This is a genomic window from Pseudoalteromonas sp. JB197, assembly GCF_002332205.1.
Lineage (GTDB): Bacteria > Pseudomonadota > Gammaproteobacteria > Enterobacterales > Alteromonadaceae > Pseudoalteromonas > Pseudoalteromonas nigrifaciens.
Genome location: NZ_NRGZ01000001.1, coordinates 2249190 through 2306860, shown reverse-complemented (window position 1 = coordinate 2306860; position 57671 = coordinate 2249190). Strand labels below are relative to the sequence as shown.

Here is a 57671-nt window from a genome sequence, read left to right as displayed (position 1 = left end):
TAATGTCTACGGACCAAAGGGGGCTTCGGCTCTCGCCTTTAGATTGGCCCAAGTGGGATTAGCTAGTTGGTGAGGTAATGGCTCACCAAGGCGACGATCCCTAGCTGGTTTGAGAGGATGATCAGCCACACTGGGACTGAGACACGGCCCAGACTCCTACGGGAGGCAGCAGTGGGGAATATTGCACAATGGGCGCAAGCCTGATGCAGCCATGCCGCGTGTGTGAAGAAGGCCTTCGGGTTGTAAAGCACTTTCAGTCAGGAGGAAAGGTTAGTAGTTAATACCTGCTAGCTGTGACGTTACTGACAGAAGAAGCACCGGCTAACTCCGTGCCAGCAGCCGCGGTAATACGGAGGGTGCGAGCGTTAATCGGAATTACTGGGCGTAAAGCGTACGCAGGCGGTTTGTTAAGCGAGATGTGAAAGCCCCGGGCTCAACCTGGGAACTGCATTTCGAACTGGCAAACTAGAGTGTGATAGAGGGTGGTAGAATTTCAGGTGTAGCGGTGAAATGCGTAGAGATCTGAAGGAATACCGATGGCGAAGGCAGCCACCTGGGTCAACACTGACGCTCATGTACGAAAGCGTGGGGAGCAAACGGGATTAGATACCCCGGTAGTCCACGCCGTAAACGATGTCTACTAGAAGCTCGGAGCCTCGGTTCTGTTTTTCAAAGCTAACGCATTAAGTAGACCGCCTGGGGAGTACGGCCGCAAGGTTAAAACTCAAATGAATTGACGGGGGCCCGCACAAGCGGTGGAGCATGTGGTTTAATTCGATGCAACGCGAAGAACCTTACCTACACTTGACATACAGAGAACTTACCAGAGATGGTTTGGTGCCTTCGGGAACTCTGATACAGGTGCTGCATGGCTGTCGTCAGCTCGTGTTGTGAGATGTTGGGTTAAGTCCCGCAACGAGCGCAACCCCTATCCTTAGTTGCTAGCAGGTAATGCTGAGAACTCTAAGGAGACTGCCGGTGATAAACCGGAGGAAGGTGGGGACGACGTCAAGTCATCATGGCCCTTACGTGTAGGGCTACACACGTGCTACAATGGCGCATACAGAGTGCTGCGAACTCGCGAGAGTAAGCGAATCACTTAAAGTGCGTCGTAGTCCGGATTGGAGTCTGCAACTCGACTCCATGAAGTCGGAATCGCTAGTAATCGCGTATCAGAATGACGCGGTGAATACGTTCCCGGGCCTTGTACACACCGCCCGTCACACCATGGGAGTGGGTTGCTCCAGAAGTAGATAGTCTAACCCTCGGGAGGACGTTTACCACGGAGTGATTCATGACTGGGGTGAAGTCGTAACAAGGTAGCCCTAGGGGAACCTGGGGCTGGATCACCTCCTTATACGATTTAGAACTTATTTGTTCGTAGTGTCCACACAGATGATTGTTAATTAGTGCTTGTCCTTCGGGATAACTAATTAATATGCTCTTTAAAAATTTGGAAAAGCTGATAATAAAATTCTGATGAATAACATTGTTATTTATCAAGAGTTTTCAAAAGTAAAAAAAGAATGGTAGCAGTACCATTCAGTGCCATTTAATTAACTCTTTGAGTTGATTGATTGGTATCTACTTTAGTATTCAATATTGACTTCTGGCGAAGTTAAACTGTCACACAACAAAGACCCGTTTGGGTTGTATGGTTAAGTGACTAAGCGTACACGGTGGATGCCTTGGCAGTTGGAGGCGATGAAGGACGTATTAACTTGCGATAAGCCTAGTCAAGCTAGTAAAAAGCACTTGAGACTAGGATTTCCGAATGGGGAAACCCACCTGCTTGCAGGTATCGTTAACTGAATACATAGGTTAACGAGGCGAACGCGGAGAACTGAAACATCTAAGTACCCGTAGGAAAAGAAATCAACCGAGATTCCGAAAGTAGCGGCGAGCGAAATCGGAACAGCCCTTAAGCTTATTATGTGTTAATGGAAGGCTGCTGGAAAGCGCCACGATACAGGGTGATAGTCCCGTACATGAAAAGACATTTTAAGTGAAATCGAGTAGGTCGGAGCACGTGAAACTTTGACTGAATATAGGTGGACCATCATCTAAGGCTAAATACTCCCAACTGACCGATAGTGAACCAGTACCGTGAGGGAAAGGCGAAAAGAACCCCTGTGAGGGGAGTGAAATAGAACCTGAAACCGTGTACGTACAAGCAGTAGGAGCCCACTTGTTGGGTGACTGCGTACCTTTTGTATAATGGGTCAGCGACTTATATTTTGTAGCGAGGTTAACCGATTAGGGTAGCCGTAGGGAAACCGAGTCTTAACTGGGCGAATAGTTGCAAGGTATAGACCCGAAACCCGGTGATCTAGCCATGAGCAGGTTGAAGGTTGAGTAACATCAACTGGAGGACCGAACCCACTAACGTTGAAAAGTTAGGGGATGACTTGTGGTTAGGAGTGAAAGGCTAATCAAACCGGGAGATAGCTGGTTCTCCCCGAAATCTATTTAGGTAGAGCCTCGGACGAATACTTACGGGGGTAGAGCACTGTTAAGGCTAGGGGGTCATCCCGACTTACCAACCCTTTGCAAACTCCGAATACCGTAAAGTAATATCCGGGAGACACACGGCGGGTGCTAACGTCCGTCGTGAAGAGGGAAACAACCCAGACCGCCAGCTAAGGTCCCAAAGTCATAGTTAAGTGGGAAACGATGTGGAAAGGCCCAGACAGCCAGGAGGTTGGCTTAGAAGCAGCCATCCTTTAAAGAAAGCGTAATAGCTCACTGGTCGAGTCGGTCTGCGCGGAAGATGTAACGGGGCTAAACTATGCACCGAAGCTGCGGATTCATCTTAGGATGAGTGGTAGGGGAGCGTTCTGTAAGCCGTTGAAGGTGACCCGGGAGGGTTGCTGGAGGTATCAGAAGTGCGAATGCTGACATGAGTAACGATAATGGGAGTGAAAAACTCCCACGCCGGAAGACCAAGGGTTCCTATCCCATGTTAATCAGGGTAGGGTAAGTCGACCCCTAAGGCGAGGCCGAAAGGCGTAGTCGATGGGAAACAGATTAATATTTCTGTACTCGATATAATTGCGATGGGGGGACGGAGCAGGCTAAGCAAGCATGGCGTTGGTAGTCCATGTGAAAGTGAGTAGGGCGTTTGTTTAGGTAAATCCGGACGAACACTAAACCTGAGACACGAGACGAGTCACCACGGTGATGAAGTTGCTGATGCCATACTTCCAGGAAAAGCCTCTAAGCTTCAGATTATATGGAATCGTACCCCAAACCGACACAGGTGGTCAGGTAGAGAATACTAAGGCGCTTGAGAGAACTCGGGTGAAGGAACTAGGCAAAATCGTACCGTAACTTCGGGAGAAGGTACGCTCCTATCTGTGATGAGACTTGCTCTCTAAGCGGACGGGAGCCGCAGTGACCAGGTGGCTGGGACTGTTTATTAAAAACACAGCACTGTGCAAAATCGCAAGATGACGTATACGGTGTGACACCTGCCCGGTGCCGGAAGGTTAATTGATGGGGTTATCCTTAGGGAGAAGCTCTTGATCGAAGCCCCGGTAAACGGCGGCCGTAACTATAACGGTCCTAAGGTAGCGAAATTCCTTGTCGGGTAAGTTCCGACCTGCACGAATGGTGTAACCATGGCCACGCTGTCTCCACCCGAGACTCAGTGAAATTGAAATCGCAGTGAAGATGCTGTGTACCCGCGGCTAGACGGAAAGACCCCGTGAACCTTTACTACAGCTTGGCACTGAACATTGAACCTACATGTGTAGGATAGGTGGGAGACTTTGAAGATGAGACGCTAGTTTTGTTGGAGTCAACCTTGAAATACCACCCTTGTAGTTTTGATGTTCTAACGTTGGCCCCTGAATCGGGGTTACGGACAGTGCCTGGTGGGTAGTTTGACTGGGGCGGTCTCCTCCTAAAGAGTAACGGAGGAGCACGAAGGTTGGCTAAGTACGGTCGGACATCGTACGGTTAGTGTAATGGTAGAAGCCAGCTTAACTGCGAGACAGACACGTCGAGCAGGTACGAAAGTAGGTCATAGTGATCCGGTGGTTCTGAATGGAAGGGCCATCGCTCAACGGATAAAAGGTACTCCGGGGATAACAGGCTGATACCGCCCAAGAGTTCATATCGACGGCGGTGTTTGGCACCTCGATGTCGGCTCATCACATCCTGGGGCTGAAGTCGGTCCCAAGGGTATGGCTGTTCGCCATTTAAAGTGGTACGCGAGCTGGGTTTAGAACGTCGTGAGACAGTTCGGTCCCTATCTGCCGTGGGCGTTTGAGAATTGAGAGGGGTTGCTCCTAGTACGAGAGGACCGGAGTGAACGAACCGCTGGTGTTCGGGTTGTCATGCCAATGGCATTGCCCGGTAGCTACGTTCGGAACTGATAAGCGCTGAAAGCATCTAAGCGCGAAGCAGGCCTCGAGATGATTTCTCACTAGAGCTATAAGCTCTCTGAAGGGCCGTTGGAGACTACAACGTTGATAGGCAAGATGTGGAAGTGCTGTGAGGCATTAAGCTAACTTGTACTAATTACCCGTGAGGCTTAACCATACAACGCCAAACGCGTTTTATAATTTACGTCCATGTAAATTACTAAAGCCGCACTACGTGCGTTAAAATCTGTTCCAGACAGATTTTTATGTGACAGTTCAAGCAAGAAGTTAATATTGCTAAAGTAGATATTTACGCAAAGACTTAAAAAATATTATCAGATATTTTCCAAATTCAGTTAATTTGTAGTGATACGAATTAACGCCCTAATTTGCTTGGTAACCATAGCGTTTTGGACCCACCTGACCCCATGCCGAACTCAGTAGTGAAACGAAACAGCGCCGATGATAGTGTAGCATTTGCTATGTGAAAGTAGGACATTGCCAGGCTCCAAATTGTAGAAAGCCCGACTAGAAATAGTCGGGCTTTTTTACGTCTGCAGAAAATTGAAATGTGGGTGGCTGAACTTTGAACGCTGACGTTTTCAATATAAATGGTATCTATATTTTTTGCTTATTCTGATATAATAATGTTTGAATTTAGCGCAGATACGCCTGATTTTATATTCTAAAACACCCCTTTTGATTGTTCCCTACGGTGTAGTTATTTATTAATAATAGATCTAAATGTGTGTAAATAAGCAAAAAAGAGATATTTAAATTGAACGAAATGTACTTAAACTTATATAGCACGGTGTACCAATGAAACCACTCGATAGACGCTTTTCTGTAGCCCCAATGCTTGATTGGACTGATCGTCATTGTCGTACTTTTCATCGTAAAATGACTAAGCATACAGTGTTGTACACGGAAATGATCACCACGGGTGCTATTTTGTTTGGCCTAGGCGACTACCTACACTTTAATCAACACGAAGGGCCTGTTGCATTGCAGCTGGGTGGCTCTGATCCACAGGCTCTTGCACAATGTGCAAAGCTTGCGGGTGAGCGTGGTTATGACGAAATTAACTTAAACGTAGGTTGCCCGTCAGATCGCGTGCAGAATGGTCGTTTCGGTGCTTGTTTAATGGGTGAACCGCAATTGGTTGCTGACTGTGTGGCGGCAATGAAAGCAGAAGTAAATATACCTGTTACGGTTAAAACGCGCATTGGTATTGATGAGCAAGACTCGTATGAGTTTTTGTGTGCACTTATAGAAGCGTCGCATAATGTTGGTTGTGATGATTTTATTATTCATGCTCGTAAAGCTTGGTTAAAGGGGTTAAGCCCTAAAGAAAACCGAGAGGTACCGCCGCTTGATTATCCACGTGTTTATCAGTTGAAAAAAGATTATCCACAACTCGATTTAAGTCTTAATGGTGGTGTTAAAACAATTGAACAAAGTTTAGAGCATTTACAGCATATTGATGGTGTGATGATTGGTAGAGAAGCGTATAGCAACCCATTTATACTCAATGAAGTGGATGAAAAGATTTATGGTGATATCGCTAACACGCAATCTCGTCATGATGTCGTGCGCTCTATGTATAGTTATATTGAAGACGAAATGCGCTTAGGGGCTAACTTTTGGCATGTTGCTCGTCATATGCTGGGGATTTTTCAGGGGCAGCCTGGTGCCCGTGGATTTAGGCGTCATCTGTCTGAAAATGGCCATGGAAAACAAGCCGACTTATCGGTAATGGATAAAGCTTTGAGTTTTGTACCTGAATAATCAGCTAAGTGAATAATTTAATAAATGAATAAATACAGCCATCTTCGGATGGCTTTTTTGATCCTAAAAAATAGTCAAAAGTTTAGTTTATTGGCTAATTACACTTAATCATATTCAGTTAAAAGTAACTTTAATTTATAAATTATAAGTTTAAGCTTCTGAATTTAATGTGTTTTACTGTTTATATTATTACTTGGCATAACTCTTGGAATCTAATTTGTGTAATCACTTAAAAAGTTAACAGGAGAATCTCATGGGAATATTTAATCGCGTAACCGATATTGTTCAAGCAAATATAGTGTCGATATTAGACAAGGCAGAAGATCCAGAAAAATTACTTAATTTAATGCTCAGCGAGATGCAAGATGCACTTACTGAGTGTCGCATTACGACAGCGGCTTTGTTGTGCGAAGAAAAAACACTTAAACGTCAAATTGAAAATAAAAATAACAATTTAGTATATTGGCAGGATAAAGCTGAGCTAGCAATAGGGAGAGGTCGAGATGATTTAGCAAAATCAGCTTTGCTTGAAAAACAAACCATTAGTAACACAGTTGTAGCAAAGCAGCTGCAACTAGAAACGCTGCAGCAATCAATAACTAAAATGACAGCGGATTGTCAGCGTTTGCAACAAAGAATAGCCGAGGCTAAAGCCAAGCAAACACAGTTAGTACAGCGGCACAATATAGTGGCTGCAAGGGGGCAAATAAATAGCCAATTACAAAGTGAAAAAGTTGCACATGCACTCTCTCGATTTGAGAAAGTAGAGCAGCGCGTAGAAGGTATTGAAGCACAGGTAGAAGCGTACGAGCTTACTGATTCAGAAAATACTATAGCTGCACAAATAGACGCTTTGGTGAAAAACGAACAAGTAGATGCAGAATTAGCTCGCTTAAAAGCTGATTTAAAAACTAACTTAAAACAGAGTGCTTAAGGAGATAATTATGAATAGTTTTAACAGCAAACGTGGTTGGTACAAAGATCCACTTGATAAAAAAATATCTGGTGTGTGCAGTGGTTTAGCGCAGCGATTAGATTTACCTGTGTGGTCAACACGACTTGTCACTATTTTATTATTTTTGAGTTTTCCGTTTGCAATTGCACTAGGTTATTTTATTGCGCATTGCTGCCTAGAAGAAAAAGCAATTTAAGCTAATTTACATTTAGATTGAATTAAGGAGAGCTAAATGAAAGCGTTAGCCGTATGTATAATTGTTTATTTACTATTTTTTACTGATGTTGTCTCTGCGGTGCACTTTGATACTTGGCAATTACCGCTTTGGATTGCAGATACAAGTTGGACTGGGCTTGAGCTAATAGGAGTTTTAGCGGCTATTATTATTTTTGTAGCTGTTACAGTACTAATAACGATCGGATTAGTTGGCGCAGCAGCAGTTGCATTAGTCGGAACTGTATTGGCATTTTTATTTGGATCGCTGATGATTGCTTGGCCGTTACTATTTATTGCGGTACTTTGCTGGTTAGTAGCTGATAACAAAAAAGTAGCATCTTAACTCCAAATTAACTGACTATTGCAACTGAACTATGTTAAATTTGATACTTAGCATTATGTTTTAACAAGGATTAGAGTGGTGATTAAACAGTGTATTTCAATTGTTTTGGTGTCGGTTTTAAGTCTTTTTTCATCATCATCGATGGCACATTCAGGGCATGATCACGATGCGGATGTTGCTATTATTAAAGTTAGTAATGCACAAGTAAGGGAGTTTTTACCTGCCACAACTTCAAGTGTAGGTTATTTAAGTATTATAAATCATAGTGATACTGTGGCTACGTTGACTAAAGCAACTATTGATGGCTTAGGTCGCGTTGAAATTCATGAGCACTCGCACGTAGATGGCATGATGAAAATGCAAAAAGTTGAATCGTTAACAATTAACGCCCATCAACAAATCGATTTTAAGCCTGGTGGCTATCATTTAATGATTTTTGAACCACAAGAACCGTTAAAAGTAGGCCAACAACGCAAACTCACACTATATTTTAGTGATGGCAACCGTGTATTTACCAATGCTCAGGTGGTATCGCTTGCATCACAAGCAGAACAATCACAAGCATCAAAACAACATACTCATCATTAGGAGGATCAATGTCACAACATAAAGGGAAAATAGTTGCTGCATTAGCTATATTACTAATTATTTTTTACGCAATAGCTGTTTATTGGAGTACGGAGCCTGCTCGTTTTAATGTGGTAGAAAAAGCAAAGCAGCAAGCGCAGCAACGTAATGAGCAATTTGTTATTGGTTATACAACAACATCAACATTAATAACGGTAGCAAGTACGTTACTCGAAAAGCCAGGCGGTTATTTATCAAATGATGTTTTGCCGCCAAGTATAATAATGGACGATATGCCTGCGTGGGAATATGGCGCACTCGAAATGGTGCGTGATTTAGCCCTTTCTATGCGTAAAGATTTTAGCCGTTCGCAATCGCAATCAACTGAACACGAAGCTCTAAAAAAAGCACAGCCGCAGTTTAATATTAGCTCTGAAGCGTGGGCGTGGCCAAGCGCTGAAGGTGAGTACCAAAAAGGCATTGATTACTTATTGGTATATCGTACTCAAATAGCGAATGACCATGAGCGTGACAGTCAATTCTATGCTCGCGCCGATAACTTGCGCAGTTGGCTAAAAGAAGCTGAAAAGCGTTTAGGTAGTTTGAGTCAGCGTTTAAGCGCTAGTGTAGGCCAAGATAAAGTAAACACTGATTTAGCGGGTAATACATCAAATACACAAGCCACTTTTTCTCCATTACAACAGCAAGCAAAAACGCCATGGTTAGACATTGATGATGTATTTTATGAGTCGCGCGGTGCTACTTGGGCTTTATTGCATTTCTTACAAGCGGTAGAATATGACTTTGCCGATGTACTTGAGAAAAAGAATGCACGCGTAAGTGTGCAGCAAATTATACGAGAGCTTGAGGCAACTCAAGAAACAGTATGGAGCCCAATGATATTAAATGGGAATGGTTTTGGTTATGTAGCAAACCATTCACTGGTTATGGCAAATTATATATCTAGAGCCAATGCGGCTCTTATTGAACTTAGCGAATTATTGACACAAGGATAGAAAATGAAAAAGTATTGTTTAGCAGCAGCCCTTTCAATGGCATGTTTAGCGCCTGCAGCGCAAGCTGATACCTTATTAGGCTTGTATGTAGGTGTTGATGGCTGGAAAGCGGATAACGAAGGAAGCTTTTCTTATAAAGGAAATGCACCACAAGATTTTAATTTTGACGATGAAACCTTCGTAAGCTACTACGCTGCACTTGAGCATCCAGTGCCATTAGTACCTAATATTAAATTAAGATACACAGAGCTTGAGCTTACCGGCTCTACACGTCTGGATAAAACATTTTCTTTTAATGGTTCAGATTACGTTGTAGGTACTACGGTTAATTCAGTAAGTGACTTAACTCACATTGATTACACATTTTATTACGAAATTTTTGATAACGACTTAATCTCTATCGATTTGGGTGTTAACGCTAAGCAGTTTGATGGTGAGATTTTAGTTAAAGGTACTACGCAACAAGGTGGCGCTGATTATACTGAAACTGTTGAGTTTTCAGGCTTTGTACCATTGGTTTACGGCCGCGCTGAAGCAGGCTTACCTTTTACCGGTTTAAGCGTGTTTTTTGAGGGCAGCTTTGTAGCAATTGACGATAGCAAAGTTCAAGATTACCAAATGGGTATTGCATGGGAATTTATTGATAACCTAGCAATAGATGTTGCTGTTAAAGCAGGTTACCGCTCAATGACATTAGAGCTAGACGATGTTGATGATATTAACACTAATATTGATGCATCGGGTCCATTTGCGGGCATTCAAGTACACTTTTAATTACACTGCTAATTAATAGTATATAGCGTGGTTTTGCTACTTAGTAGTATGCCACGCTAGTTCAAATTCACTCTCAAGTGCACTATTAAGTAACTGCTTATACACTTTATTTACCGGGTAGTTAATGAGTTTAGATAGCTCATCACCTGTTTGCGTAAACTTATAATAACTCAATACTAAATCGCTATTTTTTGCTTTTAACGTTACTTTTTGTGATAAAAACGATAACGTAAGTTCTTGCCCAGTTTTTAGTACCGCAGACTCAATCTCTTTTCGATATAGTAAATTTAAATCCATTAAAGTTAATATATCAGGAAAGCTAATCCCTGTTTTTCCTAGATTTAAAGATACTTTATTGCCCTTACGTAACAAATCAAATAGTGATGGTTTTTTATAAAACCCCAGTAAAATAAAGTGGCTATCGTCTTTTTCATTATAACCAGAGAGGGATACACACTTTTGTAGAGAGTCAGCTTCGCGCTGGGTCATATGCTTAAGTGTTTGCAAACTTTTTATTGAGAAAGTCCCCGGGTTAAGCGTTTCACCGGTGAGTATTTTTGCCCAAAGTGACTGCATAGATTGATTTGAGGTATCACCACATAGTGCTACAAAGTGTTCTACCCAATCGGCATCGGGTTGTTTACTACTGGCTACGTCAGGACAAAAATCCATTGCCATAGCTAAAATTGTTTCTATATTTTGCTGTTGTTTAATGAGCAGTAAGTCTTGTCTTTTTTGTGCTCTAGCTAAAACGGTATTGTCGCTATTAATGCGATATAGCGGTTTAACCTTGCCTTGGGGGCCATAACTTTGCTCATTATTATGGGATGCCTCATTATTGCCTACTTTAATAATAGGATAACCCAGTAACGACTCTATGGTATTAGCGAGATTAACTCTTGCTTGTGCGGTTTTGACTGCCATGACTTTCCATTATTGTTTGTGCATCACTTAGCTGCGCTACTGTTTTTAAATTATTGAGCCCCAGTGATACTGCGTTACTTAAAATGTGCTCACTAAGCACAGCCACATACCCAGAAACTAAAGGTAGCGTGGCTTGCCCCGTAATTTGAAAAGTAACCGTGACCGTTTTTGCATTTTGCGTAAATATTACATTAGCGGCAATAATGTGTTCTTGAGCAAATAAAATATTCAACACCATTTTGTTTGCACTTAACGCTGTGGTGGTCATTTCACCTGCGCCCCATTTACTTTGCCATGATTGATGAGCACCAACCCCTGTGCTTGGCTCACCTAAGGAAAATTCTACAGAGGGATCCAGCTTCTTCCAAGGCGACCATTTATGCCACTGCGAAAAGTCAGTGATTAAGGGTTTTACTATGTGCGTATTGGCATTAATATTAATACTCTTTGTTACGTTATAGCTCTGGGGTAGTAATAGGCCAATAACGATAAAAAGTAAGAGTAAAACTAATAAAAGCTGCACTAACATTTTTAATATTTTAATAAAAAAACCTCAGATAAATTAGGTTACAAACTCATAACTTATTATTAATTTAGCATATTAACTCGGGTGTGCTTAACTTTCGAGGTTAATTTTATAGCAACTATTTTTTAATTGAGCTAGATATTTAGCCACAACCTATAAAAAGTAATAGTTAATTTAGGTGTATAAGTATTAAAAAATAACGAAACTTCACTTTAAAACCGCGCGGCACAGCAAAGTAGTGCTCTATCAAGGTAGGTTGGTATAGGGTATAATTTGCGCCTTTTGTTATTAAACGGTCAACTTTATGAGCACACTTAAAGCTAAGCGCGCCTTATTCTCATACCCAAAGTATTGGGCAGAGTGTTATGGCACAGCACCATTTTTACCTACTACACGCGAAGAAATGGATGCACTTGGCTGGGATAGCTGCGATATAATTATTATTAGTGGCGATGCTTATGTAGATCATCCTAGTTTTGGGATGGCAGTAATTGGCCGAGTACTTGAGGCGCAAGGTTTTAGAGTGGGTATTATTGCCCAGCCAGAATGGGACTCTAAAGAAGCGTTTATGGCGCTGGGTAAACCCAATTTATTTTTTGGTGTAACCGCTGGCAACATGGACTCGATGATTAACCGTTATACTGCTGAAAAACGCATGCGCCATGATGATGCCTACACGCCAGACAACATTGGTGGTAAACGCCCTGATCGTGCGGTAATCATTTACTCACAACGTTGCCGCGAAGCGTATAAAGATGTACCACTTATTTTAGGTGGTATTGAAGCAAGTTTACGCCGTGTTGCTCATTACGATTATTGGCAAGAAAAAGTGCGTCGTAGTGTTTTGTTTGACGCTAAAGCCGATATTTTAATATATGGTAATGCGGAGCGCCCACTGGTTGAGGTTGCTCATCGTATTGCAGCGGGCGAAAGTACCGATACCATTCAAGATGTACGAGGGACTGCGGTTATTCGTAAAGAGCCGTTACCAGGCTGGCGTGGCAGTGACTCTACCGCTATTGATAAAATAGGTAAAATTGATCCAATTCCAAACCCGTATGGCGCAGATGATGTTGGCTGTAGCAAATCAGAATTTAAACAAGCAGGTATAGACTTAAAAGCCGAAGCCGCCAAGGTTATTACTATTCAGCCAGCGCGCCCTAAGCCATGGGAAAAAACCTACGTTAAATTACCTGCGTTTGAGCAAGTAAGTGTGAATAAGCCATTGTATGCACATGCTTCTCGTATTGTGCACCAAGAAACTAACCCAGGTTGTGCTCGTGCTATTTTTCAGCGCCACGGCGATCGTTCTATTTGGGTTAATCCCCCAGCATATCCACTAGAAACACATGAAATGGACGCTGTATTTGGTTTGCCGTATCAACGTATTCCTCATCCTAGCTACGGGGATGCAAAAATACCTGCCTACGACATGATTAAAACGTCAGTTAATATTATGCGAGGCTGTTTTGGTGGTTGCAGTTTCTGTTCGATTACCGAACATGAAGGGCGGATTATTCAAAGCCGTTCGCAAGAATCAATAATTGAAGAAATTGAGCAAATTAGAGATAAAGTACCCGGGTTTACCGGGGTTATTTCTGACTTAGGTGGCCCAACAGCCAACATGTATAAATTGGGTTGTACTAGCAAAAAAGCAGAAAGTACCTGTCGACGTTTATCGTGTGTATACCCTGAAATATGTAAGCATATGGATACCGATCATACGCCAACAATTGAGCTGTATAAAAAAGCCCGTGAAGTTAAAGGCATTAAAAAAATATTAATCGCCTCGGGTGTACGCTACGATTTAGCCGTGCAAGATCCACGTTACGTTAAAGAATTAGTTACTCACCATGTAGGTGGATATTTAAAAATAGCGCCAGAGCATACCGAAGATGGACCATTATCAAAAATGATGAAGCCAGGTATGGGAGCGTACGATCAGTTTAAAGCGTTATTTGATAAGTACTCAAAAGAAGCGGGTAAAAAACAGTATTTAATCCCATACTTTATTTCGGCGCATCCAGGTACTAAAGACGAAGACATGGTAAACATGGCTTTGTGGCTTAAGTCGAACGACTTTAAACTTGATCAGGTACAAAATTTTTACCCATCTCCAATGGCAAATGCGACCACTATTTATCATACCGAGATGAACTCACTGCGTAATATTAAAAATAATACCGAAGTAGTACCTGTGCCGAAAGGTGCGCGCCAGCGTCGTTTACATAAAGCAATTTTACGCTATCACGATCCTGCGGGCTGGCCAATGATCCGCGAAGCACTGCGCAAAATGGGTAAAGCTAACCTAATAGGTAAAGCGCCAAATTGCTTAGTGCCAGAAGAAGGGCGCGACGAAAGAGCTGCAAAAGGAAGTAGTCGAGGTGGGCGCCCAGCATTAACGCGCCATACTGGTTTTAGCCAATTTCATAAGGCCAATACAAAACCAAAGGTAGCGAGTAATCGCCAAAGAGCTAAATAGAGCTCATAGTTTAAAAAGTAGTTACCCTGTTTGGCTTATTACTAAGCTTGGGCTTGATTACTGAATATATGAGTACTGAAAAAAATGCCGCTTATTTTGCAATAAGCGGCATTTTTTATGTAAGTTATTTAAGTAAAACTTAAATAATATCAATTTTGTTACGAATGATTTTTACGCCATCCATATTTTCTAAAAACTTTTGTGCCAACGCACGCTCAAAACCTGTTTGCGCTTTACCGTATAAATCTACTTCGCCATTTTTAACTTGTACGCGAATATCGCTTAGCGCTAAATTAGGGTTGGTACGCAAAGTGTGGGTAATCGATTGCTGTAAGTTAGGTTGGGTTGCTAGGCTGCTAACGACAACCATATTTGTTGTAGCACTCACTTTTGTAGCGCATGCTAATAAAAACAAACAACAAAATGATACTAAAGCGATAGTTAATTTTAAACGGCTCATAATCATATCCTTACATTGCAATTAATCGGGTAGCCAAATTAGGCGGAGTTACCATAGTAGTTACAATTATCGTTCCATATTTAATGTACTGAAAATAAAGGCTATTTTATTAAGTGGGAATTCAGGTGGGCAATAGTTACATAAAACTAAGTAGAGATTACATAGCCCTAAACCATGCAGTTATGGGGGGAGCAGGCATTAAAAAGCCGACATTTTTGTCGGCTAACATAATACTACTTACAGTATGCGCTTAAGTTACTTTTTCTTTTTTACCTTAGCTTTTTTCTTCGCTTTCATTTTAACCGGATCTTTACGCTTTTTAGCCGGCGGCTTAGCTTCTTTATGCTTTGGCTCTAATCCTTTAATAACACGGCGTTTAAGTTTTTGCTCAATATAGCGCTCTATTTTATAAAGAATGCCAATATCGTGCGCTTCAACCAGTGAAATAGCGATGCCTTTTTTACCAGCGCGGCCCGTACGGCCAATACGGTGTACGTATATATCGGCTGTGCGTGGTAGGTCAAAGTTTATTACATGGCTAATATCAGCCACGTCGATACCGCGCGCCGCTACATCGGTAGCAACTAATATACGGGTTTTGCCGCTATGGAAGTTTTCCATCGCTTTCATGCGTTTGTCTTGCGGCATTTCGCCGCGTAACCAGGCTGCTTTAACGTCGTTAGTTGTTAGTTCACCAATTAGCGTTTCAAGACGCTCACGGGTTTTAACAAACACTATGGCTTTAGTTACGTCTGGGCCATTAAGGGTATTAACTAACAGCTCAAGTTTATGATGATAGTCGTCGGCTAAATGTACCCACTGGTGAATTTTAGCCTTTTCTTTGCGTGACGATTCGGCTTCAAGCAATGCTGGATCGTTTAGCGTTGTTTCAGCAAACCTTTCAACACTGTCGCCTTCAAGGGTTGCTGAGAATAAAAAGCACTGACGACGATTTTTAGCTTCGTCACAAATACGGCTCATTTCTTTTTTAAAGCCCATGTCTAGCATGCGGTCGGCTTCATCAATAATAAGCATTTCTACGTGTTCAGCATGAAAGTTTTCGGTTTCTAAATATTCCATTAAACGCCCTGGGGTGGCGATTAAAATGTCATTATTTTTTTCAAAAATCTCTTTATGCGTACCATAGTTAATACCGCCTGTTACTACCCCAATTTTAAGGTTAGTACGTTTAGCAAGTAGTTCGCATTGTTCATGAATTTGATAAGCTAGCTCACGAGTTGGCGTCATTACTAATACGCGCGCAAAACCAGGATCACGACGCGGAAAATCCAATAAATATTGAATAGCCGGAATTAAAAAGGCGGCTGTTTTACCTGTACCTGTAGGCGCAGATGCTAAAATGTCACGCCCCTGAAGTGCTTCAGGAATAGCTTGTTGTTGAATGCTGGTTGGCGTTTCGTAACCCATTTTATTAATGGCGTCGAGTAGCTTGTTATCAAGATCAAATTCAGAAAATTGCATAGAGTGTCAAAAATAAAGGACAATGGCACTAATTATACTCGGTTACGCCTGCTTGGTGAATGAAAAGGTGAAAAAATGTCTGGTTTTGCATTTAAACAATTTAAAGTTGCGCACGAACAGTGTGCAATGAAGGTATCAACCGATGGTATTTTGCTTGGAGCATGGGCTAATTTAAGTAATGCCAACAGCTTGCTCGATATAGGTACAGGCACGGGATTGCTGGCGCTTATGTGCAAACAGCGCAGCCCCCAGTTAACTATAACGGCGGTAGAAGTTGATAAAAATGCTTACCAACAAGCGTTGCAAAATATTGCCGCTAGCCCGTGGCCAAATATAGAGGTGCACCAGCAAAGCATTCAAACTTTTAACAGCGCGCAGCCGTTTGATGTAGTGATAGCCAATCCGCCGTATTTTAATCACAGTTTAAAAGGTAATAATGAGGCGCGTAATATTGCGCGCCATACAGATGGTTTAAGTTTTGCTGAGCTAATTAGTGCTTTTAAAAAGCTCAGTCATGCAGGCTCAACCTTTAGCTTAATTTTACCCACTACAGAGGCTGCGGTGTTTATTGAACTTGCTACTCAAAATGGGCTTTATTTAAATACTCATTGCCAAGTAAAGGCGACGCCAAATAAAGCGATTAGCCGAAACCTAATGACCTTTAGCTATATAAACCAGAGCATTGTGGAATCAGCTTTGTGTATAAAAGATAATGAAAACAACTATAGCGAAGATTATATTACGCTATGCAAAGCATTTTATTTGAAGATGTAAATTGCCAAGTTATGTAGGTTATCTAGGGCGTGTTGAACTTTGTGGTATGAAAAACAAACAGCATGAAGATAAGGTATAATTGAATTCGCCAGAAAACTTTACACCGAACCTACATGCCAAGATTAATGTTAACAGACGGGACATGGAATGTCTTATCAAAAGTAATGTACTTAAGTGGTCGAATTTATAATAAGCCCAACCATAGAAAAACGCTCGAAGGCATACTGTATAAGATGCGCACAGGTATTCCATGGCGAGATTTACCTTCTGATTTTGGCCGTTGGAGTGCTATCTACAGACGGTTTAATTTATGGTCCAAAAAAGGGATTTTGAATGAACTGTTTCGCGCATTATCTCGTGATGCGGACATGGATTGGGTCTTCATTGATGGCAGTATTGTCAGGGCTCATCAACATAGTTGCGGTGCAAGAACTGCTGACAATGAATCAATTGTAAAGAGCCGAGGTGGAAATTCTACGAAAATTCATCTTGCAGTCGATAGCGGAGGGTTGCCTGTTTATTATGAATTATCCTGTGGAAATACGCATGATATCGTCCATGCAGAGTCACTCGTAGCTAATTGCCCAACAAGTAATATGGTTGTCGCAGATAAAGGCTACGACAGTGAAAAACTGAGAGCGTTTGTTCGTGATAATAACGCTACACCCGTTATTCCACGTAAGGGCAACAGTTTAGTAGGCAATGAAGATATTGACTGGTGCATGTACAAATATCGGCACTTGGTTGAGAATGCATTTGGCCGTATTAAGCAATATAGAGGGATAGCCACGCGGTATGAAAAGCTTGAACGAAATTATCATTCAATGCTCGCTTTAGCATTTACTATGATGTGGCTACCAATGTGGGCTGATTGATATATGTACTACAAAGATCAACAGCCCCTAGTAATAAAGGATAATTTACCTATTATGCATACGTATTCAGTTTTTATTTAATCAATTCTCAATCTAGTGTTAACCACTTGTAAATAACATCGAGTAGTTGTTTTGCTCGCTCAACAGTTGGATCACACACTATGAAACTCAATAAAATAATCACCACCGCAGGTTTAAGCCTAGGGTTGCTCTTACCGAGTATTGCCACAGCTACGCCCACCACATTTGTGCATTTGTTTGAATGGAATTGGCAAGATGTAGCGCAAGAATGTGAGCAATACCTAGGACCAAAAGGCTACGCTGCAGTACAGGTCTCGCCGCCTAATGAGCACATTACAGGAAGCCAATGGTGGACACGTTATCAGCCAGTAAGTTATGAACTGCAAAGTCGTGGCGGAAACCGTGCGCAGTTTATCGATATGGTAAATCGCTGTAGTGCAGCTGGGGTTGATATTTACGTTGATACGCTTATTAATCATATGGCAGCAGGAAGTGGCACCGGCACAGCGGGAAATAGCTTTGGTAATAAAAGCTTTCCTATTTATAGCCCACAAGATTTTCATGAAAGTTGTACCATTAATAGCTCTGACTATGGCAACGATCGCTACCGAGTACAAAATTGTGAACTCGTTGGACTTGCCGATTTAGATACCGCTTCAAACTATGTGCAAAATACCATTGCAGCATATATTAACGACTTGCAAGCTATTGGCGTAAAAGGCTTTCGGTTTGATGCTTCTAAACATGTTGCAGCAAGCGATATCCAAAGTTTAATGGCTAAAGTAAATGGCTCGCCAGTGGTTTTTCAAGAAGTGATTGATCAAGGTGGGGAGGCTGTTGGTGCCTCTGAATATTTAAGCACCGGTTTAGTAACTGAATTTAAATATAGCACTGAGCTTGGTAACACTTTTAGGAACGGCTCGCTTGCATGGCTGAGTAATTTTGGCGAAGGGTGGGGCTTTATGCCAAGCTCTTCTGCGGTAGTCTTTGTAGATAATCACGACAATCAGCGCGGGCATGGCGGCGCTGGTAATGTTATTACCTTTGAAGATGGCCGCTTATATGACTTAGCCAATGTATTTATGCTGGCTTATCCGTACGGTTATCCAAAAGTAATGTCGAGTTATGATTTTCATGGTGATACAGATGCTGGTGGGCCAAATGTACCTGTACATAATAATGGTAACTTAGAGTGTTTTGCTAGTAATTGGAAGTGTGAACATCGCTGGTCATATATTGCAGGCGGGGTCGATTTTAGAAATAACACCGCCGACAATTGGGCAGTAACAAACTGGTGGGATAACACAAATAATCAAATTTCATTTGGCCGAGGTAGCTCGGGTCATATGGCTATTAACAAAGAAGACTCAACACTAAGTGCAACTGTGCAAACCGATATGGCGCCAGGGCAATACTGTAATGTGTTAAAAGGCGAGTTGTCAGCTGATGCTAAAAGTTGTAGTGGTGAGGTTATAACGGTTAATTCCGACGGTACTATTAATCTTAATATTGGCGCTTGGGATGCGATGGCAATTCATAAAAATGCCAAGTTAAATACAAGTTCAGCGCCAAGCACTGAAGGTGACTGGCAGCGAACGGTTATTTTTATTAATGCACAAACACAAAGCGGACAAGATATATTTTTGCGCGGTGGAATTGACCACGCTTATGCAAACGCAAACCTTGGTCGAAATTGCCAAACAAGTAATTTTGAGTGTGCAATGCCTATTCGTCATAATAATTTAAAAAATATCACAACAGGCCCTTGGAAAGCAAATGATAACTACCTTGATTGGTATGGTATAGAAAATGGGCAAAGTAGCGAAGCAGAAGGTTCTGCCACCGACTGGACAACGAATGTTTGGCCTGCAGGTTGGGGCGCTGAAAAAACGCTAAACACAGATGGTTTTGGTGTAACACCATTAAATATATGGGGCGAACACTATTGGATGCTTGATGTGGATATGGATTGTAGTAAAGCGGTTAATGGATGGTTTGAACTAAAAGCATTCATTAAAAATGGCCAAGGATGGGAGACTGCTATTGCTCAAAACAATACACCTTATACAAGCACTAATCATATGGCGCAATGCGGAAAAGTTAATAAATTTGAGTTTAATAATTCAAGTGTAGTAATTCGTAGTTTTTAAAAGTAAACAAAAAAGCTCATATGAAAACCTGAACTAATGATTATTAGTTTAGGTTTTTTTATTTTAGGTACGGCGCTTTAATAGTGTGTTTATAAATCACCTGTTATGATTCACTCATTAGTTACATTGAATTAAGACAACACAATGAAAAAATTAAATAAAATAATACTACTAAGTACATTCTCTGCGGTTGTTTTGGCAAGCCAAAGTGCACTGGCAGCCATGACCCCAGTTGGGCTTTGGAAAACGATTGACGAGGATACAAACCAAGCTAAGTCGTATGTACGTATTACCCAAACCAACGGTACTTTAAGCGGTAAAGTTGAAACAATTCTTAACCCTGCAAAACAAAATGATATATGCAGTAAGTGTGATGATGAGCTAAAAAATCAGCCTATTTTAGGAATGACTATAATCACTGATGTAAAAGCACAAGATGATGGCATCTGGGGAGACGGTGAAATACTCGACCCAACAAATGGTAAAACCTACACCTTACAATTAACCCCACAAGATGAAGGTAAAAAGCTCGAAGTGCGCGGTTACATTGGCTTTTTTTACCGAAACCAATATTGGCTAAGAGTTGAGTAAGTTTTACTACTTACTTAATTACTAAACGTTAAATAATTAAGCATTAACTGAAATCATTTTTGCGCTTTGCCTTTCTTACTCACTAAGCCTGCCATATTTAATTGGCATAAAACTTTGAGTAAATAAAAGGGTAAAATATGATTAAGTACATAGTTGCTTTAATAATGCTTAGCACACTGTTAATAAGCGGTGCGGCAAACGCAAAGGATGATGCTGTAAACACGGGTTGGTTTAATAACACGGCTATTAAAGGGTACGACAGTGTTGCTTATTTTACCCAAAATAAAGCCATTAAAGGCAATGACAAATATACGTTTAGTTATTTAGGTGCCGACTGGCATTTTTCGAGTGAAGAAAACAAAACGGCATTTGCAGAAAACCCAAAGCGTTATGCTCCGCAATACGGTGGCTGGTGCGCTTATGCAATGGCTGATGAGGGGAATGCCGTAGGGATTGACCCAGAAGCATTTTATATTCACGAAGGTAAGCTTTACTTAAATTACAGCCAAAGCGTACAACAAAAATGGTTAAGTAATTTATTGCCGTACATTGTAATGGCTGATGGATATTACCCACAAACGACCAATGTTATGACGTTTCAATAAATTACTCATATTATTAGGGTCTGTTGAACTTTGCGGATTAAAATTTGTTCAAACTAGGGGCTATTTAATCGCGGCGCGAGATTTGTAACCTAGTGGGCTAAGTAAAAACCGAGCAAAGCTTCTGCGTCCTGCTCGCGCCCCTTACCTACATCCATGTAGGCAACAAAGAGTTGATCGCCCCTAGAAAGAACCCAGAGGGCAGTGCATGTTTGGCATTTATGCTGCGTTATCGCCTATTTATGGGGAATAACCACACTGCATAGGCTCTGTCTTGCCTAAATACCAAACAGACTGCTGCAAATTTAACCTTAAAAGATCAACAGATGTATGGACTCCCACTTCCATCAGAAGTAACGTAATAAGTGTTCAAACTTTTACTAAGGAGCCCATACATGTTGAATTGTAATGTGATAGCGATTGATTTAGCAAAAAATTTATTTCAAGTTTGCAAAACGCAAAGCAATGGCAAAGTTATTTATAACAAAACAATAAGCAGAGCCAAGCTTAAAGAGTTATTAATTAAAGAACAGCAATCTTTAGTTGCTATGGAATCATGTGGTGGTACGCATTATTGGGCGCAATTTGCTAAACAGGCAGGGCACCAGATCAAAGCGATCAACGCGCGACAGGTAAAAGCGTTTCGTCAAGGGCAGAAAACCGATGCAAATGATGCGCTGGCTATTTCAGTTGCAGCGAGACAGCCTCATATAAAAGGAAGTCGTTTACTTTCAGTGCAAGAGCAATGCTTACAAGGCATTGAATGTATGCGTGATTTATTAGTCAAACAAAAAGTCAGCTTAGGTAATCAACTAAGAGCTTTATTGTTAGAGTTTGGTTACCCAATTGCTCAAGGGGATACGAAGTTGACCCAAGCGATACCTGAGATATTAGAAGATGCTGAAAACAGCCTAACAGGCGCTTTTCGCTTCACAATTAACCGAGTTTATCAGCGTTTTACTGAGGCGGTCGAAGAGGTGAAGCTGATTGAAAAGCAATTGCATGAAGTAATTAAAGAAGATCAAACCTGTATACGCTTGCAAGCATTAGAAGGCGTGGGACCGGTCTGTGCAATACTGATTAAAATAGCACTAGGTAATACAACCCATTTTAAAAATGGTCGAGAAGCAGCGGCCTGCTTTGGTCTAACACCAGTACAGCATAGTAGCGGGGGAAAACAAAAGATAGGCTCGATATCTAAAGTAATAGGAAATAAGAAGCTGCGTAGTGCTTTGTATAAAGGCGCATTAGCTGTTGTTTCACAACTAGAAAAAAGAGAAGTTCGTAGCCAAAAAGATATATGGTTAAAAGAATTAAGTGTACGTCGAGGCAAAAAAGTAGCCGCAATAGCGTTAGCAAATAAAACAATCAGAACGGCTTTTGCAATGCAAAAGCATAACAAAGATTATCAGCCACAATTACTTGTGGCTTAAAAACTTGTCAGAAAGATCGATTGAAATAGGTAAGACCGACCTTCAATAGACTGTTAGGGTCTGAAGTTTGAAAAACTGCTCAACAGAAAAGTCATGAAGGTGCGAATACATTTGAGGCCAGGGGTAGCTCCTCAATTTGAGCCCGTATATAAGCTAGCATCTAATTTATTTCAATTTTATTTTTGACATTAATAGGGAGTCCATATAAGACCCTAGTTAAAAAGCCCGCAACTAAACTAGTTGCGGGCTTTTTACTTATTAGCTAATTAATTAAAGCGTTTCGCTATATTCAGTCATTACCTGTTCAACCCATGTTGCAATACGCTCATCGCTTAGCTCGTATTGGCTGTCTTCGTCGAGCGCAAGACCAACAAAATGTTTACCATCAGGGGTTAATGCTTTTGAGGCTTCAAACTCGTAGCTACTGTCATTTGGCCAAAAACCAAGTTGAGTAAATGTTTGCGTATTTATTTCATCGTGTAGCATGCCTAGGGCATCTTGAAACCATTGCCCGTAACCTTGTTGATCGCCCATGCCAAATAAAGCAATGGTTTTACCATTTAGGTTTACGTCGGCTATGTCGTCCCACTTTGACTCCCAGTCTTCTTGTATTTCACCAAAATCCCAGGTTGAAATACCAAAGATGATAAAGTCGTACTGCTCTGCATTTTTTAGTGGCTCGTCTTTAATATTGTGCAGGGTAACTATATCGGCACCAATAATGTCGCGAATCTTTTCTGCTGCCATTTCGGTGTAGCACGTAGTAGAGCCAAAAAATAAACCAATTTGCATCGTATTTATCACTGTGTAATTGCCTGATATGATAGGCTCAAGTTTACCGTAAGGTATTTTTAATTGATACCTTAGCAAAGCATGAGAGCATAATGTGACAACGCTATCTGATGATTCTTTTGAAAATAACAGCAGTATGAGCAGTAATAGCGACTACCTAGAAACCTTTTTAGATAGCCTGTACTTAGAACAAGGCGTAAGCGAAAATACACTATCGGCGTATCGCAGCGATTTAGATAAGTTTTGCCAGTTTTTAAAAGGCAAAAATTTAATGACTGTAACCGGCCTAGACGTTGAAAGCTATTTAGCCCATAGAGTTGATCTAGGCTTAAAGCCGCGTAGTACTGCGCGTAGTATTAGTGCGCTTAAGCGTTTTTATCAGTACTTTGTGCGCGAAAAGTTAATTAGCGACTCGCCAATGCTCAATATTGCGCAACCTAAAGCAGGACAGTCTTTGCCTAAAACGCTTTCGGAGGCTGAAGTAGAGGCGCTACTGAGCGCTCCCAATACCGATGAGCCAATGGGGCTGCGCGATAAAGCCATGCTTGAGTTACTATATGCAACAGGTTTGCGGGTTAGTGAGCTTGTAGGGCTGCGGATTGAACAAATTAATTTGCGCCAAGCTGTAGTGTTTGTAAAAGGTAAGGGGAATAAAGAACGTTTAGTGCCACTGGGCGAAGAGGCCATGTATTGGCTTGAGCAGTTTTTAAAGGTGGGACGGGCGCAAATGATTAAACACGCCACCGACTTTGTGTTTCCCTCAAAGCGAGGGGTTGGCATGACCCGACAAACTTTTTGGCATAGAGTGAAGCACTATGCTATTTTGGCATCAATTGAGTCGTCATTGTCACCGCATACATTGCGCCATGCATTTGCAACCCACTTATTAAATCATGGGGCAGACTTACGTGTGGTTCAAATGATGTTAGGACACAGTGATTTATCAACCACCCAAATATATACGCATGTTGCAAATGAGCGATTAAAATCGGTACATGCGCAGCATCATCCACGTGCTTAATATGAAATTTATTATCACTAAGCCGGTCAATTGATATGTATTTATAAAAATAGAGAAGAATTATGAAAAAATTAATGTTAGCAGGTGCCATGTTATGCACTAGTTTAAGTGCCGTAGCGAATGATGTGGCTGTAGCCCCTAACGCTAATGATCCTATTGTTATTAAATTTGCCGCGCTTGGCGTTACCGTTAAGCAAATAAACCCAAGCCCAGTAGCGGGTTTAAAAGAACTGATCACTAATCAAGGTGTGCTTTATGCAAGCCCAGACGGACAGTTTTTAATGCAAGGGACACTTATAGACTTAAATAATCGTAGTAATTTAACCGAAAAAGCACTAAATGGCGTGCGCCAATCTGGGTTAAAAGAATACGAAGATTCGATGATAGTGTACAAAGCACCTAACGAAAAACATAGCATTACCGTATTTACCGACATTAGCTGTGGTTATTGTCGTAAATTACACCGTGAGCTAGATGATTTACTTGAAGCGGGTATTACCGTTAAGTATTTAGCGTTTCCGCGCGGTGGCCTACAAGGTTCAGGTTATAATGACTTAATGAACGTATGGTGTGCTAAAGATCAACAAGAAGCACTAACCGAAGCTAAAAGTGGCTCAAATACTACAGCAGTTAAAGGTTGTAGTGCGCCAGTTGCTGAGCATTATCAGCTAGGTCAAAGCTTTGGTGTTACCGGTACACCTGCTATTATTTTAGAAGATGGCACCATGATCCCAGGTTATCAGCCAGCTGCCGCATTAAGCGCTGCGCTTAACGCTAGTAAAGCCCCATAGTAATTAAATTTACGGTGCGCATAAAAAAAGGCCGAAAGGCCTTTTTTTGTATATTTATGATGAACCAAATAAGTTAAAAATCTGCATGAAAAAAACGATCCAAACGCGCGAAAACGTCGATGATTCACATTTACCGAGTCATTTACACCCTGTAATTAAGCAAATTTATGCCACGCGAAATGTTTCCCATGCCGATGAGCTAAATAACAGCGCCGCCACATTACACGACTTTAAGTTATTTAAAGATATGGACAAAGCCTGCGACTTGTTAATTGAGGCGCTACATGCCCAAAGCCATATTTTAATTGTTGGCGATTTTGATGCTGATGGTGCAACCAGTACCGCTACATTAATGCAAGGCTTGGCCATGTTTGGCTTTGCTCATTTAGATTACTTAGTACCTGATCGGTTTAGCTTAGGTTATGGTTTAAGCCCGGCGTTAGCTGCGCAAATAGTACAGCTTAAACCCGATTTAGTAATTACAGTCGATAACGGTATTTCCTGTATTGCGGGTATTGATATTGTAAAAGCCGCCAATATTAAAGTGCTGGTTACCGACCATCACCTACAGGGCGAAACACTCCCTAATGCCGATGCCATAGTAAACCCGAACAGGCACGACTGCAGCTTTCCGTCTAAATCGATTGCAGGTGTTGGTGTGGCTTTTTACTTACTTATTGCCCTTAGAAGCACACTGCGTGAGCAAAATCATTTTGCGCAGCAGCCTATGCCTAACTTAGCCGACCTGCTCGACATAGTTGCGCTTGGTACTGTAGCCGATGTAGTGGCGCTTGATGCCAATAACCGAACATTGGTGCACCAAGGACTAGCGCGTATTCGCAGTGGTAAAACTCGCCCAGGCATTACTGCCCTCATTGAGGTTGCTAATCGTAATGCCTCAAGATTGAGTGCCAGCGACTTTGGTTTTTCGCTTGCTCCGCGCCTAAATGCCGCAGGGCGTTTAGATGACATGAGTTTAGGCATAGCCTGCTTACTCAGTACCAATATAAACCAAGCTAGGCGCATTGCTAGTGAGCTAGATAGCTTAAACTTTGCACGCCGCGAAATAGAGCAAGGCATGCAGCATGAAGCGCAAGCTGTGCTTGATAAGTTAGCGTTTAATGATGACAATATTCCCGACGCTATTTGTTTATACCAAGAGGATTGGCACCAAGGTGTTATCGGTATTTTAGCCGGGCGTTTAAAAGAAAAATACCACCGCCCAACAGTTATATTTGCGGGTGGCGAAAACGGTGAGATAAAAGGGTCATGTCGCTCAATTGAAGGGCTGCACATACGCGATTTACTCGAAGGGCTAAGTACGGCCGATCCGCACTTAATTAGTAAGTTTGGTGGCCATGCCATGGCGGCCGGTTTAAGTATTAATGAGCAGCAATTTAGCGAATTTAAACACGCCTTTGATACTGCCGTTAGCGCCCAGCTTAGTGAAGAAAGTAAACGCTGCATTGTATTTACCGATGGCGAGTTGCCAAATGAGTGTTTTACCATGGATTTTGCCCAGCAATTAAAACAAGCGGGCCCTTGGGGGCAGCAATTTCCTGAACCGGTATTTGAGCACACATTTGAGTTAATTCAGCAGCGTATAGTGGGCGAAAAGCATTTAAAACTGGTATTAAAACATCAATCAGGCCGCTTAGTTGATGCCATAGCTTTTGGCATTGATGTAAAAGAATGGCCAGATAACAACGCACAATTTGTTAAAGCAGCGTATCAGCTCGATATAAATGAGTTTAGAGGCAAGTTCACCCTGCAATTAATTATCCGAGAGCTAGAAAAAGCCAGCTAAAAAATATCTAGAATAGATCGCATAAAGTGCTAATAAAGCGCACGGTTTTTTGTTAAAATCGGGCGTTTTTATCATTTGACGATAATATATTGCGTTAATTCCTTTTTAAGGAGCGTAATAACCTAGCCATTTTGGAGTAATGACCATGTTTGAAGTGAATCCTGTGATTAACCAAATCAAGGAAATTCGCGAACGTACTGAGTTGCTTCGGGGGTACCTTTGACTATGCTCTTAAACAAGAACGCTTAGAAGAAGTTAACGCCGAACTTGAAGACTCAGCCGTATGGAATGAACCTGAACGCGCACAAGCTCTCGGCCGTGAAAAGTCGGCATTAGAAGCTGTTGTTGAAACTATCGATACTTTAGTGACGGGTACTGACGACGTTGAAGGCTTACTTGAGCTTGCTGTAGAAGCCGAAGATCAAGAAACCTTTGATGAAGCACAAAGCGAACTAGCAGACTTGAACGAGCAACTAGAAGCGTTAGAGTTTCGTCGTATGTTTAGCGGTCCTCATGACTCAAACGACGCTTACCTTGATTTACAATCTGGTTCTGGCGGCACTGAAGCACAAGACTGGTGTAATATTTTGCTGCGCATGTATTTACGCTGGGGCGAAGCTAAAGGCTTTAAAGTTGAATTAGTGGAAGCTACTGGCGGCGATGTTGCAGGAATTAAAGGCGCAACAGTTCGCTTTGTTGGCGAATACGCGTATGGTTGGTTACGTACCGAAACTGGCGTGCATCGTTTAGTGCGAAAAAGCCCGTTTGACTCAAGTGGTCGTCGTCATACTTCGTTTGCCTCTGCATTTGTTTACCCAGAAGTTGACGACAATATTGAAATTGATATGAACCCGTCTGACTTACGTATTGACGTTTACCGTGCCTCGGGCGCAGGTGGTCAGCACGTTAACACCACTGAATCAGCGGTTCGTATTACGCACGTACCAACAAATACCGTAGTGCAGTGCCAAAATGAGCGCTCACAACATAAAAATAAAGCCCAAGCAATGAAACAGTTAAAAGCAAAATTGTTTGAGCTAGAGTTACAACAGCAAAATGCTGAAAAACAAACCCAAGAAGACTCAAAGTCGGACATTGGTTGGGGCAGTCAAATTCGTTCATACGTACTCGATGACGCTCGCATTAAAGATTTACGTACAGGCGTTGAAAGCCGTAATACCCAATCGGTACTTGACGGCAACTTAGACAAATTTATAGAAGCCAGCTTAAAATCTGGTTTATAACCACCAAGCTAATAAAGAGCTAAAAAAATGACTGATCAAATCCAAGACGAAAACAAGTTAATCGCTGAGCGTCGTGGCAAATTAGATGCTATACGCCAAAATTGCCCAGCCAACGGTCATCCAAACCAATTCCGTCGTGAGCATTACACGGCAGATTTGCAAGCCCAGTTTGGTGATAAGAGCAAAGAAGAATTAGTAGAGTTACAACAAGTAGTGTCTATTGCTGGACGTATTTTAGCAAAGCGCGGACCTTTTTTTGTAATTCAAGACATGAAAGGCCGCGTACAATCATATGCGTCTAAAGATGTGCAAAAAGATTTAAAAGAAAAATATGGCCAACTAGATACTGGCGATATTATTGGTGTTAAAGGCGCGCTTAATAAATCGGGTAAAGGCGATTTATACGTAGAGATGACAGAGTACCAACTCTTAACTAAGTCACTTCGCCCGTTGCCTGAAAAATTCCATGGCTTATCAGATCAAGAAACTAAGTACCGCCAACGTTACGTTGATTTAATTACTAACGAAGCAACGCGTGAAACATTCCGCATTCGCTCACAAGTAGTTGAAGGCATTCGTCGCTTTTTAGCAGACCGTGACTTTATGGAAGTAGAAACACCCATGCTACAGGTTATTCCTGGCGGTGCATCGGCGCGTCCGTTTGTAACGCACCATAATGCACTTGATATAGACATGTACCTACGTATAGCGCCAGAGTTGTACTTAAAGCGTTTAGTGGTAGGTGGTTTTGATCGCGTATTCGAAATTAACCGTAACTTTCGTAACGAAGGATTATCTACGCGTCATAATCCAGAATTCACTATGATTGAATTTTACCAAGCATACGCTGATTACATCGATCTGATGAACATTACCGAAGACATGCTACGTACAGTTGCAGAAAACGTACTTGGTAGTGCAGTTGTGGTTAACACAACTAAAGACGAAAACGGCGAAGTAATTGACTCAGTTGAGTACGACTTTGGCCAACCGTTTACGCGCTTAAGCATGAGCGACGCTATTTTAAAATATAACCCTGAGTTTGATGCGGCAGTATTTAACGACCCAGAAAACCATTTTGAACAATTAAAAGCGTACGCTAAGCAAGTACACGTTAAAATTCCTGAAAACTGTGTTTGGGGCCCAGGTAAATTTTTGTGTGAAATATTTGAAGAAACAGCAGAGCACATGCTTATTCAACCTACGTTTATTACCGGCTACCCATGGGAAGTATCACCACTTGCACGTCGTAACGACGAAAACTCATTTGTTACAGACCGCTTTGAGTTTTTTGTTGGCGGACGTGAGCTGGCTAATGGTTTCTCGGAGCTTAACGATGCACAAGACCAAGCAGAGCGCTTTACTCGTCAAGTTGAAGAGAAAGACGCAGGTGATGATGAAGCAATGCATTACGATGAAGACTACATACGCGCACTAGAGTATGGCTTACCGCCAACTGCAGGTGAAGGTATTGGTATTGACCGTTTAGTAATGTTGTTTACTGATTCGCCAACCATTAAAGACGTTATTTTGTTCCCGCATATGCGCCCGCAAGCCGACTAAGCTTAATAATGTAAAGTAATAAAGCGCCGCTTAAATGCGGCGTTTTTGTGTCTGGGTTATAACTTTTTAATCTGAGTGTTTTTTAAACGCACTGTTGCATTTGTGTAAAGTTATTCGCTACACTACGACGGAAATTTAGAGAATTGATTTAAGGCTCTAAATAAAAAGATTAAATGGATTTATAAATTATAATATGAAAAATAAACATATTGAAAACCCAATCAATAACTGCGAAACCGAAGATGCAAGACAAGCCTATTACCGAGCCTGTATTGCAGAGTTTCAAAAGTTAGGTTGTCAAGAGCAGTATCTTGCAGAGTTAAATGATGATTTAGTGCCTGTGTTAGGCGTTAACCCACCAGAAAAAAGTTAAAAGTTGTTTGAATTTTAAACTAACTACACATTAAAACTAACTAGATGCACAATCTATAACCATATAGGCACATTTGGTAGAAAAGTGTTTGACATATTTTCTGAACTCTTTATTATACGCCCCACAAGACGGAGAGGTGTCCGAGTGGCCGAAGGAGCTCCCCTGCTAAGGGAGTATAGAGTTTGTAGCTCTATCGAGGGTTCGAATCCCTCCCTCTCCACCATTTTTAATGGCGTGTTTTGTAAGTTTTAAAGTATGGGTGCATAGCTCAGCTGGATAGAGTACTCGGCTACGAACCGAGCGGTCGGAGGTTCGAATCCTCCTGCGCCCACCATACTTTAATAACTCTGCTTAGAGCATAAATAAGCAATTAAAGTGTTTGGCTTTATAACCAAGCGGTCGGAGGTTCATTTTAGAAGATACGTCCTACGCCCACCATACTTTAATAACTCGCTTAGAGTCTAAATAAGTAAAAGCTCTGCTTAGAGTTAAAATAAGTAAACTATAAAGTGGGTGCATAGCTCAGCTGGATAGAGTACTCGGCTACGAACCGAGCGGTCGGAGGTTCGAATCCTCCTGCGCCCACCACTTTATAGACTCCTACTTAGAGTATAAATAAGTAAAGTGTTGGCTAAAGCCAAACGGTCGGAGGTTCATTCTTACAAGATACGTCCTGCGCCCACCACTTTATAGACTCTCACTTAGAGTAAAAACAAGTAAAGTAAAAATGAAAGTGGGTGCATAGCTCAGCTGGATAGAGTACTCGGCTACGAACCGAGCGGTCGGAGGTTCGAATCCTCCTGCGCCCACCACTTTCATATTTTCATATACTTTTAAGTGTAAGAAAAATAAGCCGATGAAAATCGGTTTTTTTATTTTAAAGTTATATACTCTGCTTAGAGTTTAAATAAGCAAACAATGAAAGTGGGTGCATAGCTCAGCTGGATAGAGTACTCGGCTACGAACCGAGCGGTCGGAGGTTCGAATCCTCCTGCGCCCACCACTTTCATACATTAACCGACACTTGAGTCGGTTTTTTTATGCCTGAAATAAAGTGAAATGTAGGTTGCTACCCAGTAGACACCGAGTTTATTTATTCGTCGTAGACGCAGAGCCTAATCACTATATCAATTCAAAGCCTGCTCAAGCCCACTTAACCCCTTTCTAAAGCTGCTCTTTATCACTACCTATGTTACTTTAAACGCCTTGTTTAAAAGGATATTGCAGTATGTTTAAAACCCTATTTATTACGTTATTTTTTATTTTAAGCGCTACTTTAATACTTAGCGTACAAGCTGATGAAGCTAAAGGTTCAATTGTTGTGGGTGCGCAGCAATATGCTAAATATTTACCGCAGTTAAAAAATAAACGCGTAGGGCTGGTGGTTAATCAAACATCAACAGTAGGGAAAACCCATTTAGTCGATAGCCTACTGGCAAAAAACGTAAACATAACTAAAATATTTGCACCTGAGCATGGCTTTCGTGGCGATCACGATGCAGGGGCACACGTAAAAAATACCGTTGATAGTAAAACGGGTATTCCGCTTATCTCCATTTACGGCAACAATAAAAAACCAAGTGCCGAAGTTTTAGCTGATGTTGATGTAATGATTTTTGATATTCAAGATGTGGGAGTGCGCTTTTATACTTATATAAGCTCTATGCATTACATGATGGAAGCAGCTGCAGAGCAGGGGATCGAATTTTTAGTACTCGACAGGCCAAACCCAAATATAGCCTATGTTGATGGGCCCATATTAGAGCCGCAATTTAAGTCATTTGTAGGTATGCACCCCATTCCTATAGTTCATGGTATGACTGTGGGCGAGCTTGCAAATATGATCAAAGGTGAAGGCTGGATCAATCAAGCTGCTGTTTTAGAGCTTAACGTGATCCCAGTTACTGGTTATACGCGCGCAACTAGCTATAGTTTACCGATAAAGCCAAGCCCTAATTTACCAAATGATACTGCTATTTCGCTTTATCCATCATTGTGCTTTTTTGAAGCCACGCCAATTAGTATTGGCAGAGGCACCGACTTTGCGTTTCAGGTTATAGGGTATTCACCGATTGCTTTAGGAGAGTTTAATTTTACCCCGCGTGCTATTAAAGGCGCGGCCCTAAACCCTAAATTTAAAAACCAAACTGTGCAGGGGCTCGACTTACGCCAAGCTACCACTAAAGGGTTAGATTTAAGCTACTTAATAAGTGCTTATAAGCAGCTTAATAATAATGATATTACGTTTTTTGAGCGCGCTGATTTTATGGATAAGTTAGCAGGTACCGATAAGCTGCGCTTAGCTATTGAGGCGGGGCAATCGGCACAACTAATAAAGCAAACTTGGCAGGCGGGGTTGATGCAATTTAAACAGCAAAGAGCACCTTATTTGTTATATGAGTAAAAGGCAGCTTATGTACTTATATTTAAAAAATAAAAATTATTACAGTATAAAAAAGTTATTAATAGTGGCTTTAAGTTTTATGCTGGGGGCATGTAGCTCCTCTGTAGAGCCGCTCGAGCCCAAGGCGCTATTAACGCAAAGTAAACTTGTTGAGCTGCCTAATGCGCAAGTAATTGTTACCTTTCCTGAGCCAAACCCTAGTAGCCGTGAGTATGTAAATAATCGCGGCACGTTTAAAGCCTATAAAGGCCATGGGCAGCTGTTAATTCAAAATTATAGTGCTAAAAGTGCCGACATTTATATAAATAATCAACTGCTTAATATTAAGCAATTGCTCGGCGCTAATACTGTGTACCAATATAGTTTAGCTAAGCTAACGCATAACGGGGTTAACACCTTTAAAGTTGCAAACATTCAACCAGCGGGAGCAAGTTTAACGCTGCGCTTTGCGTTTCCTACTTTAAATAAAGCATCGCATCAGCAGGCTAATTTTAGTGAGGTAGATGCATTAATAGAGCGAGATATTAAAGCGGGTTTTCCTGGTGCTGTTTTAGCGGTAGTAAAAAGTGGTGAGTTAATTAAATTAACTGCTTATGGCGATGCAAAACAGTATCAACAGAACGATTTAATGCTATTACGCCCAGAGCCAATGCAAACTGATACCTTATTTGACTTAGCCTCTAATACTAAAATATTTGCTACCAACTTTGCATTAATGAAGTTAGTAAGCGAAGGCCTATTAAATATTAATAAGCCAGTGCAATTATATTTACCAGAGTATCAAGGCGATGGTCGAGAGCAGCGACGCGTAAAAGATTTACTCACGCATAGCGCAGGCTATCCGCCGGTGTTTGATTTTCATCGTAAAGACAGTAGCAATGGCGATGTGTTTTACTCACAAAATAGCCATACTACAAAAAAGCTCTTACTTACCAGTGTGCCACTTAGCGAAAAATCGCTCGGGCAGCATGTTTATTCAGACATTGATTACATGATTTTAGGAGTATTGGTTGAGCGTATAACCGGTCTTTCACTTGACGATTACCTAGAGCAACAAGTATATGCGCCATTAAAATTGCATAACACTGTGTTTAACCCCCTTAAAAAAGGCTTTAATGCTCAGCAATTTGCCGCCACAGAGCTGGGTGGTAACACGCGAGACGGACGAATCAAATTTGATAATATTCGCACCCATGTTTTACAAGGCCAAGTACATGACGAGCGTGCGTACTATTCTCTAGGTGGCGTAGCAGGGCACGCGGGGTTATTTAGTAATGCGCCAGATTTAGCCATACTTTGTCAGCTACTATTAAATAATGGTGGTTACGGCGATAAGCAGCTTTTTAGTGCAAGTGCTTTAGCGCAGTTTTTAACCCCACAAAGTAGCGATGAAACCTACGGGCTGGGCTTTAGGCTTGCTGGTAATAACCAAGCAAGGCGTTGGCACTTTGGCCCTTACGCAAGCGCACAGGCTTATGGGCATACAGGTTGGACAGGCACAGTAACGGTAATTGATCCCGTTTACGACTTAGCGATTATTTTATTAACTAATGCGCGGCATACGCCAATTACAGGCTCGCAAAAAAGTTATCAATTTAGTGGTAAAAATTATGAAACTGCACAATATGGCTCGGTTGTTTCATTAATATACGAAGCGTTATTAAATCAATAAACTGACAGTATAAATAGCATATATCAATGTGCTTAGTGGTTTACTTAAATGGGTTTTGACTGTAAAACTTAAGCTAGATAACAAAGTGTGCTTATTTACCCCGTAAATAAGCACACTAAAATAAAGGTTAATTTATGTCTTGGTATTCTATTTTACCGCCGTTAATCGCCATTGCTGTCGTATTTTGGCGCAAAGAGGTCATTATGGCGCTGTTGCTTGCAGTGGCTTCGTCAGAGTTTTTACTCGCATTACAGGGGGAGGGCAGTAGTGTATTTAATACCTTTTTAAACACTATTGAACGTATTGTTAGCGTAGCAAGCTCGCCCGGCAATACCCGTATTTTAATTTTTAGTATTTTGATTGGTGCTTTGCTTGCCTACATTCGCGAGTCGGGTGGAGTAGCCGCTACCGTTAATATGTTAATGAACAAAGGTATAGCGAAAAGTAAGCGTCAAGTTGGCTTTTTAACTATGTTTACTGGCATTGCGGTGTTTATAGAGTCAAACCTGAGTGTACTTACTGCAGGTATTTTATCGCGCGGATTATTCGATAAATTTAAAATGAGCCGCGCCCGCCTAGCTTATATTATCGATAGCACCAGTGCGCCGGTATGTATTTTAATATTACTAAATGGCTGGGGCGCATTTGTACTAGGGTTATTAAGTAACTACGAGTTAGGTGAATCGGCTGTATCGGTACTTTGGGGCAGCGTAGGCTATAACTTTTACGCCATAATCACGCTTGTTATTGTTTTTTACACCATTGCGTTTGATAAAGTACATGGCCCAATGAAACAAGCTGAGCAAAAGCTAGAGCCACAAATAACTGACTTAAAAGAAGAAGTAAAAGGCTCTAAAGCACGCTTTATGTTAGTGCCCCTTATTACGCTGATTGTTAGCATGGTGGGCTTTATGTTTTACACAGGTAACGGTGTATTGGCAGAAGGTAGTGGCTCAAAGTCGGTATTGTATGCAACCGTTTTAGCCATAGTTGTAGCTTACTTTTTAATGCTAGCATCACGCCAATTTAGCCACCATAAGTTAGTTGAAACAGGCTTTAAAGGGATGGGCGAATTACTGCCACTAGTAGGCATTGTATTGTTATCGTTAACTTTAGGAGCAAGCTTAAAAGAGTTGGGTACTGGTGTGTTTGTGGCATCTTTAGTGGGCGATTACCTCCCTATTTACTTGGTGGTACCGGCACTGTTTTTAACCGGTGCGGTTATGTCGTTTACTACGGGTACATCGTGGGGCACCTTTGCAATTTTAATCCCTATTGGCGTGCCGCTTATTCAAGCATTGGGTTTGCCGCCGTCGTTGGTATTAGGCGCTATTTTAGGTGGCGGTATATTTGGCGATCACTGCTCGCCCATATCCGACACCAGCGCAGTATCGGCAATTGCATCGGGCTGCGACTTACTTACTCACGTTAAAACCCAGCTACCCTATGCCTTGTTCGCTGGTGGCCTGACACTTATAGCCTACTTAGTAACGAGCATAATTGTTTTATAAGCGCGTTTATGATTACTCATTTTGAATGACAAAAAGCCTGCAAATTTGCAGGCTTTTTGTTTATACGTAGGTCGGATAAGCGGCGCAGCCGCGCCATCCGACAGGTCAGCTACTTACAACGCATTTAAGCTGTGCTCTAGCATTGCGGTAATTTGCTTTACTATTTTTGCTTCCGTTTTCGGCTCAAACTGTTGAATTCTGGGGGTGTGAATATGGCCTGTTGGAATGGTTGAATTAAGTTGATTACGAAGGCGTATACTGCGATACGAAATTTCGTTAGACAGGTATCCACCGCCAGAGCCATTTACGGCAATGCTATTTTTCAGCTCGGCAAGTGTTGCGGGCTCGTAGGTTTTTTCTAAGGTCGTGATCTTATGATTATCAATAACCTTATACGGCCCTTGTGCTTGCTGCATATTTGCCACGGGAAGGCTAAATTGTACAAATTCGTTACCTGGCAGTGGCTGGTTATTTAAACTTGGGAGCAAGGGAGCTGTTTGTGTTCCGCCAAATATAATATTGGCATTGTCTGGGGCAGTTACGCTGCGGCGCTTACCGGGAAATCTTTCTAAATCAAAATCTTTGCGACCCATGCTTACAGTAACAATCATATCGACATTATTCAGGGCGTAATAGGGCGCGAGGAGTGCTTCGATTATGCCTTGATCAAAGTCGGCATAACGAACGGGCACCATAACGGTGTTAATTTCAGCGCTAATGCCTTGGTAGTTAATTACTTGACCATCTAGTAAGAGGGCAGCAACTCCAGATGGATTACTTTGATTTATGTTTTTATCTAATAAAAAGGGGTCAAAGCCGGTAAGGATAATTTTTTTAGTGCTGCTTTTAGTAAAACTGAGGTCGTTATGACCGCGACTGCCTTTTTCTAACTGAGTTAAAAGGTTATTTTGCTCAGCAACTGAGAGGGTAAATTTTGGCTTAACAGAGCGAATTATTTTACTTGAAAGTAATCGTGCCCAGTAAAGCTCGCGATCATCGTAGTTTTTAGTGGTGGTAATACGTTGTTTGGCGTTTAACCATAATTGACTTGAATAATCAGCGATTAAGTCAGTTGCATGCCGAAAGTTGTTAAGGCTTTTCCATTGCTGTTCAAATTGATTCACCTCATCAGCAAAGGCCATTAGCACCTGAGGCATGGCGTGGGTAGCGGCTTCAATTCGTAGCTCTTCGGTTGTTAAATTGTTACTCAAAACCGAGCAAGAAGAAAAAATTAAACTTGAAGCAAATAGTAGTTTAAGCATGGTAGTCCTATACAGTTACAGCGATTATTTGGTTACTATCCTACGCATCTAGACGCAGTGCAAATTAATTCGTTGGCTAACCATTGATTAACAGCTCCTAACGTTGCAGAGGGCTAATAGCACTAATGCTGTTGTTAAATCAAAAAGAACGCAAATAGATTTTTCGATAAGTGGATTGTTTAGTTACAATGGCGGCAGTTATATTTTGTTCACTTAATTTTAGGCTGTTATGCAACTCATTGAAATAAATAAAGCGCGTTATCGTAAGCATTTAAACCGTGTTATTGCCGGTTGTGCTGTGGGTTTAGCTGTTGGGAGCTTAGCTATATCGCAAACGCTGATTGCTTTGTTTCCTGATGAGAGCGGCACTCACTTTCATTGGAACGTAACGGGCGTTGTTATTAGCGCATTAGGGCTTGCGTGGTTACTTAATAAATACCGCACGCATCCGTTTATGATTGAAGTGGTGTATGTGTGGGAGCTTAAACAAGCGCTTAATAAAATAACGCGTAAAATGGCGAAATTAAAGGCAGCAGGGCGTGAAGGTAATAGTGATGCGCTATTGGCTATTCATTACAGTTACGCGGGCTCTAAATTGTTATGGCAGCTCGATGACAATACAATCACTATGGATGACTTAGCAATTAAGCAAGCTGAGCTGGATAGTGTGGCGGCTAAGTATAATTTAACACTTGATGCCAATGACTATGATGCAAGTATTTTAAAGAACTTTTAAAGCAATTTTAAAACGATTTTAAGTATTAAATAGCTTTTTAATTAGCGTATTAGTTGCGCTTTTTTCTTCTGATAAGGGTTTAACATGAGTTTAATTGTTTATGGCGTACCTCTTTCTCCTTATGTACGCAAGGTGTGTCTGTGTTTGGCTGCAAAGCAGTTAGATTATAAGTTAGAAATAGTGTCGCCGTTTAATCAACCGGCTTGGTTTTTTGAGTTAAATCCATTAGGGCGTATACCAGCGCTTAAAGATGGTGATTTAGTGCTGGCTGATTCGAGTGTTATTTGCCAATACCTTGATGATAAATACACAGGGAATACAGCATTACTTGGCGACACTGTCGAGCAGACTGCTCAGGTACGCTGGTTAGAAAAATATGCTGATTATGAACTTGCCCCATTAACTACTTTTACTGTGTTTCAACAGCGAGTAATTAATTTAGGTATGCAAAAAGTATGTGATGAAAGTTTAGTAAAGTTGGCTATGAATGAGCAGTTACCACCGCACTTTGACTACCTTGAAGGCGTGCTAGGTCATAATGATTACTTTGTAGGTAACGCGTTAACCCTTGCTGATATAGCGTTTGCGTCGCAGATAATCAATATGCAGCATGCGGGCGAGCAGATTAATGCACAGCGCTGGCCAAATTTAGCTGCACTTTTTGAGCGTGTAAAAGCATTACCAGCAATGCAAACTTTATTACAAAGTGAGCAGGCTATGCTTGCGTCAATGCAATAGTGTTTAAGGTTATTTAGTTCAGTAATTAATAGCGTTTAGTTTAGAGGGAGGCTCTATGAAAAAAATACTGGTTGTGTGTTTAGGTAATATTTGTCGATCGCCTACAGCTGAAGCGGTATTAAAAAAACGTGCTGAGCAGTTAGGTATTGCCGTTAAAGTTGATTCGGCCGGTACTATAGGTCATCACGAAGGCAATTCACCAGATAGCCGATCTATGCAGGCGGGCGAAAAACGAGGTTATAGCTTCAAAGGGATTTATTCGCGTAAAGTGCGCAGTAGTGATTTTACTGAATTCGATTTGATTTTAGCCGCCGACAAACAAAATTTAGCCGATTTAACTCAGCGTTGCCCAGCACATTTACAGTATAAGCTTGCACTGTTTTTAGAGTTTGGTGAGCAGGCTGTAAGTGCTATTCCCGATCCTTATTATGGTGGGGACGATGGTTTTGAAAAGGTGCTAGATTTAATTGAAGCAGCAAGTGATAAAATATTAGCTAAATTAACAGCCAATGTTTAAGTAATGGCTTTGTGCGTTATAGTGAATTAATAAAGGCGCTAAATTGCGCCTTTTTTATTAGAAAATTTATGATTACTTAGCGAGAAAACCCTGTGATCTTTAGTCGCTGGGGAGTTCACTAAGTTATCGGTTAATTTTGAAGTCGAGCCGTACTTGGGTTTTTGCTGTTACAGGTATGCCATCTTCAAATTTAGGAGCATAGCGCCATTGCTCTACTGCTTTTTTTGCCGAGTGCTCAAAAGTTACGCCGCCATTTGAATCAAGCACACTCACGTTTTTAACAAAGCCTGCGGTGTCTACTTCAAATTCCATAACTACACTGCCATCTTTACCTTGGCGTGCTTTGCCCATAGGGTAGTCAGGATTAACACGATAAAGCGGGGTTTGTTCTTGGCTTTCTTCCCAAGGCACCATTTTAGCAATAGCTAAGCAGTGCTTAGTTGCTTGCTCACTTTCGCCTTGCTTTTCGTATAGTGCTATAAGCTTAGAGTGAGCGCTTAGCTCGGCGCTGTGATCGTAGCTTAAGTTATTATCAAATACGGTGACTATGCGGTTTAACCTTGTAATTGCTGAATCATATTTTTTACGACCTTCATCAAACGAGGCCATTAAAAAATCTGATTTGATACGCTCTACAGCGTTTTCAGGTAAGTTTGCTTGGTAATACTCGTCAGCTTCTTCGGCGTAGTGTTTAGCAGAACGGTATTTTTCTGGCACAAACTTTTTAACTAACAAAGAGGCTGCAGCAAATTGCATGTCGGCTACAAATCTTGGTTTTTTAAGCTCCTTTGCTATATCAACTATACGTTCCAATTGGCTATCGGCCTGACGCGCTGATTTAGTATTGCTTGCCATACCTAGTAAGGCGTCTATTGTCTCGACTGAGCTTTCACCATGATTGTTAGCTAAAATATTGTACGCCTGTTTATACAGTTCGTAGCGTTTAGCTTCGTCTTCCTGGTTAAATCCGCTGATAGCTTTAGCGTAATTAATGGCTAAATTTGCGGTGTTATCTGCGTTATCGCCATATACTTTAGCACCTAAAGAGTAAGCGAGTTTGGCAGCTTGTTGTATGTTTTCGTTGGTATCTACGGCGCTTAAGTAATTTTGGTACGCTTGAGAAAATGCAGTGTTTGCATTTGTAGCTTCGCTGCAAAAGCCGATGCAGTAATAACTGAAAGGTTAAGGCTAAGCAGTAAGGCGAGTTTATGTGGTTTCATAATGTTCCATATTATAATTATTATACTTTTTAACACATTAACAATTTACTTATAATTAGTCATGAATTGATGTAAATAAAGGTAAGCAGTAAGGGCTTTAGTGAGAATTATATATTGTAATTATGCATTGAAAATTAAGCTTCTCGTCGCCATATAATTGCAATAAATACCCTTGGATTTCGATCTTTTTGTATTCTTTTGTGATAATATCACTTCATTATCGTGTCGTAGTTATTTAAATATTTGGATTTGTCGTGGCGCAAGTAAGAGCAAGAGTTCAGCTTAATGTTGGCAAGAACAGTGATATTCCCGCTGAAATTATCTCGTTTACTGATTTAAAAGATGGCAAAGAACATATTGCTATGGTGTTTAACAACGCTGATACAGAGCAAGATGTACCGCTTATTCGTATGCATTCAGAGTGTTTAACGGGTGATGTATTTTACTCGTCGCGTTGTGATTGCGGTGAGCAGTTAAATGAGTGTATTGAAATGATGCACGAGCAAGGCGGTATTTTATTGTATTTACGCCAAGAAGGTCGTGGTATTGGTTTGTATAATAAAATAGATGCTTACGTGTTGCAGTCGCAAGGTATGAACACTTATGAGGCAAATAATCATTTAGGTTTTGCCGATGATTTACGTGATTTTTCGGATGCGGTGCTAATGCTAAATGCGCTTAATTTACCCCACGTTAAATTAATGACCAATAACCCTAAAAAGCTAAATGCACTAAGAGATGCTGGTATTACGGTTGATTCGGTTGTGGGTACGCACGCACACATTAAAGCCGGTGTTGCGGGTAATAAAGCGTATTTAGAAACCAAAATTAAACATGGCGCGCACATGTTAGATATCAAAAAAATTAAAAAACCTTAAATTAAGAGTAACTATGTCTACACAATTACGAGTTTTTAAGGCCGATGCTACCCTAAAGTGGTTTAAAGCGGGCTGGCTTATTTTTAAAACCCAGCCGCTTACTTTTATTTTTATGCATTTATTTATTGGTATTGTTGGCCTGTTGTCGTTATTTTTACCGCTATTACAAGTGGTAGCGGCTTTAGCTACGCCATTTTTAACCGCAGGATTTTATCAGGCTGTGCTTACTAAGCAGCAAGGCGGTAAAATTATGCTCGCTGATATTCTCAAACCCATTACCACTAAAGGTAATCGTTTAGGTTTACTGCGTTTGGCTTTGTACCAAATGGGTGCGGGTATTTTAATGGCATTATTAGCAAACGGTTTATTTGCCGATGCAATTGCGGTTATGGCGCAGCCAGATTTAGATCCTAATATAGCAATTAGCCAAATGTTAGAGAGTATTTCTATGGCAAGCGTGGTGCTATTTTTATTAGCGTTGTCGGTTTATTTAACTGCATTCGCTTACGCGGTTCCATTAGTTTACTTTAATAAAGAACAGCGCATTTTTAGCGCTCTTAAAAACTCCTTTATGGTGTTTTATTATAATATTTTACCGCTAAGCGTTTATGCTATTATTTGCGGGTTATTTATTGTGCTTTCGATGTTTTTATCGTTCTTACCCTTGTTGGTTTTAATGCCTATTTGCTACATTAGCTTTTTTGTATCTTATCAAGCTATTTTTATGCCGGTTGTACCACCAAGTGATGATAGCAATATTACGCCATTAAGTAGTGAATCTAGTGGGCGTTTTGACGCTTAATGGATGATAAGTTAAAGCAGAAATTAAAAAACTATGTACTTTGGTTGTTATCAAGGCAAGAATATTCACGCCGAGAATTAACGTTCAAATTACAAAAAAAAGAAGCCACAGATGAGTTTATCGAAACCTTGCTTGATTGGTGCGAAAAGCACAATTTTGTAAACGAGCAACGTTACTGTGAAGGCTTTGTTAGAAAACACATATTTAAATGCCATGGCTTAAGGCGCATTCAAAGCGAAGCTATGGGCAAAGGGATTGACCGTTCATTACTTGAAAAAGTAATTGAAGAGCTTGAAGTAGATTGGTTTGAGCTGGCGCAGGATGCGTACAATAAAAAATATTCAAATACACCGGCAGACCTCGAGTACAAAGACAAGGCCAAGCGCGTGCGCTACCTAATGTATAGAGGCTTTAGCTACGATGAAATCGATTTTGCAATGCAAGCACAGTAAATACGGGTGAGACCTTCACATGCAGCACATGACTACCGCACAAATTAGACAACAGTTTTTAGACTTTTTTGCCAGCAAACAACATCAAGTTGTTCCTTCAAGCTCGCTTATACCGGGTAACGATGCCACTTTGTTATTTAACAATGCCGGTATGGTGCAATTTAAAGATGTATTTTTAGGCGCAGAAAGCCGCCCTTATACGCGTGCGACTAGCTCGCAGCGCTGTGTACGTGCTGGCGGTAAACATAACGATTTAGAAAACGTTGGTTATACTGCGCGTCACCATACATTTTTTGAAATGTTAGGTAACTTTAGTTTTGGTGATTACTTCAAGCAAGACGCGATTAAATTTGCGTGGCAGTTTTTAACAGAGGAAGTAAAGCTACCTAAAGAAAAACTGTTAGTTACTATTTACCATGACGATGAAGAAGCGTTTAACTACTGGTCTAACGATATAGGCTTACCTGCAGATCGCATTATTAGAATTGCCACTGCAGATAACTTTTGGTCAATGGGTGATACCGGTCCGTGTGGCCCGTGTTCTGAAATATTTTACGACCATGGCGAGCATATTTGGGGCGGTCCTCCTGGATCACCTGAGGAAGATGGCGATCGCTTTATCGAAATTTGGAACCTAGTATTTATGCAGTACAACCGTCAAAACGACGGAACTATGCTGCTACTACCTAAGCAATCGGTTGATACAGGTATGGGGCTTGAGCGTATTGCTGCTATTTTACAAGGCGTTCATTCAAACTATGAAATTGACTTATTTAAAGGCTTAATTGCCGCTGCTGCAAGTGTTACTAACGCACAAGACATGGACGATAAATCACTACGCGTAGTGGCGGATCATATTCGTTCGTGTGCATTTTTAATCTCTGACGGGGTTATGCCATCTAACGAAGGCCGTGGTTATGTACTACGTCGTATTATTCGCCGTGCTGTTCGCCATGGTAATAAGTTAGGTGCACAAGGTGCCTTTTTCTATAAATTAGTAGCTGCACTTATTGAGCAAATGGGCCAAGCGTACCCAGAGCTTGCAAAGCAGCAAGAAATTATTGAAAAAGTATTACGCATTGAAGAAGAGCAGTTTGGTAAAACGCTAGAGCGTGGTTTAGCTATTTTAGAAGAAAGCTTAAGCGACCTTAAAGGTGATGTAATTCCTGGCGACTTAGTATTTAAACTTTACGATACTTATGGCTTTCCTGCGGATTTAACTGCAGATGTGGCGCGTGAGCGTCAAATGACGATTGATAATAAAGGCTTTGAAGAGTGCATGGCGGTGCAGCGTAAAACAGCGCAGCAGGCCGGTAAATTTGGTGCCGATTATAACGATCAATTAAAGTCAGACAAACAAACAACTTACAAAGGTTACACCACCACTAGCCATAGTGCGACTGTGGTTGAAGTGTTTGCTGGCAGTGAGTCGGTTTCATTACTAGAAGATGGCCAAAAAGGCATTGTAATACTAGACCGTACGCCATTTTATGCAGAGTCGGGCGGCCAAGTTGGTGATACAGGTGTAATTAGCGTTGCTGGTGGCGAGTTTACAGTAACTAACACGACTAAATTAGGTAATGCATTTGCACACCACGGTATAGTACAAGGCCGTATTGGTCTTAACGATAAAGTAGAAGCAACAATTGATGACGCACGCCGCGAACGCATCAAGAAAAACCATACTGCGACGCATATATTACACGAAACACTGCGCCAATTATTAGGCGAACATGTAGGTCAAAAAGGCTCGCTAGTTCAAGCAGAGCGTTTGCGTTTTGACTTTTCACATTTTGAAGCTGTTACCAAAGAAGAATTACGCGAAATTGAACGTGTAGTAAACGATGAAATTCGTTGTAACTTTGCGTTAAGTACCGAGCTTATGGCAATAGATGACGCTAAAGCAAAAGGTGCAATGGCGTTATTTGGCGAAAAATACGATGACGAAGTACGTGTAGTTACTATTGGGGACTACTCTATTGAGCTTTGTGGTGGTACACATGTTGAACGCGCAGGTGATATTGGTTTATTCAAAATAGTATCTGAAAGCGGTATTGCTGCGGGTGTTCGTCGTATTGAAGCGGTAACCGGCGCTGACGCGATTGCCTACGTGAGTGAGCAAGAGCAAAAGCTAAATGATGTAGCTGCTGTAGTTAAAGCCGACAGCGCGTCAGTACTTGAAAAAGTAACTGCGCTGCTTGATAAATCAAAACAGCTAGAAAAACAAATTGCGCAACTTAACGATAAGCTAGCAAGTGCTGCGGGTGCCTCATTACTTGATTCAGTAGTAGAAATTAACGGTATTAAGCTATTAATAGCCAACGTTAAGGGCACTGAGTCAAAAGCGTTACGTGGTATGGTTGATGATCTTAAAAACAAAATTGGCTCGGGTGTTATTGCACTAGGTGTTGCAAGCGATGATAAAGTGAGCTTAATTGCAGGTGTAACTAAAGATTTAACCGGTAGAGTTAAAGCCGGTGAGCTAGTTAACCATATGGCCAGCCAAGTAGGTGGTAAAGGTGGCGGCCGTCCAGATATGGCACAAGCGGGTGGCTCTGAGCCAGAAAACCTAACTGCAGCATTAGACAGTGTAACAGCTTGGTTTACTGAGAAAACACAAGCTTAAGTGGCACTTATTGTTCAAAAGTTCGGTGGCACTTCAGTTGGTTCAATAGAGCGAATTGAAGCGGTTGCCGACCTTGTTGTTAAAACTAAACAACAAGGCCATCAAGTGGTTGTAGTGCTCTCGGCTATGTCGGGAGAAACCAACCGCTTAATTAATCTCGCCAAACAAATAGATACTCGGCCAAGTAGCCGTGAACTTGACGTATTAATTAGCACCGGCGAGCAGGTTTCGGTGGCTTTATTAGCTATGGCTATTATTAAACGCGGTCATTCTGCTGTGAGTTTATTAGCCGATCAGGTTAATATTTTAACCGATAATATGTTTGGCAAAGCCCGTATTACAGATGTAGCTGCAACGCGTTTAAAACATGAGCTTGAGCATAACCGTATTGCAATTATTGCGGGTTTTCAGGGCCGTGACATTGAAGGAAATGTAACTACATTAGGGCGTGGCGGTACCGATACTTCGGCGGTTGAAATTGCCGGAGCAATAAAAGCTGACGAATGTCAGATCTATACCGACGTTAACGGCGTATATACTACAGACCCTCGTGTTGAACCTAATGCACGACGAATGAGCAAAGTTACCTTTGCTGAAATGCTAGAGTTAGCAAGTTTAGGGGCTAAAGTATTGCATATTCGTTCAGTTGAAGCGGCAGGAAAGCACAATGTGCCACTTAGGGTGCTATCAAGTTTTTACCCTGATGCTGGTACATTGATTAGTTTTGAGGAGAGCGATATGCCTGGTAATGTCGTTTCGGGTATTGCGTTTAATCGTGATGAATGTTTAATAAATGTAGAGGGTGTACTTAGTGGTACACAATATCTTGCAAAGATTTTGAAACTTTTTGCAGATAATGGCATCGAAATAGATATGATTAATCAAGTTAATCATAATGTTGACAAAGTAGACTATGCTTTTACTGTACACACAAATGATTATTTACACGCATTAGACGTTTTAACAGAGCAGCAAGCTCAGTTAACAGCACAAAATATTTTTGGGTTAACAACAGTCGCTAAAGTGTCTGCTGTTGGTATGGGTATGAAGTCACATTCGGGTGTTGCTAGTTTATTTTTTGATGCATTAGCTGCAGAAAATATTAATGTTATTTTAGTGTCTACATCAGAAATTAAAATATCGGTTTTAATAGATGAAAAATACCTAGAGTTGGCTGTTCGTGCATTACATAAGATATTTTTAACAGAAAATGAATAGATTGATAGGTTTTACTTACTTTTTAGTCTAATTTTCATTAAAATGTTTTAGCGGAATCTTATAATTTTATTGGAACAAGGGAGCAAAAGAATGCTAATACTAACTCGTAGAGTAGGTGAAACCCTAATGATCGGTGACGAAGTAACCGTTACTGTTCTAGGTGTTAAAGGGAATCAAGTTCGAATCGGTGTTAACGCACCAAAAGACGTTTCAGTGCATCGTGAAGAAATTTACATGCGTATTCAAGCTGAAAAGTCTAACCCTGAACCTGGCAATGCTTAATCAGCAATGTATATAACTTAGTTACATACTGAGTTAATGCCAAAAGCCACTCACTGAGTGGCTTTTTTGTGTATAAAATTAAGTGTTTCGGCAGTTAATATGTGCTTGGATATATACTGCATACCTTTTTTGTTTTTTAATAGTATGCCGCGCTCTGTGGTTATAACTTCGTTAATATCTGACCACAGAAGTTGGGTGTTTTTATAAAAGTTACTTGATTTAATCCCTTCTTCGTCAAAGGTAAGGGTGACCTCAGACCCCGAGGCTTTGCTTAGCATTTGTCTAGTAACCCACCAAGGACGGCGATAATAAAAGGCAATACATTCGAGTACCGCAACCATGATCAGAAAAGATCCTAGGTAATGATCGTCTAAACCATAAATTCCAAATAAACCGAGTGCTACTAATAGCGCCAATAAAAAGTATTTTGGTTGCGCGCGCTTGCTATGCGCAACTGATTCGTCAAAGCACTCATAAAAATAAGGCTTATCAAGCGTGTAGGTTGTTGTATGTGTCATATAGAAGTTCTTAAAACATAGTTATATGCATTTTAACAAGCTAACCAGTAAATGCGCAGTTATATAATAAATAACTGCATAATAGATAAAGATATTGGCGTTTATTATTTATCAGATCCAACCTTTAATTTAGATATTATTTTATTACACACATAAAAAAACGGCTCATTTTAGAGCCGTTTTTTTAATAAACTAGAAGAATTAACAGTTAGTTTCTTCTGCATTTACACCTTCTTTCACTTCTTCACATGCATCTTCAACTTTGTTTTGCACGTCAGTTACTGCTTCGTCAATACGTTCACCAGCATCTTCTGCGTGGTTATCTTCACAGCCCATAATAAATAAACTTGCGAATAGGCCAATTAGTGCTGCTCTTAAAGTTGTCGAATTCATAATGTAATTCCTTGTAAATTTTGATTTAAATGATTTTTAATTAGTTTAAAACTTTAGTTTGTTACCTAGGGCTTTTTGCCACGTAGGGCACCCGATACTAAAGATATAACTAAAAGTATTAAAAATATAAAAAATATAATTTTTGCAATACCCGCTGCGGCGCCTGCTATACCACCAAAACCTAACACTGCAGCAATTAAAGCAATTACTAAAAAAGTGATTGTCCAGCGTAACATTGTATTCTCCTTGGTTTATCAAATTTGCTCAATGGATATGATGCGAGTTACGTGCCATTGTTTTTTTTACTTTTAAATCAATGGTTTGTTTTTGTTTGTGTTATTTCAGCGTGCACTCAATGGTAAGTTTTACGCTTTGCTATGTAATTTATTCATACTAGGGCGTGTTGATCTTTGTGGTATGAAAAACAAACAGCATGAAGATAAGGTATAATTGAATTCGCCAGAAAACTTTACACCGAACCTACATGCCAAGATTAATGTTAACAGACGGGACATGGAATGTCTTATCAAAAGTAATGTACTTAAGTGGTCGAATTTATAATAAGCCCAACCATAGAAAAACGCTCGAAGGCATACTGTATAAGATGCGCACAGGTATTCCATGGCGAGATTTACCTTCTGATTTTGGCCGTTGGAGTGCTATCTACAGACGGTTTAATTTATGGTCCAAAAAAGGGATTTTGAATGAACTGTTTCGCGCATTATCTCGTGATGCGGACATGGATTGGGTCTTCATTGATGGCAGTATTGTCAGGGCTCATCAACATAGTTGCGGTGCAAGAACTGCTGACAATGAATCAATTGGAAAGAGCCGAGGTGGAAATTCTACGAAAATTCATCTTGCAGTCGATAGCGGAGGGTTGCCTGTTTATTATGAATTATCCTGTGGAAATACGCATGATATCGTCCATGCAGAGTCACTCGTAGCTAATTGCCCAACAAGTAATATGGTTGTCGCAGATAAAGGCTACGACAGTGAAAAACTGAGAGCGTTTGTTCGTGATAATAACGCTACACCCGTTATTCCACGTAAGGGCAACAGTTTAGTAGGCAATGAAGATATTGACTGGTGCATGTACAAATATCGGCACTTGGTTGAGAATGCATTTGGCCGTATTAAGCAATATAGAGGGATAGCCACGCGGTATGAAAAGCTTGAACGAAATTATCATTCAATGCTCGCTTTAGCATTTACTATGATGTGGCTACCAATGTGGGCTGATTGATATATGTACTACAAAGATCAACAGCCCCTAATACAAGTGATTATGGATGTTAGTTTTTTATAAGAGAAGTTAGCGCATATTGATTTTTAGAATTGAGTTTAAGAGCTATTAAATTGCAGTTCGAGACTTGCGGGCTTAATAACAGCGGCTATTTAAATGGTTGAATAATTAACAAATGTATTTGGTAAGACCAATTGCCAGTGGTGAAATTACTTTATGCTAATAGAACTGTTAACGCTTTACTTTAAGTGCATTATTAACGGTTTTTAGGTCGCCTATATAACTTTTATTTATATTCACTATTTTTATTATCTATGTAATAGCGCGTATCTAGTCCTTTTTGTAGTGTTAAGTTAATTAATAGCATGTTAGTTTTGTTTAAATTGGTTTTACCAATTTACAGGCTATAGACAAAACACTGTTTTTTGTTATTATTCGGTGAATAATTATTTACGTAAAATGATTTTTTATTTTGATTTCGGTATAAGTTTTATAGGAGAGGAAAATGGATATCGCTGCTTTACTTACAACAGCAAGCAACTTAATGCTAACCGGTATGGTGGGGGTGTTTGTGTTTCTGTCATTATTAATTACCTGCGTTACGGTTATGTCTAAGCTGGTATCTCGCTTTGCAGAGCCTGAGCTTGCAATGCCTGCCAGAACACCGTCTTTTAAATCACAAGGTGTGCCTAATGAGCACATCGCCGCAATTAGTGCTGCCATTGCTCAGTACAAAACAAACAATAATTAAAGGAGCACTTAAATGGCTAAATTAAAATTAACAGAACTGGTACTACGTGATGCGCATCAATCATTGTTAGCAACTCGTATGCGCCTTGACGATATGCTACCGATTGCAAAAAAGCTTGATGATGCAGGTTATTGGTCTATTGAGTCGTGGGGTGGAGCTACGTTTGATTCGTGTATTCGTTATTTAGGTGAAGATCCTTGGGAGCGTATTCGCGCACTAAAAAAAGCGATGCCAAATACTAAACAGCAAATGCTATTACGCGGTCAAAATTTATTAGGTTACCGCCATTATGCTGACGATGTAGTAGAAAAATTTGTAGAGCGTGCCCATAAAAATGGCGTTGATGTATTTCGTATATTTGATGCAATGAACGATGTACGTAATCTTGAAACGGCAATTAAAGCGGCTATAAAAGTAGGCGCACATGCCCAAGGGACTATTTCTTATACAGTAAGCCCTGTTCATACGCTTGATATGTGGTTAACGCTAGCTAAGCAGTTGGAAGATTTAGGCTGTCATTCAATTTGTATTAAAGATATGGCGGGTTTATTAAAGCCGTACGATGCTGAAAAACTAATTAAAGCACTAAAAGAAACTGTATCTATTCCAATTGCAATGCAGTGCCACGCCACAACAGGTTTAAGTACTGCGACTTATCAAAAAGCGATTGATGCAGGCATTGATATGCTTGATACCGCAATTTCATCTATGAGTATGACTTACGGACACACCGCAACTGAAACTATTGTATCGATAGTTGAAGGGACTGAGCGTGATACTGAGCTTGATTTAAATCACCTTGAAGAAATTGCTGCTTACTTTAGAGATGTACGTAAAAAATACGCGGCATTTGAAGGTAGCTTAAAAGGGGTTGATGGCCGTATTTTACTCGCGCAAGTACCTGGTGGCATGTTAACTAACATGGAAAACCAGCTTAAAGAGCAAGGCGCAGCAGATAAGCTTAATGAAGTTTTACTTGAGATCCCACGTGTACGTGAAGATCTTGGCTTTTTACCGCTTGTTACACCAACGTCGCAAATTGTAGGCACTCAAGCGGTACTTAATGTACTAACGGGTGAGCGCTATAAAACAATTACTAAAGAAACAGCTGGCGTATTAAAAGGTGAATATGGCCTAACACCAGCACCTATGAATAAAGAGCTACAAGAGCGTGTGCTTGATGGAGCAGAGGTAATTACTTGTCGTCCTGCAGATAATATTGCACCTGAGCTTGCAACGCTTGAGGCTGAATTATTAAAAGAAGTACAAGAGCAAGGTTTAACTCTTGCTGATGAGCAAATTGATGACGTACTAACGTATGCATTATTCCCACAGGTTGGTTTGAAGTTTATTAAAAACCGTAACAACCCAGATGCATTTGAGCCAGTTCCTTGTGTTGAAGATAAAAGTAATAAAGCTCCCTCTAAATCAGCTTCAAATAACAACAGCGTTAAAGCTGAGCAATACAGCGTAAAAGTAGACGGTAAGGTTTACGACGTTGTTGTAGCTCAAGGCGGCGAGCTTAAAGAAGTTACATTAAAAGACTCAGAACATATTCCTCAGTCTGCTTCGGTTGCATCAGGCGAAACACTTAACGCCCCTTTAGCCGGTAATATTTTTAAGATAAAGGTAAAAGCAGGGCAAGTTGTGAATGAAGGTGATGTAGTGATTATTATGGAAGCCATGAAAATGGAAACTGAAATACGCGCTACGCACACCGGAACAATTGCTGAAGTGTTAGTTGGTGAAGGCGATGCTGTAACTACCGGCGACGCTATGATTGCATTAGCTTAGGAGTAAATAGAGGATGGATGGTATTTTAAACCTCTGGCATGCCACAGGCATTGCTAACTTTACATTTCCAGCGTTGATTATGATTGCGGTAGGCTGTTTATTATTGTTTTTGGCAATAGCCAAAAAATTTGAGCCCCTATTATTATTACCTATCGGCTTTGGTGCAATATTAACTAATATTCCGGTGGCTGGTTTATCCGACCCCGGCGGCTTACTGCATTATGTGTATTACGTAGGTATTGATACGGGGATTTTTCCACTATTAATATTTATGGGAGTAGGCGCGTTAACTGATTTTAGTGCGCTAATTGCTAACCCTCGTATGTTGCTATTAGGTGCGGCTGCACAGTTTGGTATTTTTGCGACTTTGTTTGGCGCTATTTTACTTAACTATGTACCTGGTTTTGAATTTAGCCTGCAAGATGCGTCGGCTATTGCGATAATTGGTGGAGCTGATGGCCCAACCGCTATATTTTTAGCCTCTAAACTAGCTCCTGATTTACTTGGTGCGATTGCGGTAGCTGCTTATTCGTATATGGCATTAGTGCCAATTATTCAGCCGCCAATTATGCGCGCATTAACCACGGTTGAAGAGCGCCAAATAAAAATGCCAGAGCTGCGTAAAGTATCTAAAAAAGAGAAAATTATTTTTCCATTAATGGTACTTAGCTTAACGGCTATGTTTTTACCGGCAGCTATACCGCTGGTAGGTATGTTTTGTTTAGGTAACTTAATGCGAGAGTCGGGTGTTGTTGATAGATTAAGTAACAGTGCTCAAAACGAAATCATCAATGTTACAACTATATTTTTAGGTTTAGCTGTAGGCTCAAAGCTTGCTGCAGATAAGTTTTTAACTGTTGAGACGATTGGTATTTTAGTGCTTGGCGCACTGGCTTTTGCTATAGGTACAGCCTCGGGCGTATTTATGGCTAAAGGGTTAAATAAAATATCTAAAACGCCGATTAATCCATTAATAGGTGCTGCGGGAGTATCGGCTGTACCCATGGCGGCGCGCGTAGTAAATAAAGTAGGCCTTGAGAGCAATCCGCATAACTTTTTACTTATGCATGCAATGGGGCCAAATGTTGCCGGAGTACTAGGCAGTGCAGTTGCAGCAGGTATTTTATTAGCACTTGTTGGCTAACATCAATTTTAAAATCCAACCGATTAGCGCAGTTTACTGCGCTTTTTTTATGCTTAATTTATAGGGATAGGTTTTTATCGACTGTTTTTGTTACAGTAAGCTACTTGTAATTAATTAAGGATAGCCGGCATGCATGACACTCCTTTGGCAAAATATTTACCTAATGTTAGCAAGCTCATATTTGGTTGTATGGGACTTGGGGGAGGTTGGAATAAAGACCCCTTAACTAATACTCATACCCAGCAGGCACATGTTTGTATAGATACAGCAATAGCCGGTGGCATTAATCTTTTTGATCACGCCGATATTTATACATTTGGTAAAGCTGAGCAGGTGTTTGGCCAAGTCCTTAAGCAGCGCCCAGAGCTGAGAGAGCAAATTTATATCCAGTCAAAGTGCGGAATTCGTTTTGCCGATGAGCAAGGGCCAAAGCGCTACGACTTATCAAAACAATGGATTGAGCAATCAGTAGAGGGCTCTCTTAAGCGGTTAAATACTGATTATTTAGATGTACTTATGCTGCACAGACCCGACCCTTTGATACAAGTTGAAGAAGTAGCTCAGGTATTTAGTCGCTTAAAAGAAAGTGGCAAAGTACGTCATTTTGCGGTGTCTAATATGTCGCAGCAACAAATACAGTTTTTACAAACAGCCCTTGATATGCCCATAGTTGCCAACCAAATTGAAGCAAGCTTAAAGCAATCAGCCTGGGTTGATGAGGGGGTATATGTCGGTAACCGCGATGGCAAAGACATTAACTTTACTCCCGGCTTTATAGAATATTGCACCGAGCAGGAAATACAAATTCAAAGCTGGGGTAGCTTATGCCAAGGATTATATTCAGGAAAACAGCTGCAAAATGCATCACCAGCAGATATTAATACCGCTATATTAGTGGCTAAGTTAGCAGCACTTTATAGCACGTCTGCCGAGGCTATTGTATTGGCTTGGTTACTGCGCCATCCGGCGTTAATTCAACCGGTAATAGGCACAACTAATGCTAAGCGACTGGCTGCATCGTGCAGCGCTGTAAATATAGAATTAACCCGAGAGCATTGGTATGCATTATATGTCAGCGCCAAAGGGCACGAGTTACCCTAATTTAGACCCCCACTTAAGGTATTACTATGAATATATTCGTTATTTTAATTAGCTTGTTTGTCGCATTGTTAATATTAATTCCGTTATTAGAAAAGTATCAAAGTAAAATAGGCTTAGATGGCGCTAAAAAATACAGTAAGTATATATGGCCACTGGTAATGGTATCGTTAGTGGTACAGCTAATTTATGTATTAATGAATTAGTGTGTCAGTCTATTATTCATAGGCAAAAAAATTATAGGTACAAAAAAGCCTTTGCAAGTTACCTAGCAAAGGCTTTTTTAATAATGATTTAATATTACTTAAGTGCTAACTGTAGTTCGCGGTTGCGCTCTAACTGGGCAATAAAGTTATCAGCAATAGGCTTAAACTTGGCAAGCTCTGCACGTGGCAGCGGCTCTGACTTAGGCAATTTAACGGTTTTAGGATTACGATGAACACCATTAACTAAAAATTCATAGTGTAAGTGTGCACCGGTCACACGACCAGTAGAGCCAACAGTACCGAGTTGCTCACCTTGCTTAATTTTTTGCCCTGTTTTTACTAGGCGTTTATTAAGGTGCAAGTACTTAGTTACGTACTGTGTGCCATGGCTAATAAATACATAGTTACCATTATATTTACTGTAACCCGATTTAATAACTTTACCGTTACCTGAGGCAACTACCGGCGTGCCAGTGCGCGCCGCAAAGTCTATACCGCGATGCGCTCTAACTTGCCCCGTTACTGGGTGTAAACGTCGCGGGTTAAAGCTTGAGCTTATATATTTAAAACTAACTGGTGCACGTAAAAATGCTTTTTTCATGCTGCGCCCTTCAGGAGTATAAAAACTACCGTCAGTGTGGCGAATTGCAGCATAGCGCTGACCTTGGTTAACAAATTCCGCAGCAATAATTTTACCAGTACCAATAAACTCACCATCTACATAGTGAGATTCATAAATTAAACCAAACCCATCGCCTTTGCGAATATCGTTAGCAAAATCTACATCCCAACCAAATATATCGGCAAAGTTCATTATTTGGCGTTCGCTTAAACCTGCAGCTATGGCTGAGGTCCAAAAGCTACTAGAAATTTCGCCGCCTACTGTTTTGGTTAGGGTTTCTATTTCTTTACTATCGATTGAAGTATCGTATTGCCCTTCATCGTTTAAGGTAACAAATAAAGTGTCTGTTTTTGAAATAACGTAACGCAGCTGTGCTAAATCACCATCTTTTGCGGTGGCAAAACTCAGTGTTTCACCGGGGTGAATTTTAGTAAGTTTGCGAGTTTCTGCGTTAGTATTAATTAATTTATGTAACGTTTGAGCTGAAAAACCAGCACGTTTAAAAATAATAGCTAAGTTATCACCATTTTTTACTTGGTGATCAACAAAATCGTATTCTGGTAGCTTGCCTGCTGCTTGCTCTGAGTTTAACGCTGTTAACTTTTCGTTGTCATCAACTTTAACTTGTAACTCATAGCGCTTGCCAATTTCTAGAGTGTTTTCACTATTGTCTTTGGATGCAGTGGCTTTTTCAGAAGGAAGAAAAGCTAAGCCAGCAATAGCAGAAACTAAGCCTAAAATAAGCAATTTGTGTTTTTTGGGGAGCGTGTGAACCACGTGAACCATAACGTGCCTTTTTCTGCTGTCAAGAAAATTAATCGATTATCTTGCAGGATATAACGAATAATGTACGAATACTAGTATTTTGTAGATTTAAACTAATGCTAAATTAAGCTAAAATCACAGGGCTTATAGGTATCTTAGTATTAAAGTAGCTTATGATCTAGGTGTTTTATTAATCTAGAACTAGGGCTAAACCGCGGTATTTTTGAGCAAAATAATAAAACAATGATGCATCATCACGTTAGTAATTTAAAAACCAAAGCTGCAGCTGTTTGTGCTGTTTTTAAAGTGTTGCAAACAGTTATCTTTACTCGTTTATGCAACTTATGCCGCTTTGCCTTATTTAGTGACGCTATCGTTTAAAAAGTTGTTTTAATTAGGTAATAATTTGCTATCTTAGTTACATAGGTTTATTGACTCTAAAAGTGCTACTTATCTAGTAATAAGCCGCGAGCATATTAATAATTAACCCCTTCGTTAACAGAATTTTTTGGAGTAACACACAGTGGATTTACAAACCGCTCTTGCAGAGATAAAACGCGGTACAGAAGAGATATTAATTGAAGATGAGTTAGTTGAAAAATTAAAATCTGGAAAAAAACTAAAAATTAAAGCGGGCTTTGATCCAACCGCGCCTGATTTACACTTAGGTCACACGGTACTTATTAATAAAATGAAAACCTTTCAGGACTTAGGTCATGAGGTTGTATTTTTAATTGGTGACTTTACCGGTATGATTGGCGACCCAACAGGTAAAAACGTAACGCGTAAGCCGCTTACTCGCGAAGACGTGCTTGCTAATGCTGAGACTTATAAAGAGCAAGTATTTAAAATTCTTGATCCGGCAAAAACCACGGTCGCATTTAATTCTACCTGGATGGAAAATTTAGGCGCAGCTGGAATGATCAAACTTGCAGCACGCCAAACCGTTGCGCGTATGTTAGAGCGTGATGATTTTAAAAAGCGTTACGCTAGTGGCCAGTCTATTGCTATTCATGAGTTTTTATATCCGTTAGTACAAGGTTGGGATTCGGTTGCACTTGAGGCTGATGTAGAGCTCGGTGGTACTGATCAGCGCTTTAACCTGCTAATGGGTCGTGAGCTACAAAAAGACGAAGGCCAAAAACCACAAACAGTAATAATGACGCCGTTATTAGAGGGCACCGATGGGGTGCAAAAAATGTCTAAATCGTTGGGTAACTATATAGGTATTACCGATGCGCCTAACGATATGTTTGGTAAAATAATGTCGATTAGTGATGTGCTAATGTGGCGTTACTACGACTTATTAAGCGGGCTGTCGATTGCTGGTATTAACGCGCAAAAAGAGCGTGTAGAGCAAGGTACAAATCCTCGAGATATTAAAATTGAGTTAGCAAAAGAGCTTATTGCGCGCTTTCATAGTGAAGCCGATGCACAAGCAGCTCATGATGACTTTATTCAGCGCTTTCAGAAAAAAGCTCTGCCGGATGAAATACCTGAACTAACAGTAACCATTGAGCAAGACAGCATTTTAATTGCTAACTTGCTTAAAGAAGCTAACTTAGTTGCTAGTACATCAGAAGCAATGCGCATGATTAAGCAAGGTGCAGTTAAGCTCAACGGCGAAGATAAAATTACAGACACTAAACTTGAAATAGCAAAAGGCAGTACGGCTATTTACCAAGTAGGTAAGCGTAAGTTTGCAAATATTACTGTAGCGTAAAGCTAAACGGTAAAACGCTAAAAACCAGCCACGGCTGGTTTTTTTGTGCTTATATTTTTTGTATTTTTAATAATAGGTGTGTAACTCGCCCTTAGCTAAATGTTTTTAAGTATTTCTATGCAAACAACGACCAGTAACCAAAATACCCGCGTTTGATTTAGTCTATTAATAGTAACCGGCACGTCCTCAGCAATAGGGAGGCGTTCGGTACCAATACGCATTTTGTTAAAACGTTCGCCAAAATACACTGCAGGCCCGCCTAGTTGTACGCCTAATGATGCAGAGCAAGTGCTTAAAAGCCACCCAGTATTAGTTTGATAAAAGTGCCTGCCATAATGCTTTATATAATGCATGCTTAGCTTGCTCGCTTTACTGGCTGCAATAGTCAGTGCCAATAAGCGCATAGGAATAAATTCAATAATAAACAAGGTAATTTTAAGCGGCTTTAAAAAAGGGCTGTTGGGTTTAATGTTACTGCGCCATGCCTGCTCAATTAAAGTAAGTAATCGATAGGCAAGCGCTGCAATAGGGCCAAGTACTAAAAAAACAAATATCACCACAAAGTAATATCTTGCAGTACGTAATATTAGGCTCTCTATTAAGGCTTTAATTATGCCTGCACCAGAGAGTTTAGTAACGTCTCGGGCTACTAATGGCTTTAATAGCTCACGGGCGGCAGATTTTTGGTTTTGTTTGGTAAGCTTAGCAATGCGTAGTGCTTTTTTATCAATGGCTTTACTCTCAAGGCATAAATATAAAATAAGCCCGGCGAGTAATTCAGGGTAAAATGCAAATTCCAGTAGTAATACAATAATAATAAGTACCACACTTAAAATAAGTGTACTGGCAAGGGTTGCGGCTAAATATTGATAGCTATTGGGTTCTGCTACTTTATAAATACGCTTACCAATAGCGCTAAAAATAGCCGTTAAAGCAGTGTTAGGATGATACCAACTAACAAGTGGTAAAAAGCGCTCAGCAAGGAGCGCCATTATAAACACAATAAAGTCCAAGTGATTTTGAACCATATTGCTGAGCATTTACAGTGAAACTGCCGTTAGCTTTTCAAGTAACGCCACTACCATTTTAGATGAATTGATTGATGCTGTTTCTAGGTATTCTTCAAACGACTGCGGCGACTCTTTGCCGGCAATAT

General features: G+C 40.8%; 51 protein-coding genes, 5 tRNA genes, 3 rRNA genes and 1 pseudogene (2 of these 60 cut by a window edge). 47 read left to right on the top strand and 13 right to left on the bottom strand.

Annotated features, from left to right (window positions below; all coding sequences use genetic code 11):
- The 10 genes from CIK86_RS10905 to CIK86_RS10860 all read left to right on the top strand — a co-directional run.
- A 16S ribosomal RNA gene (locus tag CIK86_RS10905) occupies positions 1-1357 on the top strand; it begins 179 nt to the left of the window's first position.
- Positions 1358-1656: 299 nt separating this feature from the next.
- Positions 1657-4545, top strand: a 23S ribosomal RNA gene (locus tag CIK86_RS10900).
- 214 nt (positions 4546-4759) lie between these two features.
- Positions 4760-4874, top strand: a 5S ribosomal RNA gene (rrf, locus tag CIK86_RS10895).
- Together the 16S, 23S and 5S rRNA genes form the textbook arrangement of a ribosomal RNA operon.
- A 312-nt stretch (positions 4875-5186) precedes the next feature.
- Complete coding sequence (gene dusA, locus CIK86_RS10890) at positions 5187-6155, top strand: tRNA dihydrouridine(20/20a) synthase DusA (RefSeq protein WP_086996908.1); 969 nt, start codon at positions 5187-5189, stop codon at positions 6153-6155.
- 253 nt (positions 6156-6408) lie between these two features.
- Positions 6409-7089 (top strand): PspA/IM30 family protein, encoded by a 681-nt coding sequence (locus CIK86_RS10885; RefSeq protein WP_086996912.1) that lies wholly within the window; start codon positions 6409-6411, stop codon positions 7087-7089.
- A gap of 10 nt (positions 7090-7099) precedes the next feature.
- Positions 7100-7306 carry a PspC domain-containing protein gene (locus CIK86_RS10880; RefSeq protein ID WP_086996915.1) on the top strand — a complete coding sequence of 69 codons (207 nt, stop codon included), beginning with the start codon at positions 7100-7102 and terminating at the stop codon, positions 7304-7306.
- Positions 7307-7342: 36 nt separating this feature from the next.
- On the top strand, positions 7343-7669 hold the full coding sequence (locus CIK86_RS10875) for a hypothetical protein (RefSeq protein WP_086996918.1): 327 nt from the start codon (positions 7343-7345) through the stop codon (positions 7667-7669).
- Between the two features lie 78 nt (positions 7670-7747).
- Positions 7748-8257, top strand: a complete 510-nt coding sequence (locus CIK86_RS10870; protein WP_086996934.1) for a copper chaperone PCu(A)C — start codon at positions 7748-7750, stop codon at positions 8255-8257.
- Between the two features lie 8 nt (positions 8258-8265).
- Positions 8266-9252 carry a DUF2333 family protein gene (locus CIK86_RS10865; protein ID WP_011327207.1) on the top strand — a complete coding sequence of 329 codons (987 nt, stop codon included), beginning with the start codon at positions 8266-8268 and terminating at the stop codon, positions 9250-9252.
- A gap of 3 nt (positions 9253-9255) precedes the next feature.
- Positions 9256-10026, top strand: a complete 771-nt coding sequence (locus tag CIK86_RS10860) for a TIGR04219 family outer membrane beta-barrel protein (RefSeq protein ID WP_086996921.1) — start codon at positions 9256-9258, stop codon at positions 10024-10026.
- Between the two features lie 36 nt (positions 10027-10062).
- Here CIK86_RS10860 and CIK86_RS10855 read toward each other — a convergent pair whose 3' ends face one another.
- Together CIK86_RS10855 and CIK86_RS10850 are read right to left on the bottom strand one after the other, a co-directional pair.
- The gene (locus tag CIK86_RS10855; protein WP_086996925.1) at positions 10063-10950 is read right to left on the bottom strand and encodes a TIGR03899 family protein; all 888 of its coding nucleotides are present in this window, start codon (positions 10948-10950) and stop codon (positions 10063-10065) included.
- Positions 10919-11479 carry an SRPBCC family protein gene (locus CIK86_RS10850; protein WP_086996928.1) on the bottom strand — a complete coding sequence of 187 codons (561 nt, stop codon included), beginning with the start codon at positions 11477-11479 and terminating at the stop codon, positions 10919-10921. Before CIK86_RS10850 ends, CIK86_RS10855 begins: the two co-directional genes overlap by 32 nt.
- A gap of 301 nt (positions 11480-11780) precedes the next feature.
- On the opposite strand from CIK86_RS10850, the gene CIK86_RS10845 reads away from it, so the two are divergent.
- On the top strand, positions 11781-13958 hold the full coding sequence (locus CIK86_RS10845; RefSeq protein ID WP_011327211.1) for a YgiQ family radical SAM protein: 2178 nt from the start codon (positions 11781-11783) through the stop codon (positions 13956-13958).
- A gap of 139 nt (positions 13959-14097) precedes the next feature.
- Here the strand turns inward: CIK86_RS10845 and CIK86_RS10840 are convergent, their stop codons facing one another.
- Both CIK86_RS10840 and srmB read right to left on the bottom strand, forming a co-directional pair.
- The gene (locus CIK86_RS10840) at positions 14098-14418 is read right to left on the bottom strand and encodes a BON domain-containing protein (RefSeq protein ID WP_011327212.1); all 321 of its coding nucleotides are present in this window, start codon (positions 14416-14418) and stop codon (positions 14098-14100) included.
- A gap of 255 nt (positions 14419-14673) precedes the next feature.
- On the bottom strand, positions 14674-15900 hold the full coding sequence (srmB, locus tag CIK86_RS10835) for an ATP-dependent RNA helicase SrmB (protein WP_011327213.1): 1227 nt from the start codon (positions 15898-15900) through the stop codon (positions 14674-14676).
- A 75-nt stretch (positions 15901-15975) separates the two neighbouring features.
- On the opposite strand from srmB, the gene CIK86_RS10830 reads away from it, so the two are divergent.
- The 6 genes from CIK86_RS10830 to CIK86_RS10805 all read left to right on the top strand — a co-directional run bounded on the left by CIK86_RS10830 (position 15976) and on the right by CIK86_RS10805 (position 22346).
- The gene (locus tag CIK86_RS10830; protein WP_086996931.1) at positions 15976-16674 is read left to right on the top strand and encodes a methyltransferase; all 699 of its coding nucleotides are present in this window, start codon (positions 15976-15978) and stop codon (positions 16672-16674) included.
- 113 nt (positions 16675-16787) lie between these two features.
- Positions 16788-17549 carry an IS5 family transposase gene (locus CIK86_RS10825; protein WP_096317088.1) on the top strand — a complete coding sequence of 254 codons (762 nt, stop codon included), beginning with the start codon at positions 16788-16790 and terminating at the stop codon, positions 17547-17549.
- A 161-nt stretch (positions 17550-17710) separates the two neighbouring features.
- Positions 17711-19720, top strand: coding sequence for an alpha-amylase family protein (locus CIK86_RS10820; RefSeq protein WP_086993863.1), 2010 nt, complete (start codon positions 17711-17713; stop codon positions 19718-19720).
- 144 nt (positions 19721-19864) lie between these two features.
- Positions 19865-20311 carry a DUF2147 domain-containing protein gene (locus CIK86_RS10815; protein ID WP_086993858.1) on the top strand — a complete coding sequence of 149 codons (447 nt, stop codon included), beginning with the start codon at positions 19865-19867 and terminating at the stop codon, positions 20309-20311.
- Positions 20312-20448: 137 nt separating this feature from the next.
- Positions 20449-20916, top strand: coding sequence for a YHS domain-containing (seleno)protein (locus tag CIK86_RS10810; RefSeq protein ID WP_086993855.1), 468 nt, complete (start codon positions 20449-20451; stop codon positions 20914-20916).
- Positions 20917-21308: 392 nt separating this feature from the next.
- Positions 21309-22346 (top strand): IS110 family transposase, encoded by a 1038-nt coding sequence (locus tag CIK86_RS10805; RefSeq protein WP_096317089.1) that lies wholly within the window; start codon positions 21309-21311, stop codon positions 22344-22346.
- 270 nt (positions 22347-22616) lie between these two features.
- Here CIK86_RS10805 and fldB read toward each other — a convergent pair whose 3' ends face one another.
- The gene (fldB, locus tag CIK86_RS10800; protein WP_086999384.1) at positions 22617-23138 is read right to left on the bottom strand and encodes a flavodoxin FldB; all 522 of its coding nucleotides are present in this window, start codon (positions 23136-23138) and stop codon (positions 22617-22619) included.
- A 94-nt stretch (positions 23139-23232) separates the two neighbouring features.
- Here fldB and xerD point away from each other — a divergent pair, with 94 nt between their 5' ends.
- The 14 genes from xerD (at position 23233) to CIK86_RS10730 (ending at position 35524) form a co-directional block, all read left to right on the top strand.
- Positions 23233-24159, top strand: a complete 927-nt coding sequence (gene xerD / locus CIK86_RS10795) for a site-specific tyrosine recombinase XerD (protein ID WP_086999381.1) — start codon at positions 23233-23235, stop codon at positions 24157-24159.
- Positions 24160-24221: 62 nt separating this feature from the next.
- Positions 24222-24950 carry a bifunctional protein-disulfide isomerase/oxidoreductase DsbC gene (gene dsbC, locus CIK86_RS10790; RefSeq protein WP_086999378.1) on the top strand — a complete coding sequence of 243 codons (729 nt, stop codon included), beginning with the start codon at positions 24222-24224 and terminating at the stop codon, positions 24948-24950.
- An 85-nt stretch (positions 24951-25035) separates the two neighbouring features.
- Complete coding sequence (recJ, locus tag CIK86_RS10785) at positions 25036-26757, top strand: single-stranded-DNA-specific exonuclease RecJ (RefSeq protein WP_086999387.1); 1722 nt, start codon at positions 25036-25038, stop codon at positions 26755-26757.
- A 145-nt stretch (positions 26758-26902) separates the two neighbouring features.
- Positions 26903-28001, top strand: a protein-coding gene (prfB, locus tag CIK86_RS10780; RefSeq protein ID WP_011327220.1) for a peptide chain release factor 2 whose coding sequence is annotated in 2 segments (ribosomal slippage) — positions 26903-26977 and positions 26979-28001 — 1098 coding nt in all. Because the reading frame shifts where the segments join, the coding sequence is not laid out codon by codon here.
- Between the two features lie 27 nt (positions 28002-28028).
- Positions 28029-29564, top strand: coding sequence for a lysine--tRNA ligase (gene lysS / locus CIK86_RS10775; RefSeq protein WP_011327221.1), 1536 nt, complete (start codon positions 28029-28031; stop codon positions 29562-29564).
- 193 nt (positions 29565-29757) lie between these two features.
- A complete protein-coding gene (locus tag CIK86_RS10770; RefSeq protein WP_086999375.1) occupies positions 29758-29937 on the top strand; it encodes a hypothetical protein in 180 nt (59 codons plus the stop codon).
- 130 nt (positions 29938-30067) lie between these two features.
- Positions 30068-30160, top strand: a tRNA-Ser gene (locus CIK86_RS10765).
- A gap of 34 nt (positions 30161-30194) precedes the next feature.
- Positions 30195-30271, top strand: a tRNA-Arg gene (locus tag CIK86_RS10760).
- 177 nt (positions 30272-30448) lie between these two features.
- Positions 30449-30525, top strand: a tRNA-Arg gene (locus CIK86_RS10755).
- Between the two features lie 147 nt (positions 30526-30672).
- Positions 30673-30749 (top strand) — tRNA-Arg (locus CIK86_RS10750).
- Positions 30750-30863: 114 nt separating this feature from the next.
- Positions 30864-30940 (top strand) — tRNA-Arg (locus tag CIK86_RS10745).
- A gap of 225 nt (positions 30941-31165) precedes the next feature.
- Positions 31166-32341, top strand: coding sequence for a DUF1343 domain-containing protein (locus tag CIK86_RS10740; protein WP_086993286.1), 1176 nt, complete (start codon positions 31166-31168; stop codon positions 32339-32341).
- A 10-nt stretch (positions 32342-32351) separates the two neighbouring features.
- Positions 32352-34013: a penicillin binding protein PBP4B gene (pbp4b, locus tag CIK86_RS10735; RefSeq protein WP_086993287.1), complete on the top strand. Its 1662-nt coding sequence runs from the start codon at positions 32352-32354 to the stop codon at positions 34011-34013.
- Between the two features lie 134 nt (positions 34014-34147).
- Positions 34148-35524, top strand: a complete 1377-nt coding sequence (locus CIK86_RS10730) for a Na+/H+ antiporter NhaC family protein (protein ID WP_086993285.1) — start codon at positions 34148-34150, stop codon at positions 35522-35524.
- Positions 35525-35637: 113 nt separating this feature from the next.
- Here CIK86_RS10730 and CIK86_RS10725 read toward each other — a convergent pair whose 3' ends face one another.
- Positions 35638-36786, bottom strand: a complete 1149-nt coding sequence (locus tag CIK86_RS10725) for a hypothetical protein (RefSeq protein ID WP_086993284.1) — start codon at positions 36784-36786, stop codon at positions 35638-35640.
- Positions 36787-37015: 229 nt separating this feature from the next.
- On the opposite strand from CIK86_RS10725, the gene CIK86_RS10720 reads away from it, so the two are divergent.
- The 3 genes from CIK86_RS10720 to CIK86_RS10710 all read left to right on the top strand — a co-directional run bounded on the left by CIK86_RS10720 (position 37016) and on the right by CIK86_RS10710 (position 38777).
- Positions 37016-37522: a DUF3087 domain-containing protein gene (locus tag CIK86_RS10720; RefSeq protein ID WP_086993283.1), complete on the top strand. Its 507-nt coding sequence runs from the start codon at positions 37016-37018 to the stop codon at positions 37520-37522.
- Between the two features lie 84 nt (positions 37523-37606).
- A complete protein-coding gene (locus CIK86_RS10715) occupies positions 37607-38260 on the top strand; it encodes a glutathione S-transferase family protein (protein WP_011327228.1) in 654 nt (217 codons plus the stop codon).
- Positions 38261-38315: 55 nt separating this feature from the next.
- Complete coding sequence (locus tag CIK86_RS10710; RefSeq protein ID WP_086993282.1) at positions 38316-38777, top strand: low molecular weight protein-tyrosine-phosphatase; 462 nt, start codon at positions 38316-38318, stop codon at positions 38775-38777.
- A 123-nt stretch (positions 38778-38900) separates the two neighbouring features.
- Here the strand turns inward: CIK86_RS10710 and CIK86_RS10705 are convergent.
- Positions 38901-39997 (bottom strand): annotated as a pseudogene (locus tag CIK86_RS10705) (energy transducer TonB).
- Between the two features lie 254 nt (positions 39998-40251).
- Between CIK86_RS10705 and ribA the strand changes: the two are divergent.
- From ribA to csrA, 6 genes are all read left to right on the top strand, one after another.
- Complete coding sequence (ribA, locus tag CIK86_RS10700; protein ID WP_011327231.1) at positions 40252-40875, top strand: GTP cyclohydrolase II; 624 nt, start codon at positions 40252-40254, stop codon at positions 40873-40875.
- Between the two features lie 13 nt (positions 40876-40888).
- The gene (locus CIK86_RS10695) at positions 40889-41677 is read left to right on the top strand and encodes a BPSS1780 family membrane protein (protein WP_086993281.1); all 789 of its coding nucleotides are present in this window, start codon (positions 40889-40891) and stop codon (positions 41675-41677) included.
- Positions 41677-42129 carry a regulatory protein RecX gene (locus tag CIK86_RS10690; protein ID WP_011327233.1) on the top strand — a complete coding sequence of 151 codons (453 nt, stop codon included), beginning with the start codon at positions 41677-41679 and terminating at the stop codon, positions 42127-42129. Before CIK86_RS10695 ends, CIK86_RS10690 begins: the two co-directional genes overlap by 1 nt.
- Positions 42130-42148: 19 nt before the next feature.
- Entirely contained in the window at positions 42149-44755 is a 2607-nt protein-coding gene (gene alaS, locus CIK86_RS10685) for an alanine--tRNA ligase (RefSeq protein WP_086993280.1), read from the top strand.
- On the top strand, positions 44756-45973 hold the full coding sequence (locus CIK86_RS10680; RefSeq protein ID WP_086993279.1) for an aspartate kinase: 1218 nt from the start codon (positions 44756-44758) through the stop codon (positions 45971-45973).
- Between the two features lie 90 nt (positions 45974-46063).
- The gene (gene csrA, locus CIK86_RS10675; RefSeq protein WP_011327236.1) at positions 46064-46255 is read left to right on the top strand and encodes a carbon storage regulator CsrA; all 192 of its coding nucleotides are present in this window, start codon (positions 46064-46066) and stop codon (positions 46253-46255) included.
- Positions 46256-46305: 50 nt separating this feature from the next.
- On the opposite strand, the gene CIK86_RS10670 is transcribed toward csrA, so the two are convergent.
- The 3 genes from CIK86_RS10670 to CIK86_RS10660 form a co-directional block, all read right to left on the bottom strand.
- A complete protein-coding gene (locus CIK86_RS10670) occupies positions 46306-46773 on the bottom strand; it encodes a YcxB family protein (protein ID WP_086993278.1) in 468 nt (155 codons plus the stop codon).
- A 201-nt stretch (positions 46774-46974) separates the two neighbouring features.
- Positions 46975-47166, bottom strand: a complete 192-nt coding sequence (locus CIK86_RS10665; RefSeq protein WP_011327238.1) for a hypothetical protein — start codon at positions 47164-47166, stop codon at positions 46975-46977.
- A gap of 65 nt (positions 47167-47231) precedes the next feature.
- On the bottom strand, positions 47232-47402 hold the full coding sequence (locus tag CIK86_RS10660; protein ID WP_011327239.1) for a DUF1328 family protein: 171 nt from the start codon (positions 47400-47402) through the stop codon (positions 47232-47234).
- A 248-nt stretch (positions 47403-47650) separates the two neighbouring features.
- On the opposite strand from CIK86_RS10660, the gene CIK86_RS10655 reads away from it, so the two are divergent.
- From CIK86_RS10655 to CIK86_RS19250, 6 genes are all read left to right on the top strand, one after another.
- Complete coding sequence (locus CIK86_RS10655) at positions 47651-48412, top strand: IS5 family transposase (protein WP_089367531.1); 762 nt, start codon at positions 47651-47653, stop codon at positions 48410-48412.
- 505 nt (positions 48413-48917) lie between these two features.
- A complete protein-coding gene (locus CIK86_RS10650; protein ID WP_011327240.1) occupies positions 48918-49163 on the top strand; it encodes an OadG family transporter subunit in 246 nt (81 codons plus the stop codon).
- Positions 49164-49175: 12 nt separating this feature from the next.
- Complete coding sequence (oadA, locus tag CIK86_RS10645) at positions 49176-50957, top strand: sodium-extruding oxaloacetate decarboxylase subunit alpha (RefSeq protein ID WP_011327241.1); 1782 nt, start codon at positions 49176-49178, stop codon at positions 50955-50957.
- A 13-nt stretch (positions 50958-50970) separates the two neighbouring features.
- Positions 50971-52101, top strand: a complete 1131-nt coding sequence (locus CIK86_RS10640; RefSeq protein ID WP_011327242.1) for a sodium ion-translocating decarboxylase subunit beta — start codon at positions 50971-50973, stop codon at positions 52099-52101.
- Positions 52102-52230: 129 nt separating this feature from the next.
- The gene (locus tag CIK86_RS10635; RefSeq protein WP_086993239.1) at positions 52231-53202 is read left to right on the top strand and encodes an aldo/keto reductase; all 972 of its coding nucleotides are present in this window, start codon (positions 52231-52233) and stop codon (positions 53200-53202) included.
- A gap of 26 nt (positions 53203-53228) precedes the next feature.
- Positions 53229-53405 carry a hypothetical protein gene (locus CIK86_RS19250; RefSeq protein WP_011327244.1) on the top strand — a complete coding sequence of 59 codons (177 nt, stop codon included), beginning with the start codon at positions 53229-53231 and terminating at the stop codon, positions 53403-53405.
- A 94-nt stretch (positions 53406-53499) separates the two neighbouring features.
- Here CIK86_RS19250 and CIK86_RS10630 read toward each other — a convergent pair whose 3' ends face one another.
- Positions 53500-54813 (bottom strand): peptidoglycan DD-metalloendopeptidase family protein, encoded by a 1314-nt coding sequence (locus CIK86_RS10630; protein ID WP_086993240.1) that lies wholly within the window; start codon positions 54811-54813, stop codon positions 53500-53502.
- A gap of 502 nt (positions 54814-55315) precedes the next feature.
- On the opposite strand from CIK86_RS10630, the gene tyrS reads away from it, so the two are divergent.
- The gene (gene tyrS / locus CIK86_RS10625) at positions 55316-56515 is read left to right on the top strand and encodes a tyrosine--tRNA ligase (RefSeq protein ID WP_011327246.1); all 1200 of its coding nucleotides are present in this window, start codon (positions 55316-55318) and stop codon (positions 56513-56515) included.
- A gap of 95 nt (positions 56516-56610) precedes the next feature.
- Here tyrS and CIK86_RS10620 read toward each other — a convergent pair whose 3' ends face one another.
- Both CIK86_RS10620 and mtnN read right to left on the bottom strand, forming a co-directional pair.
- Positions 56611-57555 carry a cobalamin biosynthesis protein gene (locus CIK86_RS10620; protein WP_086993241.1) on the bottom strand — a complete coding sequence of 315 codons (945 nt, stop codon included), beginning with the start codon at positions 57553-57555 and terminating at the stop codon, positions 56611-56613.
- Positions 57556-57671, bottom strand: partial view of a 5'-methylthioadenosine/S-adenosylhomocysteine nucleosidase gene (gene mtnN / locus CIK86_RS10615; protein WP_011327248.1) — the 3' end only. The gene runs 592 nt beyond the window's last position; 116 of the gene's 708 nt are visible here — the last part of the coding sequence; its start codon lies off the right edge, out of view; its stop codon occupies positions 57556-57558. It lies immediately after the preceding gene.

Bases quoted from the DNA above. Each gene is read 5' to 3' on its own strand.
- CIK86_RS10710 (WP_086993282.1), top strand. From the start codon at position 38,316: ATGAAAAAAATACTGGTTGTGTGTTTAGGTAATATTTGTCGATCGCCT.
- alaS (WP_086993280.1), top strand. From the start codon at position 42,149: ATGCAGCACATGACTACCGCACAAATTAGACAACAGTTTTTAGACTTT.
- CIK86_RS10660 (WP_011327239.1), bottom strand. From the start codon at position 47,402: ATGTTACGCTGGACAATCACTTTTTTAGTAATTGCTTTAATTGCTGCA.
- CIK86_RS10730 (WP_086993285.1), top strand. From the start codon at position 34,148: ATGTCTTGGTATTCTATTTTACCGCCGTTAATCGCCATTGCTGTCGTA.
- CIK86_RS10850 (WP_086996928.1), bottom strand. From the start codon at position 11,479: ATGTTAGTGCAGCTTTTATTAGTTTTACTCTTACTTTTTATCGTTATT.
- CIK86_RS10740 (WP_086993286.1), top strand. From the start codon at position 31,166: ATGTTTAAAACCCTATTTATTACGTTATTTTTTATTTTAAGCGCTACT.
- CIK86_RS10670 (WP_086993278.1), bottom strand. From the start codon at position 46,773: ATGACACATACAACAACCTACACGCTTGATAAGCCTTATTTTTATGAG.
- CIK86_RS10665 (WP_011327238.1), bottom strand. From the start codon at position 47,166: ATGAATTCGACAACTTTAAGAGCAGCACTAATTGGCCTATTCGCAAGT.
- CIK86_RS10805 (WP_096317089.1), top strand. From the start codon at position 21,309: ATGTTGAATTGTAATGTGATAGCGATTGATTTAGCAAAAAATTTATTT.
- srmB (WP_011327213.1), bottom strand. From the start codon at position 15,900: ATGCAATTTTCTGAATTTGATCTTGATAACAAGCTACTCGACGCCATT.
- CIK86_RS10695 (WP_086993281.1), top strand. From the start codon at position 40,889: ATGTCTACACAATTACGAGTTTTTAAGGCCGATGCTACCCTAAAGTGG.
- CIK86_RS10650 (WP_011327240.1), top strand. From the start codon at position 48,918: ATGGATATCGCTGCTTTACTTACAACAGCAAGCAACTTAATGCTAACC.
- CIK86_RS10865 (WP_011327207.1), top strand. From the start codon at position 8,266: ATGTCACAACATAAAGGGAAAATAGTTGCTGCATTAGCTATATTACTA.
- CIK86_RS10635 (WP_086993239.1), top strand. From the start codon at position 52,231: ATGCATGACACTCCTTTGGCAAAATATTTACCTAATGTTAGCAAGCTC.
- fldB (WP_086999384.1), bottom strand. From the start codon at position 23,138: ATGCAAATTGGTTTATTTTTTGGCTCTACTACGTGCTACACCGAAATG.
- CIK86_RS10810 (WP_086993855.1), top strand. From the start codon at position 20,449: ATGATTAAGTACATAGTTGCTTTAATAATGCTTAGCACACTGTTAATA.
- CIK86_RS10840 (WP_011327212.1), bottom strand. From the start codon at position 14,418: ATGAGCCGTTTAAAATTAACTATCGCTTTAGTATCATTTTGTTGTTTG.
- CIK86_RS10880 (WP_086996915.1), top strand. From the start codon at position 7,100: ATGAATAGTTTTAACAGCAAACGTGGTTGGTACAAAGATCCACTTGAT.
- CIK86_RS19250 (WP_011327244.1), top strand. From the start codon at position 53,229: ATGAATATATTCGTTATTTTAATTAGCTTGTTTGTCGCATTGTTAATA.
- CIK86_RS10855 (WP_086996925.1), bottom strand. From the start codon at position 10,950: ATGGCAGTCAAAACCGCACAAGCAAGAGTTAATCTCGCTAATACCATA.
- dsbC (WP_086999378.1), top strand. From the start codon at position 24,222: ATGAAAAAATTAATGTTAGCAGGTGCCATGTTATGCACTAGTTTAAGT.
- CIK86_RS10770 (WP_086999375.1), top strand. From the start codon at position 29,758: ATGAAAAATAAACATATTGAAAACCCAATCAATAACTGCGAAACCGAA.
- CIK86_RS10885 (WP_086996912.1), top strand. From the start codon at position 6,409: ATGGGAATATTTAATCGCGTAACCGATATTGTTCAAGCAAATATAGTG.
- CIK86_RS10715 (WP_011327228.1), top strand. From the start codon at position 37,607: ATGAGTTTAATTGTTTATGGCGTACCTCTTTCTCCTTATGTACGCAAG.
- csrA (WP_011327236.1), top strand. From the start codon at position 46,064: ATGCTAATACTAACTCGTAGAGTAGGTGAAACCCTAATGATCGGTGAC.
- CIK86_RS10820 (WP_086993863.1), top strand. From the start codon at position 17,711: ATGAAACTCAATAAAATAATCACCACCGCAGGTTTAAGCCTAGGGTTG.
- CIK86_RS10655 (WP_089367531.1), top strand. From the start codon at position 47,651: ATGCCAAGATTAATGTTAACAGACGGGACATGGAATGTCTTATCAAAA.
- CIK86_RS10630 (WP_086993240.1), bottom strand. From the start codon at position 54,813: ATGGTTCACGTGGTTCACACGCTCCCCAAAAAACACAAATTGCTTATT.
- lysS (WP_011327221.1), top strand. From the start codon at position 28,029: ATGACTGATCAAATCCAAGACGAAAACAAGTTAATCGCTGAGCGTCGT.
- CIK86_RS10620 (WP_086993241.1), bottom strand. From the start codon at position 57,555: ATGCTCAGCAATATGGTTCAAAATCACTTGGACTTTATTGTGTTTATA.
- CIK86_RS10725 (WP_086993284.1), bottom strand. From the start codon at position 36,786: ATGCTTAAACTACTATTTGCTTCAAGTTTAATTTTTTCTTCTTGCTCG.
- CIK86_RS10875 (WP_086996918.1), top strand. From the start codon at position 7,343: ATGAAAGCGTTAGCCGTATGTATAATTGTTTATTTACTATTTTTTACT.
- CIK86_RS10690 (WP_011327233.1), top strand. From the start codon at position 41,677: ATGGATGATAAGTTAAAGCAGAAATTAAAAAACTATGTACTTTGGTTG.
- CIK86_RS10845 (WP_011327211.1), top strand. From the start codon at position 11,781: ATGAGCACACTTAAAGCTAAGCGCGCCTTATTCTCATACCCAAAGTAT.
- dusA (WP_086996908.1), top strand. From the start codon at position 5,187: ATGAAACCACTCGATAGACGCTTTTCTGTAGCCCCAATGCTTGATTGG.
- oadA (WP_011327241.1), top strand. From the start codon at position 49,176: ATGGCTAAATTAAAATTAACAGAACTGGTACTACGTGATGCGCATCAA.
- CIK86_RS10830 (WP_086996931.1), top strand. From the start codon at position 15,976: ATGTCTGGTTTTGCATTTAAACAATTTAAAGTTGCGCACGAACAGTGT.
- CIK86_RS10860 (WP_086996921.1), top strand. From the start codon at position 9,256: ATGAAAAAGTATTGTTTAGCAGCAGCCCTTTCAATGGCATGTTTAGCG.
- CIK86_RS10825 (WP_096317088.1), top strand. From the start codon at position 16,788: ATGCCAAGATTAATGTTAACAGACGGGACATGGAATGTCTTATCAAAA.
- CIK86_RS10720 (WP_086993283.1), top strand. From the start codon at position 37,016: ATGCAACTCATTGAAATAAATAAAGCGCGTTATCGTAAGCATTTAAAC.
- pbp4b (WP_086993287.1), top strand. From the start codon at position 32,352: ATGTACTTATATTTAAAAAATAAAAATTATTACAGTATAAAAAAGTTA.
- CIK86_RS10640 (WP_011327242.1), top strand. From the start codon at position 50,971: ATGGATGGTATTTTAAACCTCTGGCATGCCACAGGCATTGCTAACTTT.
- CIK86_RS10815 (WP_086993858.1), top strand. From the start codon at position 19,865: ATGAAAAAATTAAATAAAATAATACTACTAAGTACATTCTCTGCGGTT.
- recJ (WP_086999387.1), top strand. From the start codon at position 25,036: ATGAAAAAAACGATCCAAACGCGCGAAAACGTCGATGATTCACATTTA.